At 71.8% G+C, this 57,671-nt stretch carries 46 protein-coding genes, 1 tRNA gene and 2 pseudogenes (2 of these 49 running past the window's edge); 18 read left to right on the forward strand and 31 right to left on the reverse strand.

Annotated elements, in window-relative coordinates; genetic code table 11:
• Positions 1-40, reverse strand: the start of a protein-coding gene (locus BGP73_RS05570) for a carbohydrate ABC transporter permease (protein ID WP_069812344.1). Its footprint begins 851 nt before the window's first position; only the first 40 of its 891 coding nucleotides appear in the window; the start codon lies at positions 38-40; the stop codon falls past the left edge of the window.
• A complete protein-coding gene (locus tag BGP73_RS05575) occupies positions 37-1,341 on the reverse strand; it encodes an ABC transporter substrate-binding protein (RefSeq protein WP_079127222.1) in 1,305 nt (434 codons plus the stop codon). The genes BGP73_RS05570 and BGP73_RS05575 overlap by 4 nt, the downstream gene beginning before the upstream one ends.
• A 150-nt stretch (positions 1,342-1,491) precedes the next feature.
• Here BGP73_RS05575 and BGP73_RS05580 point away from each other — a divergent pair, with 150 nt between their 5' ends.
• Both BGP73_RS05580 and BGP73_RS05585 read left to right on the forward strand, forming a co-directional pair.
• Positions 1,492-2,529: a LacI family DNA-binding transcriptional regulator gene (locus BGP73_RS05580; protein ID WP_069812345.1), complete on the forward strand. Its 1,038-nt coding sequence runs from the start codon at positions 1,492-1,494 to the stop codon at positions 2,527-2,529.
• A gap of 252 nt (positions 2,530-2,781) precedes the next feature.
• Positions 2,782-3,855: pseudogene (locus tag BGP73_RS05585) on the forward strand (endo-1,4-beta-xylanase); the annotation flags it as partial.
• A 269-nt stretch (positions 3,856-4,124) separates the two neighbouring features.
• Here the strand turns inward: BGP73_RS05585 and BGP73_RS05590 are convergent.
• Positions 4,125-5,732, reverse strand: a complete 1,608-nt coding sequence (locus BGP73_RS05590; RefSeq protein ID WP_069812347.1) for a thiamine pyrophosphate-dependent enzyme — start codon at positions 5,730-5,732, stop codon at positions 4,125-4,127.
• A 163-nt stretch (positions 5,733-5,895) separates the two neighbouring features.
• Entirely contained in the window at positions 5,896-7,455 is a 1,560-nt protein-coding gene (locus BGP73_RS05595; protein ID WP_079127224.1) for an MFS transporter, read from the reverse strand.
• A gap of 248 nt (positions 7,456-7,703) precedes the next feature.
• On the opposite strand from BGP73_RS05595, the gene BGP73_RS05600 reads away from it, so the two are divergent.
• A complete protein-coding gene (locus tag BGP73_RS05600; protein ID WP_069812348.1) occupies positions 7,704-8,465 on the forward strand; it encodes an IclR family transcriptional regulator in 762 nt (253 codons plus the stop codon).
• A 91-nt stretch (positions 8,466-8,556) separates the two neighbouring features.
• Here the strand turns inward: BGP73_RS05600 and BGP73_RS05605 are convergent.
• Positions 8,557-9,165 (reverse strand): annotated as a pseudogene (locus BGP73_RS05605) (flavin reductase family protein).
• A gap of 153 nt (positions 9,166-9,318) precedes the next feature.
• On the opposite strand from BGP73_RS05605, the gene BGP73_RS05610 reads away from it, so the two are divergent.
• Both BGP73_RS05610 and BGP73_RS05615 read left to right on the forward strand, forming a co-directional pair.
• Positions 9,319-10,035: an ArsR/SmtB family transcription factor gene (locus BGP73_RS05610; RefSeq protein ID WP_069812349.1), complete on the forward strand. Its 717-nt coding sequence runs from the start codon at positions 9,319-9,321 to the stop codon at positions 10,033-10,035.
• A 259-nt stretch (positions 10,036-10,294) separates the two neighbouring features.
• Entirely contained in the window at positions 10,295-11,866 is a 1,572-nt protein-coding gene (locus BGP73_RS05615) for a 3-hydroxyacyl-CoA dehydrogenase NAD-binding domain-containing protein (RefSeq protein WP_069812350.1), read from the forward strand.
• 104 nt (positions 11,867-11,970) lie between these two features.
• Here the strand turns inward: BGP73_RS05615 and BGP73_RS23840 are convergent, their stop codons facing one another.
• Positions 11,971-12,279 (reverse strand): hypothetical protein, encoded by a 309-nt coding sequence (locus BGP73_RS23840; RefSeq protein ID WP_306303448.1) that lies wholly within the window; start codon positions 12,277-12,279, stop codon positions 11,971-11,973.
• An 886-nt stretch (positions 12,280-13,165) separates the two neighbouring features.
• Positions 13,166-13,951 carry a peptidoglycan DD-metalloendopeptidase family protein gene (locus BGP73_RS05625; RefSeq protein WP_244501099.1) on the reverse strand — a complete coding sequence of 262 codons (786 nt, stop codon included), beginning with the start codon at positions 13,949-13,951 and terminating at the stop codon, positions 13,166-13,168.
• A 350-nt stretch (positions 13,952-14,301) separates the two neighbouring features.
• On the opposite strand from BGP73_RS05625, the gene ctaD reads away from it, so the two are divergent.
• A complete protein-coding gene (ctaD, locus tag BGP73_RS05630; protein WP_069812352.1) occupies positions 14,302-16,020 on the forward strand; it encodes an aa3-type cytochrome oxidase subunit I in 1,719 nt (572 codons plus the stop codon).
• A 10-nt stretch (positions 16,021-16,030) separates the two neighbouring features.
• On the forward strand, positions 16,031-16,381 hold the full coding sequence (locus BGP73_RS05635; RefSeq protein WP_069812353.1) for a hypothetical protein: 351 nt from the start codon (positions 16,031-16,033) through the stop codon (positions 16,379-16,381).
• A 73-nt stretch (positions 16,382-16,454) separates the two neighbouring features.
• On the opposite strand, the gene BGP73_RS05640 is transcribed toward BGP73_RS05635, so the two are convergent.
• Positions 16,455-17,633, reverse strand: coding sequence for a S1 family peptidase (locus BGP73_RS05640; protein ID WP_212732783.1), 1,179 nt, complete (start codon positions 17,631-17,633; stop codon positions 16,455-16,457).
• Between the two features lie 485 nt (positions 17,634-18,118).
• Here BGP73_RS05640 and BGP73_RS05645 point away from each other — a divergent pair, with 485 nt between their 5' ends.
• The 3 genes from BGP73_RS05645 (at position 18,119) to BGP73_RS05655 (ending at position 20,097) form a co-directional block, all read left to right on the forward strand.
• Entirely contained in the window at positions 18,119-18,739 is a 621-nt protein-coding gene (locus BGP73_RS05645) for a DNA gyrase (protein WP_069812354.1), read from the forward strand.
• A gap of 357 nt (positions 18,740-19,096) precedes the next feature.
• The gene (locus tag BGP73_RS05650; protein WP_069812355.1) at positions 19,097-19,630 is read left to right on the forward strand and encodes an SPW repeat protein; all 534 of its coding nucleotides are present in this window, start codon (positions 19,097-19,099) and stop codon (positions 19,628-19,630) included.
• A 379-nt stretch (positions 19,631-20,009) separates the two neighbouring features.
• Positions 20,010-20,097 (forward strand) — tRNA-Leu (locus BGP73_RS05655).
• A 424-nt stretch (positions 20,098-20,521) separates the two neighbouring features.
• Here BGP73_RS05655 and BGP73_RS05660 read toward each other — a convergent pair.
• From BGP73_RS05660 to BGP73_RS05740, 17 genes are all read right to left on the reverse strand, one after another.
• Complete coding sequence (locus BGP73_RS05660; RefSeq protein WP_069812356.1) at positions 20,522-20,842, reverse strand: hypothetical protein; 321 nt, start codon at positions 20,840-20,842, stop codon at positions 20,522-20,524.
• A gap of 361 nt (positions 20,843-21,203) precedes the next feature.
• Positions 21,204-22,238 carry a sugar phosphate isomerase/epimerase family protein gene (locus BGP73_RS05665; protein WP_069812357.1) on the reverse strand — a complete coding sequence of 345 codons (1,035 nt, stop codon included), beginning with the start codon at positions 22,236-22,238 and terminating at the stop codon, positions 21,204-21,206.
• Between the two features lie 58 nt (positions 22,239-22,296).
• Positions 22,297-23,736, reverse strand: a complete 1,440-nt coding sequence (locus BGP73_RS05670; RefSeq protein ID WP_079127226.1) for a nucleotide pyrophosphatase/phosphodiesterase family protein — start codon at positions 23,734-23,736, stop codon at positions 22,297-22,299.
• Positions 23,733-24,911: a metabolite traffic protein EboE gene (gene eboE, locus BGP73_RS05675; protein WP_069812358.1), complete on the reverse strand. Its 1,179-nt coding sequence runs from the start codon at positions 24,909-24,911 to the stop codon at positions 23,733-23,735. Before eboE ends, BGP73_RS05670 begins: the two co-directional genes overlap by 4 nt.
• Before the next feature lie 10 nt (positions 24,912-24,921).
• Positions 24,922-25,803, reverse strand: a complete 882-nt coding sequence (locus tag BGP73_RS05680; protein WP_069812359.1) for a TatD family hydrolase — start codon at positions 25,801-25,803, stop codon at positions 24,922-24,924.
• A 3-nt stretch (positions 25,804-25,806) separates the two neighbouring features.
• A complete protein-coding gene (locus BGP73_RS05685) occupies positions 25,807-26,601 on the reverse strand; it encodes an EboA domain-containing protein (protein WP_212732784.1) in 795 nt (264 codons plus the stop codon).
• Positions 26,598-27,560, reverse strand: a complete 963-nt coding sequence (locus BGP73_RS05690) for a sugar phosphate isomerase/epimerase family protein (RefSeq protein WP_079127228.1) — start codon at positions 27,558-27,560, stop codon at positions 26,598-26,600. The genes BGP73_RS05685 and BGP73_RS05690 overlap by 4 nt, the downstream gene beginning before the upstream one ends.
• Positions 27,557-28,615, reverse strand: coding sequence for an SCO3242 family prenyltransferase (locus BGP73_RS05695; RefSeq protein WP_079127229.1), 1,059 nt, complete (start codon positions 28,613-28,615; stop codon positions 27,557-27,559). Before BGP73_RS05695 ends, BGP73_RS05690 begins: the two co-directional genes overlap by 4 nt.
• Positions 28,612-29,724, reverse strand: coding sequence for an inositol-3-phosphate synthase (locus BGP73_RS05700; RefSeq protein ID WP_069812929.1), 1,113 nt, complete (start codon positions 29,722-29,724; stop codon positions 28,612-28,614). The genes BGP73_RS05695 and BGP73_RS05700 overlap by 4 nt, the downstream gene beginning before the upstream one ends.
• A 401-nt stretch (positions 29,725-30,125) precedes the next feature.
• A complete protein-coding gene (locus tag BGP73_RS05705) occupies positions 30,126-31,487 on the reverse strand; it encodes a ThuA domain-containing protein (protein WP_079127231.1) in 1,362 nt (453 codons plus the stop codon).
• A 136-nt stretch (positions 31,488-31,623) separates the two neighbouring features.
• The gene (locus tag BGP73_RS05710; RefSeq protein WP_079127307.1) at positions 31,624-34,047 is read right to left on the reverse strand and encodes a PQQ-dependent sugar dehydrogenase; all 2,424 of its coding nucleotides are present in this window, start codon (positions 34,045-34,047) and stop codon (positions 31,624-31,626) included.
• A gap of 383 nt (positions 34,048-34,430) precedes the next feature.
• A complete protein-coding gene (locus tag BGP73_RS05715; protein WP_069812361.1) occupies positions 34,431-35,435 on the reverse strand; it encodes a sugar phosphate isomerase/epimerase family protein in 1,005 nt (334 codons plus the stop codon).
• A gap of 9 nt (positions 35,436-35,444) precedes the next feature.
• Positions 35,445-36,662: a Gfo/Idh/MocA family protein gene (locus BGP73_RS05720; protein WP_069812362.1), complete on the reverse strand. Its 1,218-nt coding sequence runs from the start codon at positions 36,660-36,662 to the stop codon at positions 35,445-35,447.
• A 52-nt stretch (positions 36,663-36,714) separates the two neighbouring features.
• On the reverse strand, positions 36,715-37,749 hold the full coding sequence (locus BGP73_RS05725; RefSeq protein WP_069812363.1) for a substrate-binding domain-containing protein: 1,035 nt from the start codon (positions 37,747-37,749) through the stop codon (positions 36,715-36,717).
• An 87-nt stretch (positions 37,750-37,836) separates the two neighbouring features.
• On the reverse strand, positions 37,837-38,889 hold the full coding sequence (locus BGP73_RS05730; protein WP_069812364.1) for an ABC transporter permease: 1,053 nt from the start codon (positions 38,887-38,889) through the stop codon (positions 37,837-37,839).
• A complete protein-coding gene (locus tag BGP73_RS05735; protein WP_069812365.1) occupies positions 38,886-40,436 on the reverse strand; it encodes a sugar ABC transporter ATP-binding protein in 1,551 nt (516 codons plus the stop codon). Before BGP73_RS05735 ends, BGP73_RS05730 begins: the two co-directional genes overlap by 4 nt.
• Before the next feature lie 239 nt (positions 40,437-40,675).
• Positions 40,676-41,857, reverse strand: a complete 1,182-nt coding sequence (locus BGP73_RS05740; protein WP_069812366.1) for an ROK family transcriptional regulator — start codon at positions 41,855-41,857, stop codon at positions 40,676-40,678.
• Positions 41,858-42,285: 428 nt separating this feature from the next.
• Here BGP73_RS05740 and BGP73_RS05745 point away from each other — a divergent pair, with 428 nt between their 5' ends.
• Both BGP73_RS05745 and fdhD read left to right on the forward strand, forming a co-directional pair.
• Positions 42,286-43,776, forward strand: coding sequence for an NCS2 family permease (locus tag BGP73_RS05745; protein WP_079127232.1), 1,491 nt, complete (start codon positions 42,286-42,288; stop codon positions 43,774-43,776).
• Between the two features lie 205 nt (positions 43,777-43,981).
• Positions 43,982-44,824 carry a formate dehydrogenase accessory sulfurtransferase FdhD gene (fdhD, locus tag BGP73_RS05750; protein ID WP_069812367.1) on the forward strand — a complete coding sequence of 281 codons (843 nt, stop codon included), beginning with the start codon at positions 43,982-43,984 and terminating at the stop codon, positions 44,822-44,824.
• Between the two features lie 82 nt (positions 44,825-44,906).
• Here the strand turns inward: fdhD and BGP73_RS05755 are convergent, their stop codons facing one another.
• Positions 44,907-45,968 carry a bile acid:sodium symporter family protein gene (locus BGP73_RS05755; protein WP_079127233.1) on the reverse strand — a complete coding sequence of 354 codons (1,062 nt, stop codon included), beginning with the start codon at positions 45,966-45,968 and terminating at the stop codon, positions 44,907-44,909.
• A 235-nt stretch (positions 45,969-46,203) separates the two neighbouring features.
• On the opposite strand from BGP73_RS05755, the gene BGP73_RS05760 reads away from it, so the two are divergent.
• The 4 genes from BGP73_RS05760 (at position 46,204) to BGP73_RS05775 (ending at position 50,949) form a co-directional block, all read left to right on the forward strand.
• Positions 46,204-47,088: a LysR family transcriptional regulator gene (locus tag BGP73_RS05760; protein WP_069812368.1), complete on the forward strand. Its 885-nt coding sequence runs from the start codon at positions 46,204-46,206 to the stop codon at positions 47,086-47,088.
• Between the two features lie 260 nt (positions 47,089-47,348).
• Complete coding sequence (locus BGP73_RS05765) at positions 47,349-49,172, forward strand: AMP-dependent synthetase/ligase (RefSeq protein ID WP_079127234.1); 1,824 nt, start codon at positions 47,349-47,351, stop codon at positions 49,170-49,172.
• Positions 49,173-49,276: 104 nt separating this feature from the next.
• Positions 49,277-50,110 carry an aldo/keto reductase gene (locus BGP73_RS05770; RefSeq protein ID WP_069812370.1) on the forward strand — a complete coding sequence of 278 codons (834 nt, stop codon included), beginning with the start codon at positions 49,277-49,279 and terminating at the stop codon, positions 50,108-50,110.
• Positions 50,111-50,400: 290 nt separating this feature from the next.
• Entirely contained in the window at positions 50,401-50,949 is a 549-nt protein-coding gene (locus tag BGP73_RS05775; protein WP_069812935.1) for a DUF402 domain-containing protein, read from the forward strand.
• 21 nt (positions 50,950-50,970) lie between these two features.
• Here BGP73_RS05775 and BGP73_RS05780 read toward each other — a convergent pair whose 3' ends face one another.
• The 3 genes from BGP73_RS05780 to BGP73_RS05790 form a co-directional block, all read right to left on the reverse strand.
• Positions 50,971-51,276 carry a 4a-hydroxytetrahydrobiopterin dehydratase gene (locus tag BGP73_RS05780; protein WP_069812371.1) on the reverse strand — a complete coding sequence of 102 codons (306 nt, stop codon included), beginning with the start codon at positions 51,274-51,276 and terminating at the stop codon, positions 50,971-50,973.
• 117 nt (positions 51,277-51,393) lie between these two features.
• Complete coding sequence (locus BGP73_RS05785) at positions 51,394-53,589, reverse strand: phage holin family protein (protein WP_069812372.1); 2,196 nt, start codon at positions 53,587-53,589, stop codon at positions 51,394-51,396.
• A gap of 335 nt (positions 53,590-53,924) precedes the next feature.
• A complete protein-coding gene (locus BGP73_RS05790; RefSeq protein WP_079127235.1) occupies positions 53,925-54,866 on the reverse strand; it encodes a ketopantoate reductase family protein in 942 nt (313 codons plus the stop codon).
• A gap of 208 nt (positions 54,867-55,074) precedes the next feature.
• Here BGP73_RS05790 and BGP73_RS05795 point away from each other — a divergent pair, with 208 nt between their 5' ends.
• Together BGP73_RS05795 and BGP73_RS05800 are read left to right on the forward strand one after the other, a co-directional pair.
• Complete coding sequence (locus tag BGP73_RS05795; protein ID WP_069812374.1) at positions 55,075-55,857, forward strand: MBL fold metallo-hydrolase; 783 nt, start codon at positions 55,075-55,077, stop codon at positions 55,855-55,857.
• A gap of 29 nt (positions 55,858-55,886) precedes the next feature.
• Positions 55,887-56,516: a DedA family protein gene (locus tag BGP73_RS05800; RefSeq protein WP_069812937.1), complete on the forward strand. Its 630-nt coding sequence runs from the start codon at positions 55,887-55,889 to the stop codon at positions 56,514-56,516.
• 52 nt (positions 56,517-56,568) lie between these two features.
• Here the strand turns inward: BGP73_RS05800 and BGP73_RS05805 are convergent, their stop codons facing one another.
• Together BGP73_RS05805 and BGP73_RS05810 are read right to left on the reverse strand one after the other, a co-directional pair.
• Positions 56,569-57,588, reverse strand: coding sequence for an MBL fold metallo-hydrolase (locus BGP73_RS05805; protein WP_069812375.1), 1,020 nt, complete (start codon positions 57,586-57,588; stop codon positions 56,569-56,571).
• Positions 57,585-57,671 carry the final stretch of an aminotransferase class I/II-fold pyridoxal phosphate-dependent enzyme gene (locus tag BGP73_RS05810; protein ID WP_069812376.1) on the reverse strand. The gene runs 1,188 nt beyond the window's last position, so the window shows 87 of its 1,275 coding nt (coding positions 1,189-1,275); the start codon falls outside the window, past its right edge — the gene reads right to left on this strand; the stop codon is at positions 57,585-57,587. Before BGP73_RS05810 ends, BGP73_RS05805 begins: the two co-directional genes overlap by 4 nt.

Here is a 57,671-nt window from a genome sequence, read left to right on the forward strand (position 1 = left end):
AAGCAGCGCTCGGGCGGCCCGTGAAGCGGGTGGGGCTCACTTGGCCGCCTTCATGGCCTCGACGAAGCCCTTCGGGCTCAGCTTGCCGTTGAACAACTGCTGGAGGTTGGTGTTGAGGGGGGTGACGACGCTGGGGGGCAGGGCCTGGTCCCAGGAGAGGGTGAAGGCGGGTGCCTTCTCGACCAGTTCGTACTGGAACTCGGCGTAGTCGGGGGTGCTGTGCTTCTTGAGCAGGCTCGCCGAGTCGGCCGCGGGCGGGACATCGCCGTTGGCGACCAGGGCTTCGGCGTAGAACGGCTCGGCGGCGAGCTTGGCGAACTCGACGGCCGCCTCCTGGTGCTTGCTCCGGGCGTTGATCGACCAGTAGTTCGTCGGGTTGCCGACGATGCTGTCGCTGTCCCCGGAGCCTCCCGGAAGGGCCGGGAAGGCCACGTAGCCGAGGTCCTTCTTGGCGAACTCGGGCTGGTTGGCGAGCTGGTTGGCGTACTCCCAGGAGCCCATCAGGTGCATCGCCGCCCGGCCCTTGGCGAAGAGCGTGGAGGCGCCGTCCGCCACGTAGTTGACGGAGGCGAAGTTCTTGCCGAAGGCTCCGCGGTCCACGAGTTCCCTGATGGTCTCGGCGCCCTTGAGCATGGCCGGGTCCGTCCAGCCGCCCGAGTCGCCGTCCTGGATCGTCTGGAAGACCTCCGCGCCGCCGTAGCGGTCCACCAGGTACTCCAGCCACATCAGTTCAGGCCAGGCGTCGGCGCCGCCCAGCGCGAAGGGCGTGACGCCCTCCTTCTTGAAGGTGTCGACGAGTCCGAGGAGGTCCTCCCAGGAGCCGGGGGGCTCGGCGCCGGCCGCTTCGAAGACGGCCTTGTTGTAGAAGAGGATCACCGGTTGCACACCGCGCATGGGTATGCCGTACTGCTTGCCGCCGATCCGGCCCCCTTCGAAGACCGAGGGCACGAACGCCTCCGCCAGTTCGGGGTCCTTCTCCAGGGTCGGCCCCAGGTCGAGGATCTGGCCCTGGTCGACGTAGTCCTTGATGCTGCCGCCGCCCCAGTTGAAGAAGACGTCCGGGGCGTTGGGCGACCCCATGCCGGTGCGCAGCTTGTCCTCGTAGCCGTCGGCCGGTATCTGGTGGAGTTTCGCCTTGACCTTCGACGTCTTGTTGAACTCCTTGACGGCCTGTTCCTGGACCTTGCCGGAAGCGTCCTGGTAGACCCAGACGTTCAGGGTGTCGGAGTCCCCGGAGGCGGGTCCGTTGCTGCCGCAGCCCGCCAGTAGGGAGACTCCGAGGGAAGCGGCGGCGAGGACCGAGACGGCCCGTGTTCTTCGGGCCCTCGAGCGAAGATTCATCTAGCACCTTCCGGAAACTACGGTGAACTTACCGGATCACTTCCGGGAAGCTATGGTCAGCGACGCACCCTGTCAACCGCTGCCACCACGGGAGTTCGGGTAACCTCAGGGGGTGTGCCGTTCCGTAAAGATTTCGGTCAGGGAGTCCAGGTGTCGGAGGACGAACCGAGAATCACCATCACGGCGATCGCCAAGGAGGCCGGGGTCTCGGTGCCGACCGTCTCCAGGGTGGTCAACCGCCGAGCCGACGTGTCGCCGGAGACCCGGGCCCGGATCGAGGGGTTGCTGCGCCAGCGCGGCTACCGCCGCCGCGCGCCCAGCCCCGACGAACGGGCCAACCTGATCGACCTGGTCTTCAACGACCTCGACAGCCCGTGGGCCGTGGAGATCATCCGCGGGGTGGAGGACGTCGCCCACCCCGCCGGTATGGGCACCGTGGTCTCGGCCGTGCACAGCAGGTCCAGCGCGGCCCGCCAGTGGCTGGAGAACCTCCGGAGCCGGGCCACCGACGGAGTGATCCTGGTGACCTCCGACTTCGGCTCCAGCCTGCACGAGGAACTGCGCCGGCTCGACGTGCCGACCGTGGTGGTGGATCCGGCCGGGGTGCCCTCGATCGACGTGCCGACCGTCGGCGCGACCAACTGGGCCGGCGGCATGAGCGCGACGGAGCACCTGATCTCGCTCGGCCACACCCGGATCGGCTTCATCGCCGGGCCGCGCCGACTGCTGTGCAGCAGGGCCCGACTGGACGGCTACCGGGCCGCTCTGGAATCCGCGGACCTGCCGGTGCTCGAGGAGCTGGTCTTCCAGGGCGACTTCTACCACGAGTCCGGTTTCCACGGCGCGAACGCGCTGTTCGACCTGGCGGAACCGCCGACCGCGGTCTTCGCGGCGAGCGACCAGATGGCGCTGGGCGTGATCGAGGGGCTGCGCCGGCGCGGCCTCCGGGTGCCGCACGACGCCAGCGTGGTGGGCTTCGACGACCTGCCGATCGTGCGCTGGTCCTCGCCCCCGCTGACCACGGTCCGCCAGCCGTTGAGCGAGATGGGCGCGCTCGCGGCCCGGACGGTACTGCGCTCCATGCGGGGCGAGGAACTCGAGAGCCCGAGGGTGGAGTTGGCGACCGAGCTGGTGGTGCGGGCGAGCAGCGCCCCGCCGCCCGGAAGCGGCCCTGCGGCGGACGGGTAGTCGTATCTTCCGGAAGCCGTGACCGACTGACGAAAAGGCCGACCCCGGGTTCGATCCTGCCCGAAGGACCTGCTGCCCTGGTGGCGGGCTGTCTCACCCGCGCGGGCCGAATCCTGCTTCTCCGGCCCACGGCTACAGCTGAGGCGATCCCTTCCGCAACACGCCCTTGCGGGTTCCGGTAACCCTCCCTACCTTTCCGGATGACTACCTGCTTCCGTAGAAGGAGGAACGGTGATCAGCCCAACCCACCGCATCCGGAGACGCCCCGCGGTCTTGGCCCTGTGCGGGACCGTACTCGCCGGTGCCGGCCTGCTGGGCAGCGCCCTGGCCGCTCCCGCCGCGTACGCCGGCCAGAACTCGTCGGACACCGGAAGGCACCCGCGGGCCGAGACCCTCGGCGCCGCGGCGGCGGCCAAGGGGCGGGTGTTCGGCACCGCGCTCGCCAGCGGCCACCTCGGCGAACCGGACTACGCGAACACGCTGAACACCGAGTTCAACTCGGTGACCCCGGAGAACGAGATGAAATGGGAGACCACCGAGCCCTCCCACGGATCGTTCGACTACGGGCCGGCCGACGCCGTCGCCAACCACGCCCGACGCCACGGCATGGCCCTGCGCGGCCACACCCTGGTCTGGCACAGCCAGTTGCCCGGCTGGGTGGAGGGCGTCTCCTCCGGTTCGGAACTGCTGTCGGTGATGCGGAACCACATCGACGGTGTCGCCGGTCGCTTCAGGGGACAGGTCGACTACTGGGACGTCGTCAACGAAGCCTTCGAGGAGAACGGCGAACGGCGTTCGACGGTCTTCCAGCGGCGGATCGGCGACCGGTACATGGAGGAGGCGTTCCGGGCCGCCCGGGCGGCCGACCCGGACGCCAAGCTCTGCTACAACGACTACAACATCGACGGTGTCAACGCGAAGAGCGACGCCGTCTACGCCATGGTGCGGGACTTCAAGGCGCGCGGGGTGCCCATCGACTGCGTCGGCCTCCAGTCACACCTGATCGTCGGCCAACTGCCCGGCGACTACCGGGCGAACCTCCAGCGCTTCGCCGATCTGGGCGTCGACGTCAACATCACCGAGCTGGACATCCGGATGCCGACCCCGGCGAGCGGCACCGACCTCCGCCAGCAGGCCCGCGACTACCACGGAGTGGTCCGGTCCTGCCTGGCGGTCTCCCGCTGCACCGGAATCACCGTCTGGGGGGTGACCGACAAGTACTCGTGGATCCCCGACGTCTTCGAGGGGGAGGGTGCCGCGCTGCTCTTCGACGACTCGTACCGGAAGAAGGCTGCCTACGACAGCGTGCTGCGGGCGCTGAACGGCTGATCGGGCGCCCTCGGCGCAAGGCGCCGCTGCTCCGAGGGCGACGGCTCCGCCCGGCGGGTTCCTCCGCCGGCTGCCCCCGGCTCCCGGTGTTACCGGCTCCGGGCAGCGGTCCGCGGAGTTGCTGACCGGCGCGCTCGGCGCGGGTCTCCACGGCGGCAGGGCCCGGTACCGACTATGGCGGGTCGGTACCGGGCTCCGCGTCCACACGCCTCCGCCGCCCCGGCCGCCTCGCTGACGAGGCCGTGTGGCGTTCCCGGGCGGAGCCCTCAGGGCGCGAAGCTCCGGTCGGGATCCACCGCCACCTCCAGCAGCAGCGGCTCGCTCCGGTTCCCCAGGGTCGGCACCAGCGCGTCCAGTTCGCGCAGCAGTCCGGCGTGGTCGGTGACCCGGCGGGCCGGGCACCCCAGCGCCTTCGCCAACCCGGCGACGCTGACCTCCTCGAAGTCGGGCCAGGGCGGCTTGCCGCCCTGTTTCTCCGCCAGCCGGTCCATCACCGCGTAGCGGCCGTTGGCCAGCACGACGAAGACCGCGCCCACCCGGTAGCGCACGGCCGTCCACAGCCCCTGGATCTGGTAGAGGGAGGAGCCGTCGCCGACGACGGCGACCACCGGCCGACCCGGATCCCCCATCCGCACGCCGACGGCGGCCGGCAGCGCGAACCCGAGTCCGCCCATGGCCGCACTGAGGAAGCCCAGCGGACGTCGGGCCGGCACCATCGCGTGCAGGTCCGGTCGGCTCGAGGGCGTCTCCTCGACGAGCACCGTCTCCGGTGGCAGCCGTTCTGCGAGCGCGCCCAGTACGTGGGCGGCGCGCAGGGGTTCTCCCTTCCCTGGTGGTGGCGGGAGCGCGGCACCCGGGCGCGTCGGGGCCTCGGCCGTACGGTCGGCGCGCTCGGGGACGAGTCGGGCCAGCGCGGCGCAGAAGTCGGGTAGTGGGCCGACCACCGCGAGCTCCACGGGGGCCCGACGGGCCTCCTCCGGGTCGTCGGTGACCATCGCGAGCCGGGTGCCCGGGTGCACCAGCGGCCCGTCCTCGTAGGGGTACTGCCGGAAGACCGGGGCGCCGACGGCGATGACCAGGTCGTGGGGCTCGAGGGTCTGCCGCAGCCTGGTGCGGTCCGCGGGGAGGTGCCCGGCGAACCTCGGGTGGTCCTGCGGGAAACCGGCCCGGGCCCCGAAGGATTCCTGCCACACCGGGCAGTCGAGCCGCTCGGCGAGTTCGGTCAGTGCCTGCCAGGTGGCGGCGTGGTCGGCCCCCGCCCCCACGACCAGCGCCGGACGGGACGCGGCCGTCAGGAGGTCGGCCACTTCACGGACCGATTCCTGGTCGGCGATGGCGGTCTGCCGGATGGTGGACGGGGCCGGGTCGGGCAGTTCCTCGGCCGCTTCGGTCCAGTCGTCCATCGGCACGATGACCAGCGCCGGTCCCCGTTCGCAGCGAGCGGCGTGCACCGCGCGGCCGAGCGCCCCGGGCACGTCCTGGGCGCGGAGCGGGACCTCCACGCTCACGGGGTAGTCGCCGGCCAGTTGTTCCAGCCGTCCGGCCAGGAAGGGCCGCTGGGCGAGGTGGCGGCGGTCCTGCTGTCCCACGATCACCACGAGCGGTGCCCGGTTCTCCCGGGCGGTGGCCAGCGCCCCGACCGCGTTGCCCAGTCCGGCGGTGGTGTGCAGGAGGACGAGGGCGGGTTCGTTCCGGACGACGGCCCATCCGGTGGCGGCTCCGACGACGGATCCCTCGTGGAGCGCGAGAACGAAGTCGAGGTCGTCGGGCAGGTCGGCGAGGAGCGATATCTCCGTGGAGCCGGGGTTGGCGAAGATGGTCGTGAGGCCGTGTCGACGCAGGGCCTCGAAGGCGGCGTCTCGCACCGTGCGCATGCGGATGGTCCTTCCGGGTCCGCCCCCGCCGCGGGCATCGCGGTGCGGCGGGGGGACGGGGGTGGTACCGGTGTGTCGGTGGTTCGCCGGCCCCGGCCGATCCGCCGGCTGTCGGGTCCGGCCGGCGGATCGGGGGGCCGGGTGGGGGCTTGGGCGCTCGGCGTCAGGCCTTGAGCGAGAGCCCCGGCGCGGACCGCGGCTTGTGGGCGCCCTGGCCGCGGACGAAGGAGAGGACGCAGAACCCGGCGACGACGACTGCCGCGTCCAGCCAGACGGCCGCGGTCCAGTCGCCGGTGCTGTCCCGCAGCACACCGCTGATCGCCGGCGAGAGCACGGCGCCCATCTCACCGATGAGGTTCTCCATGCCGAAGGCGGAGCCGCGCAGTTCGGGCTTGGCGATGTCGGCGGTGAGCGCGTGCCCGATGGGCTGGAGGGCGTTGAAGAACAGGCTGGCGGAGAAGAGCAGGACGCCCATGACCCAGAGCGAGGGTTTGTCGGCCGCCACCAGGTACCAGGCGAAGCAGATGGTGAGCACCGCCTGGACGCCGGTGAAGGTGAGCATCATCGCCTTGCGGCCCCAGCCGTTCCGCATGCCGTAGTCCGACAGCCAGCCGCCGACGGGGAAGCCGAGCAGACCCGCTCCGGCGTTGAAGCCGGCGGTGAGCGCGGCGTCCATGAAGGTGGAGTCGGCGGCGCTGGAGACGATGGAGACGGACCAGAAGCTGAAGAACCAGAGGTTCCACAGGATCGCGATATTGGCGATGTAGAGCAGGAAGAGGTCCCGGTTCTTCAGCACGGGACCGAGTTCCTCGCCCTTGCGGGTCAGTGCGAACAGGACCAGGCCGACGGCGAGGGCCACCTCGATGAGCGCGATCCAGAGGCTGGAGAGGCCCGACTTCTCGCCGATCACGTAGACCGCCATGATCAGGACGAGCGAGATGGCGGAGTACAGACCGAGGTGCGCGGTGGCCCGGCCGAGCTTGGCGAGGCTGAGGTGTTCCCGGAAGTGGGCGGCGAGCAGGACGCCGACCAGGATCGTCGCCGCGCCGAGGATCCAGAACGCCATCCGCCAGGCCTCGACATCGGGGAGGAAGAGCTTGCCGATGTCGATGAAGTGCGGCGTGAAGACCAGGGCGATGGTGATGCCGAAGGCCAGGCCGGTGATGACCACGCCCATACCGAGGCTGCGGTCCTTCTCCGGCGTGGTGTCGGTGATCAGGGTGCGGTCGTTGGAGTAGTACGCGCCCTCTCCCAGACCGGTGACGACCCGCACCACGATGAAGGAGACGAGTCCGCCGATGAAGCCGGTGAGCAGGGTCGCTATACCGGCCCACAGGAGGCTGACCACCAGCATCGTCCGGTGGCCGTAGCGGTCACCGAGGTAGCCCCCGGGGAACTGGGTGAGCATGTAGCCGGCGAAGAAGAGACCGCCGATGAGTCCGCCGAGGGCGTGCGGGTTGCTGGCGTCGGCGAGGAAGCCGACCCCGTTGTCGATCATCCATGTGACGACCGGTCCGGTGACTGCGCGGTCGGCAGCGCTGACGGTCCAGCCCAGCAGCAGCAGGAGCCAGACCGTGTGCCACGGCTTGTACCGGCCGCCGGTGGCCGCCTTCCCTTCGCCACCCGCGGAGGTGCCGCCGCTTCCGTCCGTGGCGGCACCGGTATTTTCCGCGGGGTCCCCGCCGGGGGGAATCTTCGACGTGTCACCGGTCTCGGCCTGCATGGCTGCTCTCCTTGGGGATGAGGGTGGGCGGAAAAACGAGACGCAGCGGCCCTACCGGTACGGCGTGGTCACCATGGGCCACGCCCGGTCTGCGGTCCCCCGCCCCGCCCTGGTACGGCTGACGGCGGAGGCGGTTTTTCCGCTGGCTGGAAGCTCTCCGACAGAAAGTTCCGCGCTCAACTTTTGTTCGGGGCTGACTCTAGGACGGGATCAGCCACTGTGGAACAGCTGGGACTAGGATTTCCGCTATGTCGAACAACGAAAAACGCGGCGAGAGCGCGAGCTCGGTGGCGCACGCGCTGCGCACCCTGCTCTATCTCCGCGGTCAGGAGGCCGTGCGGCTCACGGACGTCAGCGAACACCTCGGGGTGGCCCGCTCGACCGCACACCGGTTGCTCACCACGCTACGGGAGCACGGGTTCGTCGAACAGGAGCCGGGCGGACGCCGATACCGGCTGGGCCCGGCCCTGCTCGGGCTGGCACGCGGGCTGGCCGAGGAGCGGGCGCTGATCCGGATCGCCCGCCCCCACCTGGAGTCCCTCCGGGACGCCGCCGACGAGACCTCCAACCTGCTGGTACTGGACGGTCCGGACGCCTTCTTCCTCGATGGGGTGGACGGCACGCAGCCGCTGCGGGTGGTGCCCCGCACCGGGGACCACGTCCCGGCCTACAGCACGGCCGGCGGCAAGGCGATCCTCGCCGAACTCCCACCGGAAGCGGTCCGGTTGCGCTATCCGAGCGGTCTCACCCGGCTCACCCCCGCCACGCTGCCGGACCTGGACGCCCTCGCCGCCGATCTGGCCCTCACCCGGGAGCGCGGCTACGCCCTGAACTTCGACGAGAGCGTCGTCGAGGTGCACGGCGCCGCCGTCCCGGTCCGGGACCGCCACGGGGCGGCCATCGCCGCCGTGACGGTGTCCGCCCCCAGCACCCGTCTCGACCATGCGCGCGCCGCCGCGCTCGCCCCCCTGCTGCGCTCCACCGCGGACGCGATCAGCGCGCAGCTCTGATCTGCTTGGACACCGGCCGACCGGGACGGCCGGGTCGCGAGGAGCCGGGTCGCGAGGAGCCGGGTCGCGAGGAGCCGGCTCCGCTACCGGGTCAGCCTCCGGTTGGCGCTGGCCGACCGCAGGGAGCCGGCGTCCCGGTCGTCGAGGTGTGGGGCGTCGAGGTGCGGTAGGAGTGGCCGAGTTCCGGCCCCAGGCCCAAGTAGTGGCGGAAGTTGTGGATCAGCGGGCTCCACGCGGCCGGATCGATGTGCCCGGTGCCGGGCACCACCAGCCGGGGGTCGGCGTGCACCTTCCGCATCCCGGCTTCGACGATGGCGAACTCCGCAGTCACGTCCGGCCGCACCCGCTCGGCGCGGGCCTCCAACTGTATGGGGCATTCCGCGACCCCGGGGCGGTCGGACCAGGTCGGAGGGCTCGCCGTGCAGGCCGCAGGCGCCGAACCTGTCCGGCTCGAACCGGCACCCCGCCGGCTTCGCGGCAGGCACCGGACTGCGGCCGGTCAGCGGAGCCAACCGCTCCACCGCGCCCCACAGGGACGGGTCGGGCAGGTTGATGACCAGGTCGGGGCGGTGGCCCAGGTTGTGCGCGGTCTGGCCATGCCGCCCCAGGCCGAGTACCGCCGTCTTCCCGAGGGCCCAGGCCGAGGAGATGGGCGCGAGGTTGGCGGACCGTCCTCGTTCTCGGTCGACAGGAGCACCACGGGGGTTCCGAAGTACAGGATGCTGGGCTCGATCGTCTTGTGGCCGCCGGCCGCGCTGCGGGCAGCCGGCTGGGCGTTGCGCTGTCCGTGGCGGGGAGGTTAGGTCGCCGACGTTTCGGCGGTGGCCGAAGCCTCGCAGGCCATAATGGGAATGTGGAGACACGGCGCGCCCGCGGAGAAGGACCGGACCTCGCCTCGGTGGCGAAACTCCTCGCCGACGGCACCCGTGCGGCCTTCTGCATGGCCCTGCTCGACCGCCGGGCGTGGACGGCAACCGAACTGGCCCACCACGTGGGCGTGGCGTCCTCGACGACGACCGGGCACCTGAACGCGCTCGTGCACGGCGGGCTTCTCGCGGAGGAACGCCAGGGGCGCCACCGCTACGTCCGGATCGCCGCCCCGGAGGTCGCCGAGCTGATCGAGGGCCTCGCCGCCCTCGCCCCGGACCGGACCACTCCACGCTCGCTGTCGGCGACCGGCCGGCGTCAGGCCCTCGCCCATCTCCGCACCTGCTACGACCACCTCGCGGGAACCGTCGGAGTCGCCATCACCGATGCGATGACCGAACGGGAACTGCTGGACTGGGAGCAGGGCCTCCGGCTCACCGGTGCGGGCACGAGTTGGCTGGGTGAACTCGGCATCACCGTGTCGGCGGGGAGCCGACGCCCGTCGGTGCGCTCCTGCCTGGACTGGACCGAACGCCGGCCGCACCTGGCTGGCGCCGTCGGCGCCGCCCTGTGCCATCACGCCTTCCGAGCGGGCTGGATCACCCGCGTCGGCACCACCCGTGCCGCGGCTGTGACCGCCGCCGGCCGGCAGGCCCTGGGCCGCCATCTGGGCCTCTCCGAGAGCCTCCTCACGAAGGCCTGAGGGCTGGCCGGGGATGCCCGGCCGGCCCCCGACGACCGGCCCCCGACGACCGCCGCGGGGTCTCGCCGCGTTGTCGGAACACCCCGATACGCCCAGTATCAGGACGTCCCTCCGCCTTGCGATGCACCGCATCTGACGCCGTGCGCTGATCCACCGGGGATCATGGGACAACCCTCAGCCGCTCCGGTCAGGCGTTTCAGACCGGGCGCTGCGGAGAGACCACGGCTGTACCGCAGGAACCGAGAGCACGAGGAGTCAGATGCGCATCAGGATCGTCGGTGCCGGGGTGATGGGACGCGGTATCGCCCAGTGGGCGGCCGCCGCCGGGCACACCGTCGAACTCGCCGACGCCCGGCCGGAGTCGGTCGAGGAGGCGGTCTCCTTCATCGGCCAGATGCTTGAACGCGCCGTCGCCAAGCAGCGGATCACCAGGGCGGAGGCCGTCGCCGCGGCGGCCCGGCTGCTGCCGCTGGACACCCCCCTGCTTCCTGCCGCCCCGGACGGCGGCGACGCTCCGGAACTCGTCGTCGAGGCCGTGCGCGAGGACCTCGCGACCAAGGTGGAACTCCTCCGGGGCCTGGAAGAGGTGCTGCCGGAGAAGACGGTCTTCGCGACGAACACCTCCTCCCTCTCGGTCACCGAGATCGCGGCGGGGCTCAGGGACCCCTCCCGTCTGGCCGGTCTGCACTTCTTCAACCCGGTTCCGCTGATGAAGATCGCCGAAGTGGTGCCTGGAGCGGCCACCCGTCCCGGCATCCCCCCGGCCCTCGTCGACCTGGTGCGCGGCTGCGGCCACCAGGCCGTGGTGGTGGCCGACACCCCCGGTTTCCTGGTCAACCACGCCGGGCGCGGGCTGATCACCGAGGCCCTGGCCCTGCTGGAGGAGTCCGTCTCCGATCCGGTCGGTATCGACCGCATCGCGCGTGACGTGCTCGGGCTGCGGATGGGGCCCTTCGAACTCACCGATCTCACCGGTCTGGACGTCACCTCAGCCGTCATCGACACCATCTGGCGGGGCTTCCGCCATTCCGAACGGCTCCGCCCCTCCTATCTGACACCTGGCCGGGTCTCCGCCGGGCTGCTCGGCCGCAAGACGGGGCGGGGCTTCTACGACTACGCCCCGGGGGCGGGGGCCGTCCGTCCCGAGGACCCGGTGGACGGGGACGCCGGCCGTCCGATGCTGGTGGTAGGGGACGGCCCGCGCGCCGTGGAACTCAGGGGGGCGCTCGCCGAAGGGGGCGCCACCGTCCTCCGGGAACCGGCCGACGCCGTCTCCTCACGAGCGGTGGTACTCGTCCCGACCTGGGGGACAACGGTCGCCGCCGCCGTCCACGGACTCGGGCTGCCTGCCGACCGCACCCTCGGGGTGGACCCGCTGTCGCTGGCCACCGGTCGGCGGGTGCTGGCTATGACGCCGGCGTCCGCCCCGGACACGGTGCGCGATGCCGCGGCGGTCCTGGCCCGGCCGGCCGTGCCGGGCGCGGACGGCGCCCCGACCGTCCGCGCCGTCTCGATCGTCGGCGACACCCCGGGCTCGGTAGCCCAACGCCTGCTGGCGTCGATCGTGTCGGTGGCTGCCTCCATCGCGGAACGCTCGATCGCCGAACCGTCCGACATCGACCTGGCGGTGACCGCCGGCCTGGGCTATCCGACCGGCCCGCTGGCCTGGGGGGACCGGATCGGCGCCGGGGCGATGCTTGAGCTGCAAAGGGCACTGCTGGACGCGACGGGGGACCCCCGTTACCGGCCGACCCGCTGGCTCGTGGAACGGGCGCAGCTCGGACTACCGCTCACCGAGCGGGGTGCCGTTCCGCCCCATTCCGCCGGCTGACCGTTCCCCCGCCTGTGCCGGCCCCCGCCGCGCGCTCGAAGCCGCGACGGGGGCCGGCCGCCTTCAGGGCGTCCGCGGCGCTCCTCGGAGAGCAGCGGAGGTGGTCAGCAGCGCTTGGAACTCACCGCCTGGTTGGGGAGCGGGTCACCGGCTGCCCGGAGGGAGCCGATGGCGGCCGTGCACTCCGCGACCGTGTCGGTGCCCTTCGACCAGTACTCCTGGTCGTTGCTGTTCGTCCAGGAACGCTTGCCGACGATCTCGTCCTGCGAGTAGCTGTAGATCCCGATGCTCACGTCGTAGTCCCCGTGCCCGGCACGGAAGGATTCCCAGACCCACAGATATCCGTAGTTCCGTTCGCATTCAGCCGAGTAGAACTGCTTGACGGATGCGACCGTGACCCCGCCGCGCACCACGTACGCGGTGTCCCCGATCTGGTGCGCATCATCGCAGACGCCGGCCGCCTGAGCCTTTTTACTCTCCGGATTCCCGGCCTCGGTCGGGGCCTGGGAATGAGTCGCACTCCGCTGGGACGGTTCCGGCGCCGGGCCGCTTCCGGCAAAGGCGGAACCAGCCGGGATAAGAGCGAAAGCGCAGGTCAGCCCCGTGAGAGCACGCTTGGTGTATCGCATGCGGAATTACTCCTTTGGCTCGCACATAGTTGTCCGCTTTCTCTGGAGCCCACGTATCACAATTCCGATCTCACATCGATCGACGTTGCCCGCGAACCCCTGACTGCCTGATGAGACACGCGGCCTCCAGGAAGGGTTGCCCGGCAACTACATGCGAATTCCTGTCCGATTAACGGGGTGGGCGGGAAATTCCCGTCGGACTTCTGGACCCGCGGTCAGGTTGCCGCAGAATCCAGCCATCCGGAGGGTCTCCCTAAGGGTTGTCCCGTAATCCCCGGTGGATCAGCGCACGACGGCAGATGCGGTGCTTCGCAAGGCGGAGGGACGTCCCGATACTGGGCGTATCAGGATGTTCCGACAACGCGGCGAGGTGCCGTAGCTGTCGTCGTGCGCCCACCGGGGATTACGGGACAACCCTTAGTGGCGCGGCGATCACCCCAGCGCGCCGGCGCCACCCGCTCCCGGGCTGCGCACCCGACACCCTCGGCTCTCGGGCGCCGAGCCGGGGCCGGGCCGGTCGGCCCGTAGGGCTCACGGCCGGTCGGCGACCTGGCCCATCGCGCTCATCAAGCCCGCCGTACAGGGGAGATGAGCCCGCCCCGCCGTCCGGTGCCGATGTGAGCGGTGGCCGCGGTCTGCCCGGGCGCGGCGGCGTGGGCGGGCGGGGCCGTCAGCCGTTCTGACTCACCGGCGCGGACCCGGTCGGGTAGTTGGTGCCGGTCTCCACGGAGTCGGGGATCTCCAGGCTGAGCTGGCTGTCGCAGTACACGACGTTCCAGTGCAGGTGCGCGCCCGTCACGTTCCCCGTGGCGCCGGAGGTGCCGATCTGCTGGCCCGCGGCCACCTGGTTGCCCTGGTCGACGATGGTCGAGCTGAGGTGGGCGTACTGGGTGCAGCGGTTGTTGCCGTGGTCGACCAGCGCCATGATGCCTCCGGCGCCGTTCCAACCCTCGAAGTAGACGGTGCCGGCGGCCGAGGCCACGATCGGGGTGCCGCTGGGGGTGGCGAAGTCGACGGCGTGCCGGTTGTAGTCGTCGTTGTGCGAGTAGCCCGAACCCGGGGTCTGGGTCACGGTGTACGCCTGGCCTGCCGGATAGGGCAGCTTGAACGGCGCTGCACCGCCGGAACAGGCGGGCACCACCGGAGCGTTGGAGCCGGTCTCCAGGAAACCGTCGGTGACCCAGCCGCCGCTCGGCAGTTTGTTCCAGATGTCGGTGGCGCCGCCGATGCCCTCCACGGTGTCGCCATGGCTGTAGCAGGTGATCGTCACACTGCTGCCGTTGGCGAGGCTGCCGACCACGTGCGCGCCGAGTCGGGGCTCCGACCGCACGTTGAGCGGCAGGCCGTCGGGGACGGACACGCTCACCACGGCGTCGGCCTGCGCCGACCCGATCGGAACCATGACCGCCAGTCCGGCGAGGGAGAGGGCCAGCGCGACCCGGACGCTGCGACGCATCAACGGCTCCGAAAGTGGTGAGGGACAGCAAGGACAGCAGGATTTTGGCATGTATGCGACGACCTTACTACCCGTCGGTACAACTTCCTTTCGCAAGCCTCCACCGCCGCGGACCCAGGGGGCTGCGGCCTACCGCTCAACCGGTTCGGATACCGCCGGACACCGTCGCCGTCCACGGGCAACCGGCCACCTGGACACGCCCACGGAAGGGGCAACCTGGATTCACGGGGAATTCCGCACTATCAAGACGGGGTCACAAATACGGCGCAGTCGGCGCATCCGAACTGCGGCCTACCGCATACGAAAAGAGCCGTGCCGCCAGGGCATGGTCAAGGGAGAGCCGAGGAAGCATGACGATCGCACCCGAGGCAGAGCGGCCGACCCGAAAGCGGAGCCCCGGACGGGTGGCGGTCGAATGGCTCACAACCACCGATCATAAGAAGATCGGTTCTCTCTACATGATTACGGCGTTCGCTTTCTTCCTCCTCGGCGGACTGCTGGCGCTCACCATGCGGGCCGAACTGGCCCGGCCCGGGCACCAGGTCATCTCCAACGAGCAGTTCAATCAGTTCTTCACGATGCACGGCACCATCATGATGCTGATGTTCGCCACCCCGCTCTTCGCCGGATTCGCGAACTGGATCATGCCCCTCCAGATCGGTGCACCGGATGTGGCCTTTCCCCGGCTGAACATGTTCGCCTACTGGCTCTACCTGTTCGGCTCCCTCATCGCCGTCGGCGGCTTCCTTACCCCCAACGGAGCGGCCGGTTTCGGCTGGTTCGCCTACACACCGCTCTCCCGCGACCTGTACACCCCCGGCGTCGGCGCGGACCTGTGGATCATGGGACTCGCCCTCTCCGGGTTCGGCACCATCCTGGGCTCGGTCAACTTCATCACCACGATCATCTGCATGCGGGCGCCGGGGCTCACGATGTTCCGCATGCCGATCTTCACCTGGAACGTGCTGCTCACCGCGGTTCTCGTCCTGCTGGCCTTCCCGGTCCTGGCGGGCGCCCTGCTGGCACTCATGGTGGACCGACTGTTCGGCTCACACATCTACGATCCGGCGGTCGGCGGGGTCTTCCTCTGGCAGCACATGTTCTGGTTCTTCGGCCATCCCGAGGTCTACATCATCGCCCTGCCGTTCTTCGGCGTGATCTCCGAGGTCATCCCGGTCTTCAGCCGCAAACCGATCTTCGGCTACATCGGGCTGATCGGCGCGACCATCACCATCACCGGACTGTCGGTCACCGTGTGGGCGCACCACATGTTCGCCACCGGCGGTGTGCTGCTGCCGTTCTTCGCCTTCATGTCCTTCCTCATCGCCGTACCCACCGGGGTGAAGTTCTTCAACTGGATCGGCACCATGTGGCACGGTTCGCTCTCCTTCGAGGCACCCATGCTCTGGTCGATCGGGTTCCTGGTGACCTTCCTCTTCGGCGGACTGACCGGCGTGGTCCTGGCCTCGCCACCACTCGACTTCCATGTCACCGACTCGTATTTCGTGGTAGCCCACTTCCACTACGTGGTCTTCGGCACCGTGGTCTTCGCCATGTTCGCCGGATTCCACTTCTGGTGGCCGAAGTTCACCGGGAAGCTGCTCGACGAACGCCTTGGCAAGATCCAGTTCTGGACGCTCTTCGTCGGATTCCACACGACCTTCCTCGTACAGCACTGGCTGGGCGCCGAGGGGATGCCCAGGCGGTACCCCGACTACCTGGCCGCCGACGGTTTCACCTGGCTCAACACCGTTTCCTCCATCGGTGCCTTCCTGCTCGGCATCTCGACGCTGCCGTTCCTCTTCAACGTCTGGAAGACCGCCAGGTACGCGCCGAGGATCGAGGTGGACGATCCCTGGGGGTACGGCAGGTCCCTGGAGTGGGCCACCTCCTGCCCTCCGCCCCGGCACAACTTCCTCACGCTGCCGCGGATTCGCTCCGAGTCCCCGGCCTTCGACCTGCACCACCCGAACACGGCCGCCCTCGACGACGCCATGAACCGCTTCGCCGGCCAGCCCGAGAGCCCCGACGCCCCCACAGCGGCTCCCGAAGACCGCGGTCGAAGCTGAGGCGGCGAGGGTGCACGACGAACGGGACATCGAGGCCGGCATCGCGCAACTGGAGGGCTACCTCCGCTCGCAGACGGACATCGCCGAAGCCCAGCAGGCGGCCGAGGAGTTCGCGGACCACCTGCCGTGGCTGACCACCGACCAGCGTGCGGAGCTCGTCGGCCTCTACACCGAGGACCGGCTGGTTCTCACCCGGCAGTACCTGCGGCGGGTGGTCGGCAGATGCACCGAACTGCGCGCCGAGTACTCCGAGCGGTATGAGGAGTTGCGCCGCCGGCTGATCTGCCTCACCGTCACCGCCGTGCTGGGCAGCATCGCCCTGAGCAGTTGCACCGTCCTGCTGCAACAGGCGGGCGGCTGACCCGGGGCTCGCCGCCGAAGAAGTGGGATGTAGCGGCCGGCGGTGTGGCACCGCCGGCCGCTACATCCGTCCGTCAGGCGGTCACCAGGGTCAGTCCGTACCGGTCGAGGATCTCGTTCACCGGCTGGTACCAGGTCTCCCCGCCCTCGGAACAGTTGCCCCAGCCGCCCGAGGTGACGCCCTGGGCCTGATCACCGCTGATGAAGGAGCCTCCCGAGTCGCCGGGCTCGGCGCAGACGCTGGTCTTGGTCAGTTCGTAGACGACCGCGCCGTCGCCGTAGTTGACCGTCTCGTTCTTGGCGAGCAGCGTCCCGCAGTGCCAGTGCGTCGTGGAACCGGAGCGGCAGATGGATGCCCCGACGGGCGCTTCCTGGGAACCGCGTACCAGCACGTCGCTCACGGTGCCCCAGCCCAGCACGACCGGCTCGGTCCACCATCCGTTGCCGATGCGGATGAAGGCGTAGTCGTCACCGGGGAAGGACGAGCCCTCGAAGGTGCCCATGGCGGAGTTGTCCCAGCCGACCACGGAACTGCCCACACCGCCGCAGTGACCGGCACTGACGAAGCCTCCCTCCACGGAGAACCCTATGGAGCAGCGGGTGTTCCCGTTGATGTAGTACGGGTCGCCGCCGACCACACCGGCCGAGAAGGTCCGCGGCCCCTGGTGGTCGCTCTCCTCGACGGTGACCGGCCCCCGTCGGCGGGCGTCGTCGAGGAAGGCGCGCACCCTCGGGTCCTCGGTGGTCCCCGCACGCACATCGACGACGACGCTGCCGGCCCGCGGGTCGACATGCCAGCTGCGCACCTGCGCGGGGACGGTGCCCTTCTCGGCACCCGCGTCCAACGCCTCCTTGGCGGAGTCCAACTCGGCGAGGGTGTGCTCCACCGCCACTGCCCGTGCGCCGGTGGCCCGTACCGCCCCGGCGCGCGCACCATCCGCCACACCGACGGTCAGTTCGCCGCGTTCGGCGTCGAACCACGCGCCGCCGAAGGCGCTTCCGGCCGCCCGTCTGGCCGTCTCCTCCAGCTCGGCCGCCTTAGCCTCCTGTCGGAGCCTGGCGGTGGCCTGACTCTCGCTCAGGCCCAGATCACGCTGCAGGGCCTCGATCACTTCGGGGGCGGCGGCGGTCTGTGTGGCAGCTTTCGAGGCGGTCTGCGGGGTGGCCGACGAAGTGCTCAGGCCGATCGCGCTGAGAGCGCCCGCTACCACCAAGGTGATGCCGATCCGTACGCCGGACTTCCTGTGTCGCACCCGGTTCTCCTTCAGCTAGGGGCTCTCCCGCAACCTCGGTGGACCGGTACACGGCTTGAGGTGCGAGCAGGCCGCAAAGCGGAGGGAACGTTCCGGAGACTGGCTCCATCACCGGATGTTCCGACACGCGGCTAGGCGCCGTAGCCGTCGTCGTGCGCACACCAGGGACTGCGGGACAGCCTGGGGAGGTGACGCGCCCCTCGAAAAACCCGGTCCCTCCGCGGAGTTCGCCGTCGCAGCGGCCTGCCGGCACCGCTCGGCCGGGGCCGTCCGAGACTCCCTCCGGCGCGGAAAAGCCGGAGACCGAGGCTCTTGAGAGCGCTCTCTCGTGCTGTCCGCTGGAAGTCTAGGAAGGAGAGATTGTCATGTCTAGACCAAGTGCAGGCCGGATGTCGGAAGCGAGCCCGTCCCCCATGGAGCGGGCTGCTACCCCTCGGGCCGCTCCGCGAAGGACACCGCCCGCAGCGATCGGGGATAATCCCGGGATGGGCAGCACTTCCTGGCGCAACACGACGCACGACTGGACCGCGGGCGTCGACGCCGGCCATCTCGCGCTCGTTCGGAGTGATCCGGTCACCTTCGCTCCCGGCGGCCTGCCGCACCTGCTCCTCGAGGTCGTCGCCTATGCCGCCGACGAGGCCGAGTCCAGGGGCGAGGGGCGGTGTACCGTCACCCTCCATCCGGACGGCTCAGTCTCGGTCGCGGACGACGGACGGGGCACCGACACGCGGTTCGACGACCGGGGCCGCGCCGTGAAGAAGCCGGTCGTGTCGTCGGAGGATCTCCGCTTCTTCGGGGTACCTGACGCACAGCTGCTCCCCGACGGCCACCCGAGGCGAGGTATGTCGGTCGTCGGAGCGCTCAGCGAATGGCTCGTCCACAGCAACCGCCGCTCGGATGCCGCCTGGGTCCAGCGTTACGAGAACGGCTTCCCGGTGACCGACCTGGTGCCGATCGCCGACGACGGCACGACCGGAACGACGATCCGTTTCCGCCCGGTTGGCCCGCTGCGCCCGTCCGCCCGGCTGCCGACCGAGGAACTGGAGCCGCTCGTCACCGCGTGGCCGCACCTCTCTGTGGAGATCCACGATCTCCAGGACGGCTGACCCGGTGGGCCGGCGATCTCCGAGAAGCGGTCCGGGACAACCGCCGTCCCCCCGTCCGGGATCCGCCGGGGAGAACGTGCCCGAAGCCTGATACCCATCGGCAGAGCCCGGGCTTTGCCGTCGTCCGCCGGTCTGCCGCAGCAACAGCCGACGGGGAGCCGCGATCGGCCGTACCCGCCGCCCCCGAGACACCTCCCGATCACCGGCGCGGGCGCCACGGCCGCCGAGCCGGGGCGCCCGGGGGCACGGCTCGGCAGCCGATCGGAAAACCCCTGGTCGAACGGGCGGAATGTTTAGCTCCGATGGCCACGGCTACGCCGCATAGCGTACGAACATCCTCAAAAGGAGGTGTCTGAGGTGGCCGCACCGACCTCCCACGATATCGAGCACCATCCCGATATCGCGGCTCTGCGGGCCCGCTCCGAGCGGGCGACTAGTAACCCGCCGGCGCAGTTCGTCGAGGCGCTGAGCCTACTGGCCGGCCTCTACCTGGCGGTCTCACCGTGGATTCGCGGCTTCAACGGCATGACGACGCTCACGGTGAACAACCTGATCACCGGCCTGGCGCTGGTCGCGTTCGCGATCGGCCTGGGGAGCAGCAGCGCCTACGAGCGCACCCACGGCATGTGCTGGGCCGCGGCCGGCATCGGCCTCTGGACTATCGCCGCACCCTGGGTGGTGGTCGGAGCAGCGCACAACAGCACGACGATCATCAGCAACTCCGTCGTCGGTGGTTGCGCCGTGCTCCTGGCCCTCGCCACCGCGATAATGGCGGCGTTCAGCCGGCGTCGCGGCCCGAGCCACGAGCGCGGTTCCGGCCGTGGTTACGAGAGCCGTGGTTATGAGAGCCGTGGTCACGGAGCCAGCGAGGGCTACGGCCGCAATCGCTGACTCCCGAGGCCGGAAGGAGACGGCCCGACAGGACACATCGAGCCACACTCGTGGGGACAGCGCCTCCGCGCTGTCCCCACGGGCCTTCCCTGCCGCCGCAACCCCCTTCTCGGTCCCGGACTCTGGTGGTCCCGGGCGAATGCGACCCCAAGTCTGGGGGGCTCGTCCGGCCGCAGCGCACCGCGCCCACACTCGACCGTGGGCTCCCGGACCGGCACCGGCACCGGCACCGGCAGAGCGGACGCCGGGTACGGGGCGATCCACTGCGGAGCCGAGCGAGCACGCTGCGCTTCGAACCGTCCAGGGAATCGAGGGTGAAGAGCGCTCCGAAGCCCTGGTATCGTTGGGTCTGTCACCCGGGAAGCCGGGACGACCACCAGTCCGGGTGGCGGAATGGCAGACGCGCTAGCTTGAGGTGCTAGTGCCCTTTATCGGGCGTGGGGGTTCAAGTCCCCCCTCGGACACCAGCGAGACCCCACATTCGTGGGGTTTTCTCCTTTTGGGGACCCGCCCCCGTGTTTGGGGGATCCGCTCCATCGCGCCGGCCCGGGCGGTCCCGTCAGCGAGTCTTACCGCGCCCCGAACTGCTACAAGGCGCAGTTGCTCGCAGCGGACGAAGCGTACGTCCGCAACTTCTGCGAAGCGTGTGGCTTCGCACCGCTGGCCCAGGGATCCCGCCGGTACCTCGCCTGAGGCTGTCCCGCACGGGGGCGGTCGGCACCCACCGCGGCGCCTGGTGCCGGGACGGACGGTCCCGGACGTCGCCGTCAGCGTCCGCAACGGGACCCACCGTGAACGACTCCGGTCGTCCTCGGCGAGCCACGGGCCTCGCCACCACCGTGGACCGCACCGGCTCCCGGCGGGCGCGGCACGCAGAGGATCGGCCGTGTCCTACGGAGTGCCACGGCCGTCGAGGAGGCGAAACAGCACATCGGCCTCGGCGTGGAGCCGCGCGGCCCGGTCAGCGTGTGCGGGAGCCGTCAACCCCGCCGCGGCCGCCGTGCGTTCCGCGGCCTCGGCTCGCACGATCTCCACCACCTCGCACTCGCTCAGTTCCCGACGCGCCACCTCGGTGGCGCCTGCGCCGACCGGTGACTGTTCGAGGACCAGGCCGCGCACCCCGGCCTCGTCCACGGGCACCGCCTCCGCGTTGTCGAGCGCGGCGAGCGTCGCACGCAGGGCGCTCACCGCCGCTTTGTCGCGGGCGCGCATCGCTCCCGGGAGCGCTTGACGCATGCGGACACGTAGGGACATGCCGGGACCCTACGGCCGTGCCGCTGGCCCGGCAACGGAGTATCTCCGCGCATGACCCGGTCGCCGCGGCGGGCTCCGTTCGTCCTGTCGCGGCGATAGCGTTGAGCGCCCGGACAACGACCCCTAAACGCACCCACAACCCCGACTGGTCGGTTGACGAGGATGGCACCGTGACGCTGGAGCCCGTCGCCCCGCCCGAGGGGTAGTAGCGGCCCGACAGGTTCCGCGCGGCCCAGCGGCGGCCGGTGGCGTCCATCCGGTGTGCCGCTCCGGCGGCCGGTGCGCCACCGGGGCAGTGCGCGCGGTCGCGCAGCTGCGGTCAGCGGCGTCGGCGGAGGGATCGCAGATACGTGGCGGACCGCCGGGCTGTGCGCAACGGGTCCTCCGGCTGGTCGTGTTCGACGAGCCAGTGGTGTTCGGTGTGCCGGGAGAGCCTCTCCACTCCCCCGATGAAGCTCCGGTAGTCGATGTCCCCGTCCCCGACGTCGACCATCCGGTAGCCGTCGCTCGCGGTCTCGTCGTGCTCGCCGTCCTTGACGTGGAAGAGCGGGTAGCGGTGCGGCGCCCTGAGTACGTAGTCGATCGGCTCGAAGGGGGCCGGCAGACCGTCGGGGCGGACGCTGTAACGGTACTGCCCGCAGTACGCCCAGTAGATGTCCATCTCCAGGTAGACCAGCTCGGGGTCGGTCTCGGCGAGCAGCACGTCGTAGAGGCGGACGTCCGGCCGGTCCGAGGCGAAGGAGAACTCCTCGGTGTGGTTGTGCTGGTAGAACTTCATACCGCGCTCCCGGGCGGCTGCCCCGTAGGTGTTGAACTCCTCGGCGGCTCGTTTCCAGGCGTCGACGGTGTCGCCGTAGCGGAAGGGTGCGCTGGCGGTGCCGATATGCCGCAGCCCCAGCTCCTCGGCGTCGTCGAGGACCTGCTGGAGCCGGCCGGCGAAGGTGTAGGCGTCGGGGTCGTCGGAGTAGTAGCCGACGTGGCTGCCGATGCCGCGCAGCCCGTTGTCACGGGCGAGCCGCCGCAGTTGGCGGAGGGTGATCTCGCCCCCCGCCCCCTGGGTGTAGCCGGCGTACTCGATTTCGTCGTAGCCGTACCGGCTGAGGTGTTCGAAGACGGGGCCGAAGCCGATCGAGGCGATCTGGTCGCGCAGTGTGTAGAGCTGGATGCCGAGCCGGCCCGGGGGCAGCAGCGGACCGCCGGGGCGGTGGCGGCCGGGGGCGGCGCCCGACGCGGTGTCCAGGGCGGCGGCCGGGCCGGCGGCGGCACCGACCAACGCGGCGGCGGTGGCGCCGGCCGCGACCCCGAGGAAGGCGCGGCGGCGGAGTATGCGGTCGAGTTCGGGATGGTTCCTCATGGGTGCTCCTGGGAGGCGGGGCGGTCTGGTCTGGTGCTGGTGGCGGGACTCGGCCGGCTCACTGGAGTCCGGCGAGGCGAAGCAGGAGGGGTTTGACGTCGGTGGCGGCGATCGGTCCGGACCCGTCGAGTGCGTCGGGGCGGGAGCAGATCAGCAGCGGCCCCTCGTCCGGGTCCGCCGGGAGGCGCCCGTGGCTGCCGCGGACCGGCGACGGGTCCAGGGGCACTACGGCCATGCGGTAGCGCAGGCCGAGCTTCTTCCGGGCCAGGGCTCCGGCGGCGCGCAGGCGCACGTACGGGTCCCGGGGGTCCATGAACAGCTCGACCGGGTCGTAGCCGGGCTTCCGGTGGATCTCGACGAGTTGGGCGAAGTCGGGGGCCCGGGCGTCGTCGAGCCAGTAGTAGTAGGTGAACCAGGCGTCCGGTTCGGCGACGGCGACGAGCTCCCCGGAGCGCGGGTGGTCGAGCCCGTGGGTCTTCTTCCCGCGGTCGTCCAGGAGTTCGGCGATGCCGTCGAGTTCGGAGAGCGCCTCCTGGACGGCTCGTAGCTCGCCGGGGCGGTCGGGGTGGCGGAGGTAGACGTGGGCGATCTGGTGGTCGGCGACGGCGAAGGCGCGGGAGGCACCGGGGTCCAGGTATTCCATGCCGTCCTGGGTGTGTACTTCGAGCAGTCCGGCGCGGCGCAGTGCGCGGTTGATGTCCACGGCCCGGCTGACCCGAGTGATGCCGTACTCGGACAGTACGACGACGGTGGCGCGGGTGGCGCGGGCGTCGTCGAGCAGCGGGCCGAGCGCGGTGTCCAGGTCGCGCGCGGCGGCGTGTGAGCGCGGGTCGTCCGGCCCGTACCGCTGGAGGTCGTAGTCGAGGTGCGGGAGGTAGCAGAGGGTCAGGTCGGTGGGGCGGGTCCGCATGATGTGGCGGGTCGCGTCGATGACCCACTGGGAGGAGGCCAGGTCGGCCCCGGGGCCCCAGAAGTGGAAGAGGGGGAAGGTGCCGAACTCCGCTGTCAGCTCGTCGTGGAGGTCGGCGGGCCGGGTGTAGCAGTCCGGTTCCTTGCGGCCGTCGGCGTAGTAGACGGGGCGGGGGGTGACCGTGATGTCGGTGTCCGAGCCCATCGCGTACCACCAGCAGATGTTGGCGACGCTGTATCCGGGGTGGACCCTGCGGGCCGCGTCCCACAGTTTGTCGCCGCCCACCAGGCCGTTGTGCTGGCGCCAGAGGAACACCTCGCCGAGTTCGCGGAAGTACCAGCCGTTGCCGACGATGCCGTGCTCGGCGGGTGGGGCTCCGGTGAGGAAGGTGGACTGGGCGGCGCAGGTCACCGCGGGCAGCACGGTGCCCAGCGGGGCGTGCGCGCCGGAGTCGGCGAGTGCGCGCAGCTGAGGCATGTGGCGCAGCAGGCGCGGGGTGAGGCCGACGACGTCGAGCACCAGCAGCCGGCGCGGAGCGGCAGGACGCCGGCCGGGGGCGGTGGGCGGGGGGGTGGAGCGGCTGGTCACGGCAGCTCCTTCAGGCCGAGATCGGTGAGGAGTTCGCGGGCGAGGGAGAGCTCGGCGGCGATGCCGTCGGCGAGTTGGCCGCGGTTGCGGGGGCGGAGTTCGGTCGGGAGCGCCTGCCAGGTGTAGGTCTCGACTTCGAGGTGGTGGGTGAGCGGCTGCTGCCCGCCGACGAGGTGGCCGAGGGTTTCGCGGAGTACCGGGAGGGTGGAGGAGAGCGGCGGGGAGAGGGGCGCGTGGAGCGGTACGTGGAGGTGTACGCGCCAGGGCTCGGCGTCAGGGAGGACGCCGCCCGCGAGGGCTTCGTCGAGGTCGTCGGTGCCGAGTACGCCGGTCGCGGTGCGGGTCCGGGTCTGGTGCAGGAAACGCGGCTCCGCGAAGGCCGCGAGCGCTTCCCGTACCCGCGGTTCGCCGGGGGTCGGCGCGTGCAGGGCGGCCGAGAGCTGTGCCTTGACCACCGGGACTCCGGCCGTGGTGAGGCCGTCGACGGCGGTGCGGGGGTCCTCGAACTCCGTGGCGAGGTGGCAGGTGTCGACGCAGACGCCGATCCGTTCGGCGGGGGGCGCGGCCGGGCCGGTGAGGGCGGTGACGGCGTCGGCCGTGGTGGCGACGGCGCAGCCGGGCTCGGGTTCGAGGCCGACGCGGACGGAGCGGCCGGTCAGCTCCTGGAGTGCGTCCAGCCGCCTGGCCAGGGCGCGCAGGGCGGCGCCGGCGGTCTCGGTCCCGCCGCCGCCCAGGCGGGTGCGCCAGGCGAGGGGGAGCGTGGAGATGGTGCCCTCGGCGGCGTCGTCCGGCAGCAGGCCGGTCAGCAGCCGGGCGAGGTCGGTGGTGTGCTCCAGGCGTTCGGGCTCGGTCCAGTCCGGCCGGTAGACGCGGTGTTTGACGCGTTGGTCGCCGAACCCCCGGTAGGGGAACCCGTTGAGGGTGACCACCTCCAGGCCTCGGCGGTCGAGGTCCGCCCGGAGGGCACGGAGTTCGGCGGGGTCGGCGATCAGTGCTCGGGCGGCGTCCCGGGCGAGCCAGAGTCCGATGCCGAGGCGGTCGCGGCCGAGTCTGCGGCGTACCGGCTCGGCGTGTTCGCGCAGTTGCCTGCGGACTCCGGCGAGGTCTTCGGCGGGGTGGACGTTGGTGCAGTAGGCGAGGTGGACGGTGGAGCCGTCCGGGTGCCGGAAGCGCATGCCTTCCCCGTCACCCCCGTCCGGCTTCGGGTCCGGCGGCGGGTGCGCCGCGCAGGATGGAGTTGCCTTCGTGGGTGGCGCTCTGGTCGGCCGGCGCGATGTCGAGGTCGAGGCGGCCGCTGAGCCCGTAGAAGGCGACCGGGTTCCGCCAGAGCACCTGGTCGACGTCGTCCTCGTCGAAGCCGGCCGCCAGCATCGCCTCGCCGACGTGCCGGGTCTCCAGGGGGTCGCTGCGCCCCCAGTCGGCGGCGGAGTTGACCAGCATCCGTTCGGTGCCGTGTTCGCGGAGGATCCGCACCATCCGCTCCGGGTCCATCTTGGTGTCGGGATAGATGGAGAAACCGAGCCAGCAGCCGCTGTCGGCGGCTTCGCGCACCGTGGTCTCGTTGAGGTGGTCGAGTACGACGTACCCCGCTGGCAGGTCGGACTCGTTCAGCACGTCGATGGTGCGGGATAGTCCGGCGGCCTTGTCCCGGTGGGGGGTGTGGACCAGGGCCGGCAGGTCGTGGTCGGCGGCGAGTTGGAGCTGTGCGGCGAGGGCGGTGTCCTCGGCGGGGGTCATCGAGTCGTAGCCGATCTCTCCGACGGCGACGACCGAGTCCTTGACGAGGTAGCGGGGCAGTTCGTCGAGGACGGGGACGCACCGCGGGTCGTTGGCCTCCTTGGGGTTGAGCGCGATGGTGCAGTGGTGGGCGATACCGTGCTGGGCGGCCCGGAAGGGCTCCCAGCCGAGGAGGGCGTCGAAGTAGTCGTAGAAGCTGGCGGGCGCGGTTCGGGGCTGCCCAAGCCAGAAGGCCGGCTCGACGAGCGCGCGGACGCCGGCGGCGTACATGGCCTCGTAGTCGGCGGTGGTGCGGGAGGTCATGTGGATGTGCGGGTCGAAGATGCGCATCAGCTAGCTCTCCTGGGGTCCGGTGCCGGGGGCGGACGGATGGTGCGCGGGGCTGCCGTCCGGGGCGGCGGTGGGGGGAAGGGGGGAGCCTTCGGGATGGCCCGTGGTGCCGGTGCTGGCCAGCACGAGGTACAGGTCCTCGGGCACCTGCCGGCCGGCGGCGGTGCGTTCGCGGGCGTAGTCCTCGAGCATCCGGGCGAGTTCGCCGTCGTCTGCCGCCCGCCGGTCCAGCTCGGCGACGGAGCTCACCGGGACTCCGGTGAACAGGCACTTCAGTACGGCGTGCCGCCAGCTGTGTGGGGGGAGGTGCCGGGCCGCGTACGGGCCGACGGCCGCGGCCACCAGCCGGGTGTCGTTGGCCCGGAGGGCGTCCTCGACCAGTGGTACGGCGGCTGCTCCGAGGCCGGGAAGGTACGGGAGGGCGCGCAGCACGGCCCGCCGCTCCGCAGCCGTGCCGCGCTCGTAGAGCAGGGCGAGGGTGGCGTGGTCGGCTTGTGCGGCGCACAGTAGGAGGATCCGGGCGTCGTCGGCGGGTTCGGCCGCCGGGGCGGCGGGGGCCGGGCGTTGGTCGGCGGCCTCCGGCGGTTCGGCCAGCGCCTTGCGGCCGCAGTGCCGGCCGGCGGCGGCGAACCGCATCTGCCAGGGGGGCAGCGGGGCCCGCCGGCCGGTGCCCGCCTCCTGCGAAGGGCTGGCGGCGCGCGCCAGGGCGAGCGCCTCGTCCAGCCAGGCGCTTGCGGCCGGGTTGAGGCGGGCGCGCAGCGCCGCCTCCAGGGCCGCGCTGGTCGGGGTCTCGATCACCTGATACCTCCTCCGGGTGGTCGCGTGAGGGTGCGGCCGCGGTGGACGCGGTGGCGGTGCTCGGGTCCCTCGGCGGGGATGCCTGCCTGACCGGCGGCGGTCCGCAGGAAGTGCAGTGAATCGGCGGCCAGGGCCGGTCCGGCGTGGGAGTGCCTGGGCAGTTCGACGCTGACCAGCCCGCGGTAGCCGACGTCGTGGAGGGCCTGGAGCACCGGGGGGAAGTCGATCTCGCCGGCGCCGAACGGCAGGTGCTCGTGGACTCCTCGCCGCATGTCCTCGATCTGCACGTGCCGCAGCCAGGGCGCCGCCTGCCGCACGCACTCGGCGGGCGGCAGGGGTTCCAGGCACTGGCAGTGGCCGATGTCGAGGGTGAGGCCGAGAGGTTCGGGGCTGCCGAGGAGCTCCCGCAGGCGGTGGAAGCCCGGGAGGTCGGCGAGGAGGTGGCCGGGCTCGGGTTCGACGGCCAGCGGCACGCCCGCCGCGCCGGCGGCGTCGATCACCGGTTCCAGGGACCGGGCCAGCCGCTGCCAGGCGGTGTCCTCGGGCACCCCGGCGGGGATCCGACCGCTGAAGCAGTGCACGGCGTGGGCGCCCAGATCGGCGGCGACTTCGACGGCGGTCGACAGCAGGCCGCTCCGGCGGGCCCTGGCGTCGGGATCGGGGTCGAGGAGGGTGGGGTGGTGTTTGCGTCGCGGGTCCAGTACGTAGCGGGCTCCGGTCTCGACGGCGAGGCCGAGGCCGAGGCGGTCGAGTCGCCGGCCGATCCGGCGGGTCCGGGTGGCCAGTCCGGGGGCCAGGGGGTCGAGGTGCATGTGGTCGAGCGTCAGCCCGACCCCGTCATAGCCGAGTTCGGCCAGCAGGTCGAGGGCTTCCTCGACCCTCAGGTCGGTCAGGCCGTTGGTGCCGTACCCGAAGCGCAGCGCGGGGCTCGGACGCGTCGGGCCGGATCGCGGTGTCATGTCGGGCTCACCCTCCCGGAGAGCCGGCGGGCGACCGGCAGCAGGGCGAGCAGCGGCAGGGCCCGGTGGCGCGCCCCGGCGCGGGCGGCGAGCGCCGACTGGAGCGGGATCATCGCCCGGATGCCCCCGCCGACGGCCTGCTGGGTCAGATGGGGGGAGGGGTTGAGGGCGGCGTGTGCCAGGGGTCGTCCCGCGGTTGCGGCGTAGACCCCGGCGAGCAGGGTGGCGACTCGGCCGCCGCCCGGTCGGGGCTCCCGACCGAGAGTGCCGGCGATGAGCGCGGTGGTGGCCGCCGCGGCGAGCGGGGTGGCCGTGGAACCGCCCTCGGTCTCCCGCCGGGAGACGGCGGTGACGGCGAGGGTGTGTGTGCCCAGCAGGGCCGCTGAGGGAAGCGCGGCCCGCAGCCCTTCGGAGGCCGTCACTCCGCGACCGGCGCGTCCTCGATCCCCCGGCGGCCGACTGGTGCTCGCGGTGTTGTCCGGGCCGCTCGGCCCGCTGTGGTCGGGTCGGCGGCGCGCGCCGTCCGCCGGGGGTCCGACGGTGGCTGTCGCGGTGGCGCCGAGAAGGAGGTCGAGGCTCCGGGCAGCGGCCATCGCAGCCGGTCCGGCGGCGGTCCGTTTGAGCACCAGGTCGTAGGCCCAGACCGTTCCGGCGAGCACGGTGGCGGTGGCCAGGGCGGGGCGGCCCGCGGCGGCGGCCAGCCCCAGGCCGGCGGTGGTCAGCCCGGCTGCCGCGGCGAGCGCGGCCCCGGGGCGGATCCGGCCGGAGGGCAGCGGCCGGTGCGGGCGTTCGACGGCGTCGAGGTGGCGGTCGGCCCAGTCGTTGAGCACCATTCCGGCCTCGTACAGGCACAGTGAGGCGCCGACGGCGAGCGCTGTGCCGCGGTTGGGGCGGGCTCCGGAGGCCACGGCACCGGCGACGGCGTCGCCGGGGACGGTGAGAACGGCCGAGATCCGCAGGAGTTCGGCCCAGGCGGCGCGCCGGTGGGCCGGTCGCGGGGGCGGCTGTCCGAGGGGGTCGGTGGGCGCGGGGTTCCGGGGTCGCCGCGGGCTCATCGGTCCTCCTCCGGGACGGCGTCGGCCTCCGGCTTCGCCGCCCGCAGCCGGTCGGCGAAGCCGCACAGCGCCTGCCACTGCTCGGCCAGGGCGGCGGGACCACCGTCCGGGTCCTTGAAGTAGAAGCCGAGGTCGGGTCGGGGGCCGCTGAGCCCGGCGCTGTGCGCGGCGGCGGCCAGCCGGGCGAGGTCGAGGACCAGAGGGGCCGCGAGTGCGGAGTCGCAGCCCTGCCAGATGGTCTGGAGGATCATGCGGGAGCCGAGGAACCCGTCGAAGGCCACGTGGTCCCAGGCGGTCTTCCACTCCCCCATCGCCGGAACGTCGTCGATGTGGACCACGCCCTGGGGCTCGGTGGGCAGGGCGTCGGAGAGTACCCGGGCCTTGCCGGCGTTCTTCGCGGCGGCGGCGGACGGATCCGCCAGCGCGGCCCCGTCCCCGCCGCCGAGGAGGTTGGTGCCGGACCAGGCCCGTACGTCCAGGGCCCGCTGGGCGAACATCGGCGCCAGCACGGAACGCAGCAGTGTCTGGCCGGTCTTGCCGTCCCGCCCCGCGTAGGGCAGTCCGGAGCCGAGCGCGGCCTCGGTCAGCCGCGGGTGGTGCAGACCGGTGTTCGGCGTGAAGTTGACGTACGGGCATCCCGCCCGGAGCGCTGCGGCGGCGTACAGGGAGCTGGGCGGCAGCCGGTGCTCGTCTTCGGAGGTGGGTTCGGTGGAGGCGAGGTTGACGACCACCGCCCGCTCCAGGCGGTGATCGGTGAGGAACTCCCCGAGGTCGGTGGCGAAGGCGTCGATCAGCTCCTGCTCGCTCCGGCGGTCGCCGGGCTGCGGCCCCCCGGGGCGGACGGCGGCGTCGGCCGCGGCCAGGTCGGCGTTGACCGCGGCGGGCAGTCCGGGCGGCAGCACTCCGCCGACGGCCAGCGCCTCGGCCCGCTTCGGCAGGGGGCAGGTGGCGATGTCGTGACCGCCGAACACCAGCCGGTCCAACGGCGGCAGGCCACAGCCGGCGAACGGCTCGGTCTCGGTGACCAGGCCGGTCGGCGGGTGCAGCCCGGCCGCGAGGGCGGCGGCCCCGGCGACGACGGTGGTGGCGACGGAGCCGCGAGCCCCGATGAGCCAGACCCCGGTCCGCGGACGCTGGTCGGTGGCGCTGCTCGGGCCGGTTGGCGCGGCGGGCGGACGGCCGGTGTTCCCGCCCGGCGTGTTCGCCCTCCCGGGGGCCGCCGCCGATGCGGGTCGGCCGGGATCGGATGGGGTACTGGTCACTGCCGTCCTCCCTGGTGCCAGAGGTGTGTTCCACGTGCGGTGGTGCGGGACGAGCGACTTGCCGCCGGTGCGCTCCGGCCGGTGGTCGAAGGAGCTGGGGCGGACGATGGTGTGCCGGGGCGTTGAGCCGTCGCCCCGGTGGGCGGGGGCTTGGGCCGGCGGCGGGGGTGCTCGGCGTCCACCCCCGCCGCCGGAGCCGGCGGCGGTTCCCCTCGAGCCGCCACCGGCCACCGGGACGAGTTCGGGGGCTACCTCCCGCTCTCGGCCGGCAGTTCCTTGAGTCTGATGTCGCGGAAGGACACCTCGTCCCCCTCACCGTGGTTCTGGATGCCGATGTGCCCGTCGGTGAGGCCGCGCTCCGGATCGGTGTTGGTGAAGTCGTTGATCTGCGTCCCGTTGAGGAAGACCCGGAGCCGCTCGCCCTCGACACGTATCTCGTAGGTGTTCCACTCCCCCGGCGGGTTGAGTACGGCGTCCCGGGCAGCCAGGTCGGCGGACTGGAAGCCGTAGACGGCCCCGGTGGTCCGTTCCGGCACGTCGGTGGCGTCGATCTGCACCTCGTAGCCGTGGTCCACCGCCGACTGCGGGTCGTCCGAGGGCGGGAAGCCAACGAAGACCCCGGAGTTGTCGTCGCCGGCCATCCGCCAGTCGAGTTTGAGGGAGTACGCCGCCGGGGCCGGCTCCCGGTGCCAGAGCAGGCCCATGCCGCCGACGGAGGTGAGGGTGGCGTCGTCCAGTCTGAAGTGGCCCGGGCCGGCCTGCTGCCAGCCGTCGGTGCCGGTGCCGTCGAAGAGCGGGGTGTAGCCGTTCTCCGGGCGGGCGTCGGCGTGCGCCTCCCCGGTCGCGTACCGGATGCCGCCCAGCAGGTGGAGCCGGAACTCCGGCTCGGTGTACGACTCCTTGGTGTGGCCCAGGCCGGTGTAGAACACTCTGCCGCCCTCGTACTCCTGGCACCAGGCGATCGGGTGGTCCTCGCCCATGCCGCCGCCGCTGTAGGAGCTCTCGTCGAGCACCGCGAGGATCCGGGCCTGTCCGCGGGGGTTGGTGCGGTAGTCGTACCACTCGTCGGTCCGCTCCCAGACGGTGCCCAGGTGGGCGGTGGCGGGATGGGCCCGGTCCCGCACCTCGATGGCGGCCGGCTGGATCTCCGGGTGGCTCTGGAAGTAGGCCCCGACCAGCCCACCGTAGAAGGGCCAGTCGTACTCGGTGTCGGCGGCGGCGTGCACCCCGACGTAGCCGCCGCCCCGCCGGATGTACTCCTCGAAGGCGGCCTGCTGGCGCTCGTCGAGGACGTCGCCGGTCGTGGAGAGGAAGACGACCGCGTCGTACCCGGCGAGGTTCTCGGCGGTGAAGGCGGTGGCGTCCTCGGTGGCGTACACGCCGAAGCCGTGTTCCGCACCGAGTTCGCCGATGGCCGCGATGCCGTCCGGGATGGAGTCATGGCGGAAGCCGGCGGTCTTGGAGAAAACCAGTACGTTCTTCTCCTCGGCGGCCGGGCCCCGGTCGGGCCGCGCCGCGGCTCCGGCGGTGCCGGCTCCGCTGAGTCCGGGCAGCAGCGCCACGGCGGCCGCCAGTCCCAGCGTGGTCCGTCTGCTGATGCCGTTGTTCACGCTCGCTCCTTCGCAGGCCCCGGGCTGGTGGCGACCCGGGTCCGGGTGGGGGTGTCGTGGGCACGGTCCTACGGTGTCGGCCGGGCGTGGGGCCGGTGGGTCCGGGACGGTCGTCCCGGACCCACCGGGCCTCCGGTCAGCCGGTGGTGAAGGTGAAGTCGTCCACCTCGTAGAGGGCCCCGTCACCCCCCTTGAAGACCAGGAAGACGGTGGTGGTCTCAGACGGCGCGCCGTCGAGTCCGGCGGTCACCTCCTGGTAGGTCTCCCAACCTCCGGTGACGGGCACCTCGGTGCTGCCGAGGAGCTCGCCGTCGGGCGCTCCGGTGCGCACCTCCAGGGTGCCGCCGGCCCCGTCGGAGGCCACCCGGGCGCTCAACGAGACGGCGTCCGCCAAGTGGTACGGCTCGAAGGAGATCCAGTCGCCGTCGTGGATGTCGGTGACCACCCTGCCGCCCTGGGCGCCGGCCCGGGCGGTGGTCCCGACGCCGTGGCTGTCGCCGTAGTGCTCGGCCTGCCGGTGCTTGGGCTGCAGGACGTGCTGGTCGTGGCCGGTCAGCGGCGGCTGCTCACCTCCCCCGCCGTCGGTGTATTCGGCGTCGAAGACACCGAATATGTTGGCGTTCGGGTCGTGCTCGCTGTCCGCGCTGGTCTTGATGGTCCCGGAGCAGCCGGTGGCGGAGGTCATGGGGTGGCCGTGGCTGTCGTGGCCGAGGACGTACGTGACCTTGACCCGGTCGCAGTCGATGGTCTCCTCCTCCGGGTCGGTCACCGTCACCTCGAAGGGGACCTCGTCGCCGAAGGTGAACAACTGGCCGTCACCGGGGAGTTCCAGGGTCACCGTGGGGGCGGTGTTGCCGACGGTGATGTGGACGCTCGCCTTGCCGGAGCGGCCGGTGTCGTCGGTGGCCGTCACGGTCGCGGTGTAGGTGCCGTTCTCCTGGTAGGTGTGGGTCGGGTCGGCCTCGGAGGCGGTGCCGCCGTCGCCGAAGTCCCAGCTGTAGGTGAGCGGGTCGCCGTCGGCGTCGCTGCTGCCCGCGGAGGTGAAGTGGACCTCCAGCGGTGCCTGTCCGGAGGTGCGGTCGGCCGCCGCCTCGGCGATCGGCGAGTGGCCGTCGGTGGCGTTCTCGATGCGGTACAGCGCGGAGTGCTCGTCGCCGCCGAACCAGCCGAGTCCGTAGTCGAGGACGTACAGCGCGCCGTCCGGCCCGAAGGCCATGTCCATGACCTGGGTGCCGTCCCACGGGAAGTCGTTGATCGACTCGACGGTGCCGTCCTCGCCCTGCTCGATCCGTTTGATCCACTGCCGGCCGAACTCCCCGGCGAAGAAGTCGCCGTCGTACTCCTCGGGGAACTTGACCTTGGAGTCGGAGTCCGGGTCGTAGCGGTAGACGGGGCCGCCCATGGGCGACTCCGAGCCGTCCCCGAACTCGGGCACCGAAGCGCCGTCGTAGGGGATCCAGGCCGGCTGGGCCGGCGGCAGGTCGGTCAGGCCGATGTTGTGGCGGGAAGTGTTCTTCGGCGCCGCGCAGTCGAAGGGCTCACCGGACGTGCCGGTGGCGAAGTCGTACTCGACGTAGGCGTCGTTGTCACCGGTGCAGAACGGCCAACCGAAGTTGCCGGCCTCGGTGACGCGGGCGAACTCCACCTGCCCGGCCGGTCCCCGGGCGGGGTCGGCGGCGCCGGCGTCCGGCCCGTAGTCACCGACGTAGACGACGCCGGTCGGCTTGTCGACGCTCATCCGGAAGGGGTTGCGCAGGCCCATGGCGTAGATCTCCGGCCGGGTCTTCTCGGTGCCGGGAGCGAAGAGGTTGCCCTCGGGGATGGTGTACGAGCCGTCTTCGGCCACCTTGATGCGGAGGATCTTGCCGCGGAGGTCGTTCGTGTTGCCGGCCGAGCGTCGGGCGTCGAAGGCCGGGTTGCGGCCCTCCCGGTCGTCGATGGGCGTGAAGCCGTCCGAGGCGAAGGGGTTGGAGTCGTCGCCGGTGGAGAGGTAGAGGTTGCCGTCGGCGTCGAAGTCGATGTCCCCGCCGACGTGGCAGCAGGTGCCCCGGGAGGCCGGCACGTCGAGCACCTTCCTCTCGCTCGCGGTGTCCAGCCGGCCGTCCTCGTCGAGCACGAAGCGGGAGAGGCGGTTGACCCCGTCGAACGGCTCGAAGTCGCTCGCCTCACCGTCCTCGGGGGCGTCGCCCTCGGGGGTGTCGAGCGGTGGCGCGTAGTAGAGGTATATCGCCCGGTTCTCGGCGAAGTCGGGGTCGACTCCGACGCCCTGGAGGCCCTCCTCGTCGTGTGAGTAGACCTCGATCTCGCCGGAGAGCATGGTGTCGCCGGACTCGTCGGTCAGCCGCAGGGTGCCGTCGCGGGAGGTGTGCAGCACCGAGCGGTCCGGGAGCACGGCCAGCGTCATGGGTTCGCCGGTCTCCTCCGCACCCTTGGCCAGGGTCACCTGCTGGAAGTCGGCTGCGGACGTGTTCGTCGCGGAGCGCTGCCCGGGCGCGGGGGCGGCCGCGCTGGAGGTCGGGGCGGTCAGCGCCAGGGTCGCGCCGACGAGCAGGGAGCTCATCAGCAGCGCGGAGCTCTTGCGGAGTCTGGGCCGTTTCCTGTGCACGAAGTCCTCCGGAGGGATGACGTTGTGTGACAGGCGCGCGCCGTCGCGCCGGGAACCAGCTCGGCCGGTGGGGCGGGGGCCGGGTGGTGGCGGTGGGCCGATGGGGGGATCAGGCCGTTGCTCGGTGGGGGGTGTGGGCGGGTGGTTCGGTGGGAGTGCCGAAACGCTGGGCGCCGGTTTCCTCCATGGACGGTAGCCGCCTTCGTCCTGTTCGGAAACCCCGTTGACATACTGCCGGACGGCTTCTTCCTGCCGATGGACAAAGCCTTTCCAGAGCAGGCCGGACCGGCCCGGCGGCACCTTCCGGGTGGCCGGGCCGGGCGCCCGTCGCCGGGGGGTCAGTCGGAGTTGCCGAAAGCGGCGTCGAAGGAGGCGGACGGAGGCTCGAAGTCGTACTGTTTCAGGGCCCGTAGCGCCTCCGGAGCCCCCTGCAGGCGGTCCATCCCGGCGTCCTCCCACTCGACGGAGACCGGACCGTCGTAGCCGATGGAGCGGAGCATCCGGAAGACGTCCTCCCAGGGCACGTCACCGTGGCCGGCGGAGACGAAGTCCCAACCGCGCCGCGGGTCCCCCCAGGGCAGGTGGGAGCCGAGCCGGCCGTTGCGCCCGTCCAGCCGTTTGCGGGCCTCCTTGCAGTCGACGTGGTAGATGCGGTCCCGGAAGTCCCAGAGGAAGCCGACCGGGTCGAGGTCCTGCCAGACGAAGTGGCTGGGGTCGAAGTTGAGCCCGAAGGCCGCTCGGTGGCCGACCGCCTCCAGGGCGCGCTGGGTGGTCCAGTAGTCGTAGGCGATCTCGCTGGGGTGCACCTCGTGGGCGAAGCGCACGCCCTCTGCGTCGAAGACGTCGAGGATCGGGTTCCAGCGGTCCGCGAAGTCCTGGTAGCCCCGCTCGACCATCTGCGGCGGGACCGGCGGGAACATCGCCACCAGGTGCCAGATGGAGGAGCCGGTGAAACCGATGACGGTGCGCACCCCGAAGGCGGCTGCGGCCCGGGCGGTGTCGGCCATCTCGGCGGCGGCCCGCTGCCGCACCCCCTCGGGGTCGCCGTCGCCCCAGATCCTTGCGGGGACGATGGCCTGGTGGCGTTCGTCGATGGGCGAGTCGCAGACGGCCTGCCCGACGAGGTGGTTGGAGATCGCCCAGCAGCGCAGTCCGTACCGGTCCAGCAGCTCTCTGCGCCCCTGGAGGTATCCGGGCTCCTTCAGCGCGCGGTCCACTTCGAAGTGGTCGCCCCAGCAGGCGAGTTCCAGGCCGTCGTAGCCGAACTCCCGGGCCAGTCGGCAGACCTCCTCCAGGGGGAGGTCCGCCCACTGGCCGGTGAAGAGGGTGAAGGGTCTGGGCACGGGAGCCTCCTAGCTCAGCGCGGGGGTGAGGGGCGGTACGGGGGTGTAGACCGCATCCCGCCCGGCGCTCTCCTCGACCGCCGCGAGGACCCGCTGCACCTGGAGCCCGTCGGCGAAGGAGGGCGCCGGGTCGGTACCGGCGGCGATGGCGTGCACCAGGTCGCGGGCCTGGTGGACGAAGGTGTGTTCGTAGCCGAGACCGTGGCCGGGCGGCCACCACGCCTCCAGGTAGGGGTGCTCCGGCTCGGTGACCAGGATCCGGCGGAAACCGGCCGAGCCGGCCGGTTCGGTGTGGTCGTGGAAGGAGAGCTCGTTGAGCCGTTCCAGGTCGAAGGCGAGTGAGCCGTGCTCGCCGTTCAGCTCCAGGCGCAGCGAGTTCTTCCGCCCGGCCGCCACCCTGGTGACCTCGAAGGAGGCGAGCGCCCCGGAGGCCAGGCGGCCGGTGAAGAGCGCGGCGTCGTCCACGGTCACCGGCCCGCGCCCGGATGCCCCGGAGGCCGCCGACAGGCCGCTGCTCTCGCCCGCCGGCAGCGGCCGTTCCCGGACGAAGGTCTCGGTCAGCGCCGAGACGCCGACCAGCACCTCCCCCGCCAGGTACTGCGCCAGATCGATGATGTGCGCCCCGAGGTCACCGAGCGCGCCGGAGCCGGCGTGTTCCCGCCGCAGCCGCCAGACCAGCGGGAACTCCGGGTCGACGATCCAGTCCTGGAGGTAGGTGACACGCACGTGCCGCAGCGCGCCGAGCCGCCCCTCCGCCACCATGGAACGGGCCAGCGCCATGGCCGGGGTACGGCGGTAGTTGAACCCGACCATAGCCAGTTGCCCGCGGAGCCGGGCGGCCCGGGCCGCCGTCGCCATCGCCTCCGCCTCGGCCACCGTGTTCGCCAGGGGCTTCTCGCAGAGCACGTGTTTGCCTGCCTCCAACGCGGCGATGGCGATCTCCGCGTGGCTGTCCCCCGGGGTGCAGATGTCGACCAGTTGTACGTCGTCCCGGGCGATGAGGGCGCGCCAGTCGGTCTCGGCCGCCGCCCACCCCAGACGGTGTGCCGCCGCGGAGACCGCCGTCCGGTCGCGCCCGCAGACCGCGGCCATCACCGGATCCATCGGCAGATCGAACACCCGGCCGACGGTGCGCCAGCCCTGGGAGTGCGCGGCGCCCATGAAGGCGTATCCGACCATGCCCACGCCCAGGGCGGGCTTGTCGTTCTCGAACTCGCGGTCATCCATGGGACCTCCTACTGATCGTCGACACGCGGTGATTCCGGCGGGCGGAGCCCGGTCACGTGAAGCCGATGGGCAGGTAGTCGTCGACGTTGTCCTTGGTGACCACCGCGGAGTAGAGGGTGATGGAGGCGGGGATCTCGAGTTCGGCGAGCCCGGCGACCCCCTTGCCCTGGCCGAGGGCGCGTGCGAGGTCGATCGCGGAGGCCGCCATGGTCGGCGGGTAGAGGACGGTGGCCTTCACGACCGAGTCGTCGGCCCGGATGGCCTCCATGACGCGCCGGGAGCCGGCCCCGCCGACCATGAGGAACTCGTCCCGTCCCGCCTGTTTGATGGCCCGCTCGGCTCCCACGCCCTGGTCGTCGTCGTGGTTCCACAGGGCGTCGAAGCGCGGCTGGGCCTGGAGCAGTTGGGCCATCTTGGATTGGCCGGACTCGACCGTGAACTCGGCTGCCTGACGGGCCACCTTCCGGATGTTGGGGTAGTTCTTCAGGGCGTCGTCGAACCCCTGGGTGCGCTGCCGGGTGAGTTCCAGGTTGTCGAGCCCGGCCAGTTCGACGACCTTGGCGTTCTTCTCGCCCTTGAGCCGCTCGCCGATGTAATGGCCGGCGTTGAGGCCCATGCCGTAGTTGTCGCCGCCCACCCAGCAGCGGTAGGCCTGCTGCGAGTCGAAGACCCGGTCCAGGTTGACCACCGGGATGCCGGCCCGCATCGCCTTGAGGCCGACCTGGGTGAGCGCCTTGCCGTCGGCCGGCAGCACCACCAGCACGTCGACCTTCTTGTTGATCAGGGTTTCGATCTGGCCGATCTGCTGGGCCGTGTCGTTGGAGCCCTCGGTGATCTCCAGGGTGACGTCGGAGTAGCGTTCCGCCTGGCTCTTGGCCTGTCCGTTGATGGCGTTGAGCCAGCCGTGGTCGGCCTGCGGCCCGGCGAAACCGATGGTGACGGGCTTGCCCGGCTTGTCGTCGACCGCGGCCGGCGCCTTCTTCCCCTCGTTGCTCTCGTTGCTGGTGCAGCCGGTGAGTACGGCCCCCGCCGAGAGGGCGGCGGTGCCGAAGAGCAGCCCCCGGCGGCTGGGCAGTGGTGGTGTCATGTGGCTACGACCCCTTAGTAGTTTGAGGAGGGCACGTTCCTTGCGGGTGGCACGCTCTCTGCGGAGGCCACGTCGGGTCGGCGGATGTCAGGAACCCGTCCCGGGCGTGGTGCGGCGTTGGACGAGTACGGCGGCGACGATGATCGCCCCCTTGGCGATCTGCTGGACGTCGCTCTGCAGGTTGTTCAGCGCGAACAGGTTGGTGATCGTGGTGAAGACCAGGACGCCGAGCACGGAGCCGACGATGGTGCCCCGGCCCCCGCTGAGCAGCGTGCCGCCGATGATCGCGGCGGCGATGGCGTCCAGTTCGTAGAGGTTGCCGTTGGTGTTCTGGCCGGAGCCGGTGAGGACGATCAGCAGGAAGGCCGCGATCCCGCAGCACAGGCCGGAGAGCAGGTAGAGCGTCATCCGGTGGCGCCTGATGTCGATGCCGGCGAGTCGGGCCGCCTCCGGGTTGCCGCCCACCGCCACGGTGCGGCGGCCGAAGGTGGTGCGGTTGAGCAGCAGCCATCCGACCGCGGTGACGACCGCGAAGACGAGCACGAGTGGGGGGACCCCCAGGATGTAGGCTCCGGGAAGGCCCAGGTCCAGCACCGATGAGACGGTGACGACCTGGGTCCTGCCGTCGCTGATCTGCAGTGCCAGCCCGCGCGCCGAGGCGAGCATGGCGAGGGTGGCGATGAACGGCACCATCCCCCCGTAGGCGATGAGCACGCCGTTGACCAGGCCGCACCCGAGGCCTACCAGCAGGGCGCAGCAGAGGACGCCGCCGAGGCCGAACTCCTGGGTGGCGAGGGTGGTGGCCCAGACCGAGCAGAGCGCGACCACCGCGCCGACCGACAGGTCGATGCCGCCGCCGATGATGACCAGGGTGACGCCGACGGTCACGACCCCGATGACCGAGGCCTGGGTCAGGACGAGTTGGAGGTTGTCGGTGGAGAGGAACTCAGCCGGTCTGGTGATGGCACCGACCACCAGCAGGGCGGCGAGCACCCCCAGCAGGGAGAGGTTGCGCAGGTCGGCGAACGGCCCGGGAATCCCGCTGCCGGAGCGCCGGTCCGGTTCGCGCGCCGTCTTGCCGGCGGGGTCGGGCAACGCGGGCGGTGGCAGGGCCGGTTCAGAGGTGGCACCCCTGGTCATGACGACGGGCTCCCTTCCATGACGAGATCGAGGACACGGTGCTCGTCGAGCTCCCGGGCCGGTCCGCCGTGCACCACCCGGCCCTCGCGGAGCACCAGCACCCGGTCGGCGAGGCCGAGTACCTCCGGCACCTCGCTGGACACCAGCAGGACGGCCACACCGTCGTCGGCCAGGCGCCGGATGAGGGTGTACAGCTCGGCTCGGGCCCCGACGTCGACCCCCCGGGTGGGTTCGTCCAGCAGCAGGACCCGGCAGCCGCGCAGCAGCCAGCGCGCCAGTACGACCTTCTGCTGGTTGCCGCCCGAGAGGGTGCGCACCGGCCGGTCCGGGTCGGCCGGGCGCAGCGAGAGCTCCCCGGTGCCGCGGTGGGCCGCGGAGCGCTCGGCGGCCCGGTCCAACCAGCCGGCCCGGGCGAAGCGCGCCAGGGAGGAGAGCGACACGTTGCGGGTGACGGACTCCAGCATCAGCAGCCCCTGGGCCTTGCGTTCCTCGGGGGCCAGGCCGATCCCCGCCCGGACGGCCGCGAGGACGCTGCCGGGCCGCAGCGGCCGGCCGTCGACCAGTACCCGCCCGGCGGAGGGGCGGCGGGCCCCGTAGATCGTCTCCAGGAGTTCCGAGCGGCCCGAGCCGACGAGGCCCGCCAGCCCGAGGATCTCGCCCGGTCGGAGCGCCAGGTCGACATGGGCGAACTCGCCCTCCCGGGCGAGTCCCTGGACTTCCAGCACGGGTCGCCCGGCGGCCTCCGGGGCGGGCGGCCGCTCGGGGAAGGCGTACTCGACCTTCCGGCCGGTCATCAGGGAGACGATGTCGCGGGTCGGGGTGGAGTGGGCGGGCAGCCCGCGCGCCGCGGTGCGCCCGTCCTTGAGGACGGTGACCCGGTCGCCGATCCGCCGGATCTCCGCCAGACGGTGGGAGATGTAGACGACGGCGACGCCGGAGGCGGTGAGGTCCGCGACGATCCGGAAGAGGTTGTCGACCTCGTCGGAGTCGAGTACGGCGGAGGGCTCGTCCATGACGATCAGCCGCGCGTCGTGGGAGAGGGCGCGGGCCATGCTCACGATCTGGCGGCCGGCGGCGGCCAGCGCGCCGACCGGGGTGTCCGGGTCGATCTCCGGGTGGCCGAGGCGGGCGAGCAGCGCGGCGCTGGCCTCCCGGGCGCTGGCCGGGTGCAGGAAGCCGGCGGTGCTCAACTCGTGGCCGAGGTGGATGTTCTCGCTGACGGAGAGTCCGTCCACGAGGTCGAGCTCCTGGTAGATGGTGGCGATGCCGCAGGACATGGCGGCGGTCGGGGAGGTGAGCTGGACCGGCCGCCCGCACCAGGTGATCGCGCCCGCGTCGGGGCGGTGGGCGCCGGCCAGGACCTTGATGAGGGTGGACTTGCCGGCGCCGTTCTGTCCGAGGAGGCAGTGGACCTCGCCGGGCAGCACCTCCAGGTCGACTCCGTCGAGCGCCCGCACACCGGGGAAGGACTTGGTGATACCGGTCATGGTGAGGAGCGGGCCGCCGTCGGGGACGGGCGGTGCGGTGGCCTCGGACGGGGATGGCATGGCGGACCTCCTCGGCGGGGGTCGGTGCGTCGGGACGGAGCGGAGGCGGAACGTGGGCACTACCGGGCGGTGGGGCGCTCGCACGTGGCCTGCGGTGAACGGCCTGGTGCGGGCGCCGGTACGTCCGGTGCGGTGGCGCTCGTACGTCCGGTCCGGCGGATGCCGGCGGGGGTGGATACCGGTGCGGTGGTGCGGTGGCGCTCGTACGTCCGGTGCGGTGCGCGCTCGGTCGGGTCGGGTCAGGCCGGTGAGAAGAGGTGGTCGCTGATCAGGCGGGCCGCGCCGATGACACCGGCGACCGGCCCGAGTTCGCCGAGGACGATGGGGAGGTTTCCGGTCGCCAGGGGCAGCGACTGCCGGTAGACCTGGGTCCGGATGCTGGCGAGGAGGGTGTGGCCGAGACCGGTCACCCCGCCTCCGATCACCACCAGCCCGGGGTTGAAGAAGCTGACGAGTCCGGCGATGACCTGCCCGGTGCGGGCCCCGCCCTCGCGGATCAGGTCGAGCGCGGCGCCGTCCCCGGCGGTGGCGGCCGCCGCGACGTCCACCGCGGTGAGCGTCCCGGCCGCGGCCAACCGGGTGGCGAGCTCAGGTGACCGGCCTTCGAGAGCCGCTGCCTCGGCGTCGCGGGCCAGGGCCGCGCCGCTGAAGTGCGCCTCCAGACAGCCCCGGTTCCCGCAGGCGCAGGGCCGGCCGTCCGGCTCGACCTGGATGTGGCCGATGTCGCCGGCGCTCCCGGTGGTGCCGCGGTGGACTTCTCCGGAGACGACGATGCCGCAGCCTATGCCGGTGCCGATCTTCACGCAGAGGAAGTCCCGCACCGAACGCGCCACCCCGGCGTGCTGCTCCCCGGTGGCCATGAGGTTCACGTCGTTGTCGACCATGACCGGGCAGCCCAACTCCTGGCTGAGCACCTCGCGCACCGGGAAACCGTCCCAGCCCGGCATGATCGGCGGGGCGACGGGCACGCCGTCGGGGAAACGGACGGGGCCCGGGACGCCGACGCCCGCGCCGTCGAAGCCGTCGGCGACCCCGGTGGCGCGCAGTTTGGCCACCATCGCCAGCACCTGTTCGAAGACGGCTACGGGGCCTTCCCGGACGTCCATCGGCTGGTTGAGGTGACCGAGTATCTCCAACTCGGCGTTGGTGACGGCCACGTCCACGGAGGTGGCGCCGATGTCCACGCCGAGAAAGCGCAGTTGGGGGGCGAGGCGGATGTTGTGGGAGCGCCGACCGCCCCTGGAGGCGGCGAGTCCGTCGGCGATGACCAGCCCGGTCTCCAGCAGCCGATCCACCTCGACGGCGAGTTTCGACCGGGAGAGCTCGACCTGGTCGCCGAGTTGGGCGCGCGAGTTGGGGCCGCCGTCCCGGAGCAGTCGGAGCAGCCGCGCCTGGTGGGCGTTGGCCGGACGTGCCGTCATACGTCTCACCGCCCCTCCCTCCCCTGGCCCCGTGGCGTGGGGCCGTCCCCGTGCGGCGCGTCCTTCCCCTTGCGGGAGGATCTTCGGACGCTGCCGGGCTTTCACGGGGAAGTTAGCAGCGAAGCACCTGAGTGGGAAGAACTTGAGCAGGAATCAATACAGACTTTCACCTGGCGGAGGACAAAGACAGGCCGGGCGACCTGCCGCAGCCTCCGGTCGTACTCTTGTCGAGCCCGACTCGAACGCAACTTCGAGCAGTCCATGCCGTTTTACACCCAAGTGCGCTACCGCGAACCTCTCAACTGTGTATCGGAATGTGACCACTTGATGCGCAAGCGCAGTCGGATGCTTACATTCCGAGAACGCGGGGGCGGCAAGCGCGCAGGACTCCCTCCCCCGCGTCCGACCCCCGCCACCAGGAGAGGCGCATGTCTCAGCAGAAGCACGACACGAGTACCATCTCGAAGTCATCCGGGGGTGATCCCGGAGGCCCGAGGCCTGATCTGATCAGGCGGGGGCCGATCGACGCCTTCTTCAAGATCTCCCAGCGGGGGTCGACCATCGGCCGTGAGGTCCGGGGCGGTTTCGCCACGTTCTTCACCATGGCCTACATCCTCGTACTGAACCCGATCATCCTCGGCAGTGCGACGGACAAGTTCGGCAACCACCTCAGCTCCACCCAGCTGGTGACCGTGACCGCCCTCGTCGCCGCGGTGATGACGGTCATCATGGGTGTGGTCGGCAACCTGCCGGTGGCGCTGGCCGCCGGCCTCGGCATCAACGCCGTGGTCGCCTTCCAGATAGCGCCGTTGATGAGCTGGCCGGACGCGATGGGTCTGGTGGTACTGGAGGGTGTCGTCATCACCCTGCTGGTGGCCACCGGGCTCCGGCAGGCGGTGATGCACGCCATCCCGATGCAGCTGAAGACGGCGATCGCGGTGGGCATCGGTCTCTTCATCGCCTTCATCGGCTTCGTGGACGCCGGCTTCGTCACCCGTATCCCGGACGCCGAGAACACCACGGTGCCGGTCGCCCTCGGCACGGACGGCACCCTCAACGGCTGGCCGGCGCTGATCTTCTGCCTCGGCCTGCTGCTGACCATCGCGCTGTTCGCCCGGGGCGTCCGCGGTGCCATCCTGATCAGCATCATCGTGATGACCGTGATCTCGGTCGTGGTCAACAAGGTCGCCGGGCTCAAGCCGGCCGAGTGGGGCCTGACCTCGCCGAAGATCCCGGACAGCATCGTCGCCACCCCGGACTTCGGCCTACTCGGCCAGTTCAACGTCGTCGGCGCCTTCGAGCACGTCGGCGTCATCACCGTGGTGCTGTTCGTCTTCACCCTGGTGCTCAGCGACTTCTTCGACACCATGGGCACGATCATGGGTGTGAGCAGTGAGGCCGGTCTGGTGGACGACCGCGGCCGGGTCCCGAACCTGACCCGCATCCTGATGGTCGACAGCCTCGCCGCCCTGGCCGGCGGCGCCGCCTCGTCCTCCTCGAACACCGCCTACGTCGAGTCCGCGGCGGGTGTCGGTGAGGGCGCCCGCACCGGCTTCGCCAACATCGTCACCGGTGGTCTCTTCGCAGCCGCGCTCTTCCTGACCCCGCTGGCCACCCTGGTCCCGGCGCAGGCCGCCGCGCCCGCCCTGGTGGCGGTCGGCTTCCTGCTGATGACCCAGATCCGGGGCATCGACTGGTCGGACCTGTCGATCGCCATTCCGGCCTTCCTCACCATCGCCGTGATGCCCTTCACCTACTCCATCACCAACGGCATCGGCGCCGGCTTCCTCTCCTACGTGGTGCTCCAGGTGGTCATGGGCCGGGCCCGCACCGTGCACCCGCTGCTGTGGACGGTCTCCGGGCTGTACCTGGTCTACTTCGCCATCTCCCCCATCGAGCAGCTCGTGGGGATGAAGTAACCGACCCGTCACTCGACGATCGCACCCACCCGCGCCGGGCGGCTCAGCGGAGCCGCCCGGCGCGTGGCTTTCTCCCCGGCCGGCGCCCTCGGCCGCACCCACCGGACCACCTCGCGGTATGACAATCCGGGGACTCATGGGAACCTCGATGTCCAAGGGCCGCTTCGGCTGCCAGCACACACGTGGGAATCGGGAGTGACTGCTCATGGGACGGGTCACGGAGCGACGGCGGGTCCTGCGCATCCGGGACGGTGTGGCGAGCGCCCGGCCGGACACCCTGGTCGCCGAGGAGCCGATGGAGATCAGGCTGAACGGCAAGCCGCTCGCCATCACGATGCGCACCCCCGGTGACGACTTCGCGCTCGCCACCGGGTTCCTGGTGAGCGAGGGGGTGCTCAGCCGCGCCGACGAACTGCGGAACATCGTCTACTGCGCCGGGGCGACGGCGGACGGCACCAACACCTACAACGTCGTCGACGTCCAACTCGCGCCCGACACGGCCGTCCCCGACATCACGTTGGAGCGCAACGTCTACACCACCTCCTCCTGCGGCCTCTGCGGCAAGGCCAGCCTGGACGCGGTGCGCACCACCGCCCGCTGGCCGATCGCCGACGATCCGCCGGTGGCGCTGGAGCCCTCCCTGCTGTCCCAGCTCCCCGACCGGCTCCGGGCCGCCCAGCGGGTCTTCGACCGGACCGGCGGTCTGCACGCGGCGGGCCTGTTCTCACCGGAGGGGGAGCTGCTGGACCTGCGGGAGGACGTCGGCCGGCACAACGCCGTCGACAAGCTCGTCGGACGAGCCCTCCAGTCGGGGGAGCTGCCGCTCTCCCGGACGATACTGATGGTCTCCGGACGTGCTTCGTTCGAACTCGCGCAGAAGGCCGTCATGGCGGGGATCCCGGTGCTGGCGGCCGTCTCGGCCCCCTCCTCGCTGGCGGTGGACCTGGCCGCCGAGTCCGGTCTCACGCTGGTCGGCTTCCTCCGCGGCAGCTCCATGAACGTCTACAGCGGCGAGCAACGCATCGCGCTGCCGGCCGTCACCGCCTGACCCCCGGACGCGTCAATCGGCCCGATCACCGGTCTCGGCCCGATCACCGGTCGGGGCCGTCGCCGGGCAGCGCCCCCCTGGGTCAGCGACCGGTGGTCGGTGCCCGCTCCGGCGGGCTCGGCACGGCCCCCCGGCCGTCGACCGTCCCCTCCGCACCCGCCGTCCCCTCCGCCTCCGGCTGGTCCTGGGACCGCCGCCTGGCGATCACGGCGCAGACCATCAGCTGGAGTTGGTGGAAGAGCATCAGCGGGAGCACCGCCAGGCCCGCCTCGGAGCCGAAGAGGACCGCGGCCATCGGCAACCCCGCGGTCAGCCCCTTCTTCGATCCCGCAAAGACGATGGCGAGCCGGTCCGCCCTGCCGAAACCCAGCGCCCGCGCTCCGTAGGACGTGAGCGTGAGCATCACCGTCAGCAGCAGCACCTCGGCGACCAGCAGTCCCAGCAGGCGCACCGGGGCGATCTGCTCGAAGACACCGGCCACCACGCCCTGGCTGAAGGCCGCGTAGACCACGAGCAGGATCGACCCCCGGTCGACGTACCCCAGCAACCGCTTCCACCGGGTGAGGAACCCGCCGATCCAGCGGCGCAGCAGCTGCCCGGCGAGGAACGGCAGGAGCAGTTTCACCACGATGTCCAGCAGGGAGGCGGCCGAGAAGCCTCCGACCGAGCCGGACAGCAGCAGCGCCGCGAGCAGGGGGGTCAGGAAGATTCCGGTCAGGCTCGAGAAGGATCCCGCGCAGATGGCCGCCGGCACGTTGCCGCGGGCGATCGAGGTGAAGGCGATCGAGGACTGGATGGTGGAGGGGACCAGGCAGAGGAAGAGGAAGCCGGCGTACAGCTCCGGTGCGATGAGGTAGGGCACCAGGCCGCGGGCGGCCAGACCCAGCACCGGGAAGACCGCGAAGGTGCAGACGAGCACGGTCAGGTGGAGGCGCCAGTGAGCCAGCCCGTCGAGCGTCTCTCGGGTGGACAGCCGGGCGCCGTAGAGGAAGAAGAGCAGGGCGACCGCTCCGGTGGCGGCGCCGCCCGCGACCGGAGCCGCTCCGCCGCGCGCGGGCAGCAGCGCCGCCAGCGCCACCGTGGCGAGCAGCGCCAGGATGTACGGGTCCGGCCGGAGCCGGGAGAGGAAGGCGGGGCGGGGCATGTTCTCTCCGTCACTCCACTTCGGCTGCTGGCTCGCTCGGCCGGGGCGGACCTGCCCGGCCCCGGCCGGCACCGCCCGGACCGGGGCGGGTCGGCGGGCAGGTGCGGCGCGCTCCCCAGCGTGCCCCATGAGTGGCTCATGGTGAACCGTGCTCGGCGTTCTCACTGCCATCGCATAACGTGATGACCGACCTCCCCTCGTCCCGGCGGGGAGTCGGCCAGGAGGACGGAGCATCTTGTTCGACCCCGTTCAGCTGCGGAGCTTCCTCACCGTGGCGCAGACCCTCAGCTTCACCCAGGCCGGCCGGCGGCTCGGACTGCGCCAGTCGACGGTGAGCCAGCACATCCGGAAGCTGGAGCAGGCGGCCGGCCGCCGCCTCTTCTCCCGGGACACCCACGGGGTGGAGCTCACCGAGGACGGCGAGGCCATGCTCGGTTTCGCCGGGACCATTCTGGAGGCGAACGAGCGGGCGGCCGGCTGGTTCGCCGGCAGCCGGATCCAGGGCCGCCTGCGCTTCGGCACCAGCGAGGACTTCGTCCTGACCCGGCTGCCGGAGGTGTTGGAGGCGTTCCGACGCGACCACCCCGGGGTGGAGCTGGAGCTGACCGTCGGGCTGTCGGGCAATCTCCACGAGCGGCTCGCCGCCGGCCGACTGGACCTGGCGCTGGCCAAGCGCCTCCGTCCGGACAGCGGCGGAGAGCTGATGTGGCGGGACAAGCTGGTGTGGATCGGCGCCGAGCGCCTCCGGATCGACCTGGACCGGCCGGTGCCGCTGATCGTCTACCCGCCCCCGGGCCTGACCCGGGCCCGGGCCCTGGAGGCGCTGGAACGGGAAGGGCGCTCCTGGCGCATCGCCTGTACCAGCGGGAGCCTCAGCGGGCTGGTGGCGGCGGCGCGCGCCGGCCTGGGGGTGATGCCGCACACGGAGGGGATGGTTCCGGCGGGGTTGGTCCGGGTAGCGCCCCGGGCGGGGCTGCCGGACCTGGGCCGGGTGGACTTCGTGCTGGCGCACAGCGGCCAGCCGTCGAGCTCCCCGCAGCGGCCCGGCGCCGCGGCGAACGCCCTGGCCGCGGCGATCCTCGCGGCGGGCGACCGGCTGCACCGGCAGCGGTCCAGCTGACCACCGCTCGCCCCTGCGGGACAGGGCTCCACCCGAGGTCATCGGTAAAGCCGCGGTGCCCGCGGAGGGTGGATTCGGTGCAGATTCCGCGCCGTGGGGCCGGTCCCACCGCCGGATCGTCCCCGGCACGCTCCCCAACCGCCATACTCCGCTTTCTGGGCGGTGCCCGTCGACCGTCGCTGGTGGTCACGGCCTCGCTCGTGCCTGTCGGCCATCGGGTACGGTCACGGCGCTGTGCGGAGCGTTCAAGGAGCAGTTCGTTGCAAGAGTTCACCGTCCCCCCAGTGGCGGCGGCACCCCGGTCCGGCGGTCTGGCGGACATCGTCTTCGACAACGCGGCCGACGACCCGCAGCGGGTGGTTCTCGGACGCAAGGTCGACGGCCACTGGCGGGACGTGACCGCCGAGCAGTTCCGGGACGAGGTCCTCGCCCTGGCGAAGGGGCTCATCGCACACGGGGTGCGATACAACGACCGGGTCGCCATCATGTCCCGCACCCGCTACGAGTGGACCCTCTTCGACTTCGCCCTGTGGAGCGTGGGCGCCCAGCCAGTGCCGATCTACCCCACCTCCTCGCCGGAGCAGGTCCTCTGGATGCTGCACGACTCGGAGGTCACGGCCTGCGTGGTCGAACACGAGGAGCACGCGATGACCGTCGGCTCGGTCATCGGCCGGCTGCCGCAGCTCGCCCGGCTCTGGCAGATGGACGCGGACTGCGTCGGCGAACTGACCCGGGACGGCGAGCGCGTCATCGACGACATGGTGCACGGCCACCGTCTCGCGGTGACGCCGGACTCCCCCGCCACGGTCATCTACACCTCGGGGACCACCGGTCGGCCCAGGGGCTGCGTCCTCACCCACGCCAACTTCATGTTCGAGGCCGACGCCCTGGTCAGCCGCTGGGAGCCGGTGTTCCGACCGGAGAGCGGGGGCGGCGCCTCCACCCTGCTCTTCCTCCCGCTGGCACATGTCTTCGGTCGGATCGTGGAGGTGGCGTCGGTACGGGGCCGCATCAAACTGGGCCACCAGCCGGACATCTCCGCCGACGCGCTCATGGCGGACCTGGCGGCCTTCCGGCCCACCTTCATCCTCGCCGTCCCGTACATCTTCGAGAAGGTCTTCGGGGCGGCCCGGCGCAAGGCCGAGTCCGAGGGCAGGCTGAGCGCCTTCGACAAGGCCGTCGAGGTCGCCGTGCGATACGCGGAGGCCGGGGAGGAGAAGGCCTTCGGCACCGGCCCGGGCCCCGGGGCGGCGCTCCGGATGCAGCACCAGTTCTTCGAGAAGCTGGCCTACGGCAAGCTCCGCGCCGCCATGGGGGGACGGGTCCGGACGGCGATGTCCGGAGGGTCGGCCATGCAGCGCCGGCTCGGGCTGTTCTTCTCCGGCGCCGGAATCACCGTCTACGAGGGCTACGGGCTGACCGAGTCCACCGCGGCGGCCACCGCCAACCCGCCCGACCGGCCCCGCTACGGCACGGTCGGCCAGCCGGTGCCGGGGACGACGGTGCGCATCGCCGAGGACGGAGAGGTGTGGCTCCGTGGCGGGCACGTCTTCAGCGGCTACCTCAACGACCCGGCCGGTACCGCGGCAGCGCTGCGGGACGGCTGGCTGGCCACCGGTGACCTGGGTTCGCTGGACGAGGACGGCTATCTGACGATCATCGGCCGGAAGAAGGAGATCCTCGTCACCTCCGGTGGCAAGAGCGTCTCACCCGGCCCGTTGGAGGAGCGGGTGAGACTCCATCCGCTGGTCGCCCAGTGTGTCGTGATCGGCAACGACCGTCCGTATGTGGCCGCTCTGATCACCCTGGACCCGGACGCCGTGGCGCACTGGCTCCGGATGCGCGGCAAGCCTCAGCTGAGCCCCGCAGACCTGGTGCGCGACACCGATCTGGAGAACGAGGTGCGGCGTGCGGTGGTGGCGGCCAACACCATGGTGTCGCAGGCCGAGTCGATCCGGACGTTCCGCATCCTGGCGGGTCAGTTCACCGAGGAGGACGGCTTCCTGACCCCTTCGCACAAGCTCAAGCGGAAGGCCATCGAGAACTCCTACGGCATCGAGGTGGAGGCGCTCTACCGATCCTGACGGCGGGTGTGCCCGCTCGGCCGAGCGGGCAGGGAATACCCGGCAACGCTTGATCGTTTGAGGCTGCGCGTACCTGTCCGACGAGCTTTAAGGATCGACCGCCCGTGAGCAAGGTCCCCTTCATCACCCTGAACAACGGCGTGCGGATGCCGCAACTCGGCTTCGGTGTCTGGCAGGTGCCGGACGACGAGGCGACCGCGGCCGTCGGCACCGCACTGGAGGCCGGGTACCGGAGTATCGACACCGCGGCCGTCTACGGCAACGAGGAGGGTACGGGCAAGGCGCTCGCCGAGTCCGGCATCGACCGGGCCGAACTCTTCGTCACCACCAAGGTGTGGAACAGCGACCACGGCTATGACGCGACGCTGAGCGCTTTCGACACCTCACTGTCGAAGCTCGGTCTGGACTACGTGGACCTGTACCTCGTCCACTGGCCGCTTCCGCGACGCGACCGCTACGTCGACACCTACCGGGCGTTGGAGAAGATCCTCTCGGACGGCCGGGCCAAGGCCGTCGGTGTCTCGAACTTCCCGGAGCAGCAACTGCGGAGGCTGCTGGAGGAGACCTCGGTGGTGCCGGCGGTCAACCAGATCGAACTGCACCCGCAGTTCCAGCAGCCCGAGATGCGGGCCTTCAACACCGAGCACGGGATCGCCACCGAAGCCTGGTCCCCGCTGGGCCAGGGCAAGGGGCTGCTGGACACCCCCCTCCTCGCCGAGCTGGGCGCCAAGCACGGCCGGACCGCGGCGCAGATCGTGCTCCGCTGGCATCTGCAGGTCGGCAACATCGTGATCCCGAAGTCGGTCACGCCCTCGCGGATCAGGGAGAACTTCGACGTCTTCGGCTTCGAGCTGGACGCCGAGGACATGGCCGGGGTCGCCTCGCTGCACACCGGCAACCGCCTCGGCCCCGACCCGGCGGTGTTCGACATCGTCTGAGTCGCCACCCCCGTGCCGTACCGCGCGGCACCCGGTGGGCACCATGGCGCCGCCCGAACCACTTCGGGCGGCGCCTCGCCGTGTGCCACGTCGATGCGTGCAGAGCGTCGCCGGTGAGAACTCGCCGAGGGCCGTGGAGTGCCGGTGGCCGGGCGGCCTATGGTGAGCAGGGCCACCGGGGCGAAAAGGACTGGCGGGGCGTGCCGGACCGGGCGATCCTGCACGGTGTGCGCTGGCCGGTGGCGTCGGCGCGAACGGACTGCGACGGCAAGAGGCGAGTGGTGACGGCTATGCGAGGGGAAGCTGGCGGGACGGCGGTCCTGACACCCGGCGGCGAGGTGACCGTCCGGCTCGTCAAGACGCCCCGGGCCGATGTGTGCTACTCGGCGGTCGTGATCCGCGACGACGGCGACCACCTCGTCGTACGGGCCCCCTGGGCCGGCGCTGCCGACCGGGACTTCGGATTCGTCCGCTTCGAGCGGGGCGACGTGTTCCGCGAGCACTACTGGCGGGACCGGTGGTACTCGGTGAAGGAGGTCCGCGACGCCTCGGGGCGGTTGAAGGGCTGGTACTGCGATGTCACCCGGCCGGCCGTCGTGCGGTCCGACTCGCTCACCGTGGAGGACCTCGATCTCGACCTCTGGCTTTCGGCCGACGGAGGCACGGTGCTCCGGCTGGACGAGGACGAGTTCCTCGACAGCGGCCTGCCCGAGCGCGACCCCGTCGCGGCCGCCCGGGCCCGGGAGGCGCTGGACGAACTCGAAGGGCTGGCACGGGCGGACCGGTTCGGCGCTCTCCTGGACGACCGCCCGGGACGGGTGCCGGGTCGTCGGTGCTGAGACGGGACCGGTCCGCGGCCGTCAGGCCACGCCGTGCTCGACGGCGATCTGCTCGATGCGGTGCGCCAGCTCGGTGTCCAGCTCCGTCACCTTGCCGCCGACGCTGTGCGTGTTCACCGAGACGGACAGCTTGTCATAGCTGAGAGTGAGATCGGCGTGGTGTCCCAGCGACTCCTGGACGCGGGCGATCTGGGTGAGGGCGGCGACCGCGGCCAGATGCCCTTCGAAGGTGTAGCTCCGTTCAAGGTGATCGTCCCGAACGGACCAGCTCGGAAGTTCGGTGAGGGCGTCCTTGAGCTGGCTGGGCGAGAGCGGTTCGGGTGCCATGTCTGCTGCCTCCGGGGGGCTGGCGGTTGACCTGCGGGAGCGCGGGGAGCCTGCGGAGAATGCTCGTTCCCAGCCTGCCACCGGTGGCGGCCGGTTCCACCGCACCCCGCAGGTGTGTCAGGAACGGGACCGCGACTCGCTGCGGCCGTCCGGCCGACTCGGAGTGCGGGGTGCCGGGGTCACCCGGGGAGCGGGCAGCCGGACGTCGGGGCCGGCTGCCTCCAGCAGCCAGCGGCGCAGCAGCCGGTGCAGCTGCTCCGCGCCCACGAGTTCACCGCCACCCCCCGGCAGCGGAGGCGAGAGTTCGACGGGCCAGAACAGGAAGGCCCGCCCCTGGCAGCCGCCCAGCCCGCCGTGTGAGCCGATCTGCTCCTCGAAGGCGTGCACCTCGCCGGTCACCGGGTCGTAGCTGGAGTTGACCATGATGTCGGCGACGTGTGGGAAGCCGTCGGTGCGCCGCACCGCCGCTGCCGCGCCCGGCCCGAACGGCGCGAGCGGGTCCGCGCCGATCAGCTCACCGGTCTCCAGCCGGTGTTCCGCGCCGCCGGGCCCCAGCACCACCGCTCCGTGCTGCTCGCTGCGCACCAGCAGGAAGCCGATGCCCCGGTGGTCCGCCAGGGTGGCCAGCAGGCCCGGATGGCAGCGCTCGATCGCCTCCCGGCTCGCCCGTCCCGGCAGCTCGGGAAAGCTGATCAGGCCGAGGTTGCCGGAGCTCAGCACCACCGGGTCCGTCGCCCGGGAGCCGCGGAGTTCGCTCTCTTCCACCCCCTCGCCCCCGTCGGTGCCCTGCTCGGGCCGGTGCAGCGCCGCGCGAGCCGCCGCCCGGGCCTCCGCACCGCTGGCCGAGCGCCGCGCGCGGCGGGACAGGGGGAGACCGCAGCCGGCCCGGACGAGTTCCTGCAGGGTGAGTCCGTAGCTGTCGGCGAACGTCGCGCCGGAGCTCTGCCCGTGGTCGGAGAGGAGCACGATGCGGTACTCGCGCGGAGCGTGTTCGGCGACCTGGGCGATCAGCTTGATGCAGCGGTCCAGCCGGGACAGCACCTGGACGGTGTCGCGGCTGCGGGGCCCGGAGTGGTGCGCCACCTCGTCGTAGGCCACCAGGTCCGCGTAGACGGCGGTGCGGCCCATCAGCATGTCCCCGATCACGGCTGCCACCACCACGTCCCGCTGCACCACGGTGGCGAAGGCACGGATGAACGGGTAGAGGCCACCGCGCCCGACCCGTGGCCGCTCGCCGCGGAGCTTCGCCCGGGTGGACTGGGCGATCTCCCGGAACACCTCTGCCAGGAAGGAGCCGGCCGTGCGGCTCGCGTTGGCCGGATCGCTGAAGTAGGCGAAGTAGCCGGCCCGGGAGCGGTTCTCCCGGCCGCGTCTGGCCGCCATCGACAGGACGAGTGCGAGCTGGTCGGCGCCGCCGCTGAACAGGTTTCCCCGACTCGCCCCGTCCGCCGCCAGCAGCCCCGGGTCGCCGGTGCGCTCCTGCGCCCGGCGCTGGAGTTCGGCCACGCTGCTCGGCCGGCTGCAGACCATCAGCGAACGCTTCTCCTTCTCGTACCAGCGGAAGGCGGGAACGTCGTGGTTGCTGCCGTGCAGGATGCCCAGCTGGCTGGCGCCGGTCTGGCTGGACCAGTCGGTGCGCCAGCCGGTGAGCCGGTGGCTGCCGTCGCCGTGCCAGCGGGCGAGGGTCTCCATGACGGGCGGTCTGCGCCTGCCGTTGGCTCCTTCCCGGGGGCGCAGGGCGTCCCGGAGCACATCGTGGCCCACCCCGTCGAGCTGGAGGAACACGGTGCCCGGGGTGGTGAACGTCTCCGGGTCGGGACCGCGGCGCCGTCGGCGGCGGGACGCCAGCCGGTAGAGCCGGCGGCGGTAGGCGCGGTCGTCCCGCACCGCAAGCGCGGTACCGGCCGCCGAGGCGACGGCGGACATCACGGCGGCGACGACGACGGCCGTCTCGGGAGCGGCCGACGTCCTGCCGTGCGGCACCATCCGCAGTGCGAGCAGCAGCAGGGAACCGTTGAGGAAGAACACCAGCAGCCCGCAGACGAGCGCGGGCACCAGCAGCAGGGCCCGGATGAGCAGCGGCCAGACCAGCGCGGTGAGCAGCCCGAAAGCGCCCGCTCCGAAGGCCGCCGTGGCCGCGACCCGGGTCGCGCTGTCGCCGCCGGGCGACTGGAGTCGGAAGTCGGGGAGGACGGCCGCCAGCAGCAGCATGGTGAGCGTGCTGACCAGCCACACCACGACCACTCGGAACGCGGCCCCACCGACGGCCCGCCATCTGACCTCGACCACGCGTCGCCCGCTCTCCCGTCTCATCCTGGGTGTGTCGTTCGGATCGGCTGTGCCACGGGGTTGGGCACATTGCCCCGGCCGCCTCCGTCGGGCACGCGTGGGGCGCCTCCGTACCCTTCCGGCAGCCGCACCCTTCCGGCAGCCGCGCTACGGGGCCCCGGCGCCGGTTCGTTCCCCACCCCCCGGAGATCCGACGGTCACGCCCTACCGGCCGCACGGTATCGGCCGCTCTCCCTCACCCTGTCATAGTGTGTGCGGATTGTGGCCGGTGGGCGGGGTGACGGACCTCCCACCCGTCGCCCCGGCCCGGCGCCGGGGTGGTCCCTCACGGGCCACCGCCGGTAGCCGGCCGAGCCTCCTCAGCGGGCCCGGAGTTCGGTGACGATCCGCCTGGTCACCGGTGCCGCCACCCCCAGCGCCTCGGCCGCACGGAGCACGGCGCCGCCGATCGCGTCCAGCTCCAGCGGCCGGCCGGCTTCGGCGTCGCGGAGCATGGACGACTTCATGGTGGGCGGTGCGGCGTCGAACCTCTGCTGGATGTCCTCCGCGGTCACGGGCGCCCCGGCGGCCCTGGCCACCGCGGTGACCTCGGCGATCACGGCATGCAGTTCGGCGCGGCGCTCGGTCCGTGCCCCACCGGCGGTCAACCCGTACCGGGTGGTCAGCAGCGCCATGGGGGCCAGGAAGCAGAGCTTGCCCCAGAGCGTCTCCGTCTCGTCAGCCGCCGTGGCCGCCTTCAGCCCCGCCTCCGCCAGCAGCCCGGTGAGCCTGTCCACGGCCGGATCCGGGGAGCGGAGCGGGGCCATCCGGATCGCCGGGTGGAGGCCGCCGTGCTCGATCCGCCCGGGGGCCACCCGGGTCGACTCGACGGTGATGGTCGCGGCGATCACCCGCTCCGGAGGGAAGTGCTCGCGCAGCACCGCGACATGTTCGACGCCGTTGAGCAGCGGCACCACCAGCCCGCCGCCCAGCGCTCCGGCCGGGATCCGCTCCAGGGCGTCGGCGAGCGCCGTCTGCTTGACGGTGACGAAGCAGACGTCCACCTGCTCCCGCAGTTCGGTGTCGGCCTCGACCGGAACGGTGAAGTCGCCGTACTGGGCGCTGCTCACGGTGAGTCCGTCCCGCCGCAGCGCATCGGCGGTGGCGGTGCCGGCCAGACAGATCACCCGGTGGCCGGCACGGGCCAGCAGGGCACCGACCAGCCCTCCTACACCACCGGGGCCGAGCACGGCCACGGTCGCCGGCCGGGCCGCCGGCTCCCGTTCCGCTGGCGATGCGGAGTTCGCTCCTGCTGCCGTCATTCCTCGTCACCCTTCTCCGTGGGTTCGTCCCGGTCGCTTCTCCTCGATGACCGGGTGCGAGGAACGGTAGCCACGCGCCTCGGACCGCACGCCGTCGGGTTCCGGTCCCTCGTTCTCCGGGGAGCCGGCCGGGGCCCGGGTCTACGCTGGGGCGGCGGGCCTCAGCCGGTCCGCTGCGGCGCGCGGTCCGGTGTGAGGGGAGGGACGAGTGGCGGTGGAGATCACCTGGTGGGGGCATGCCACGGCGACGGTGGTGGATTCCGGGGTGCGGGTGCTCACCGACCCGGTCTTCGCCTCCCGGTTGGCCCATCTCCGGCGGCGGGCCGGCGCCCTGCCGCCCCCGGAGGCCGCCGAGGCGGACGTGGTGCTCGTCTCCCACCTCCACTCCGACCACCTCCACCTGCCGTCCCTGGCCCGGCTCTCGCCCGGCACCTTGGTGCTGGTGCCACGGGGTGCGCTCGCCGCTGTTCCCAGGCTGCGCCGACTGGCCTCCTGCGGCCGGCTCCGGATCGGCGAGATCGGGCCGGGCGAGCAGGTCGCCGTGGGCCGGCTCACGGTGCGGGCGGTACCGGCGGCGCACGACGGTCGGCGGCTGCCGTACGGCCCCCGGCTGGTGCCCGCGCTGGGCTACGTCGTCGAGGGCGAGGCACGGACGTACTTCGCCGGCGACACCCGGATGTTCGACGGCATGGCGCGGTCGGTCGGCTCCTGCGACGTCGCCCTGCTGCCGGTCGGCGGCTGGGGCCCCTATCTCGGCCCGGGCCACCTGGACGCGGCGGGGGCGGCGGAAGCGTTGTCCCGACTGCTCCCGCGCTGCGCGGTGCCGGTGCACTACGGCACCTACTGGCCGATCGGGATGGACGCGGTGCGGCCGCACGAGTTCTACGCGCCTGGGCAGGAGTTCGCCCGGCATGCGGCACGGCTGACACCGCAGGTCACCGTGTGTCCGCTGGAGCACGGGGAGAGCGTCCGGCTGAAGGTCGCCCGTTGATCGGCGCACTGGCGCGGGAGACGGCGCACATGGTGCCGCCCGAGCAGACCCAGCAGGCGGTCGGCTACCCGTCGCTCTTCCTGCTGGTGGTACTGGGGGCGCTGGTACCGCTGGTGCCGACCGGTGCGCTGGTGAGCTCGGCCGCGGTGGTCGCCTTCCACCAGAGCTCGCCCTTCGCCCTCCCCGCGGTCTTCCTCGTCGCCTCCACCGCCGCCCTGGCCGGTGACACGGCGCTCTACTGGCTCGGCGGGCGGGGCCTCGGCTCCCGCGGCGGGACCCGGTGGCTGACCCGGCTGCAGGAGCGCGCCTCGCCGGACCAACTGGCGAGCGCCCGCCGGAAGCTGGACGACCACGGAGCGGCCGTGCTGGTGGTGTCCCGCCTACTGCCGGGGGGCCGGGTCCCGGTGATGCTGGCCTGCCTGCTGGCCCCCATGCCGCTGCGCCGGTTCGTCCGCGCCGACCTGCCGGCCTGCCTGGCGTGGACCGCCGCCTACCAGCTGATCGGGCTGCTCGGCGGCTCGCTGTTCCGCAGGCCCTGGCAGGGAGTGGTGGCGGCGGTGGTCCTGACCGTGCTGGCCGGTGCGGTGCCCGGGCTCTGGCGGTGGGTGCGGAACCACCCGGCGCCCTCGGAGGGTCCCCGTACCGGGCCGGGCGGCTGAGGCGACCGCGCCGGTCGTGCACACCGCCGGGCCGGGAGGCGCGGCGCCGGGGTCACGGGCTCGGCAGCGGAGGGGAGAAGGTGCGGGAGGCTCCGATCGGCAGGTCCCACAGCTGCTCACGGGGGCGGCCGGTCGCCTCCCAGGCCGTCCGCACCCGGGTCAGCGGCTCGAGCGGGGCCTCCGCGGAGAGGAGGAAGGTGGCCCAGTGCATCGGCGCCATGTTGCGGGCGCCGAGGTCCTCGCAGGCGCGCACCGCCTCCTCCGGGTCGGTGTGCACCGCCCCCAGCATCCAGCGCGGCTCGTAGGCCCCGATCGGAAGCAGGGTCAGGTCGATGTCGCGGTACCTGCGGCCGATCTCCTGGAACCAGTGCCCGTAGCCGGTGTCCCCGGCGAAGTGCACGCGGTTCCCGTGTGGATCGGTCAGGATCCAACCGCCCCACAGTGATCGGCAGGTGTCGGTGGGGGTCCGCTTGCTCCAGTGGTGCGCCGGTACGAAGTCGAAGCGCACCTCCCCGCCGTGCGGGGCCGGCAGCTGCACCGCCTCCCACCAGTCGAGTTCGGTGACCCGGGTGAAGCGGCGCCGCCGGCACCAGCCGGCCAGCCCCGCGGGGACCAGCAGGTGGGTGTCGCGGGGCAGCCGTTTGAGGGTGGGAGCGTCCAGGTGGTCGTAGTGGTTGTGGCTGATCACCACGGCGTCGACGGCGGGCAGGTCGCGCCAGGCCACCCCGACCGGTGTAACGCGCGCCGGCGTGCCCAGGATCCGCCGGGACCAGACCGGGTCGGTGAGGACGGTGAGCCCTCCGATCCGCACCACCCAACTGGCGTGCCCGGCCCAGGTGACCGCTACCGTGCCGGGTTCGGCGGGCGGCAGCGGACCGGGTTCGAAGGGGAGTGCGGGGATCTCGCCGAGCGTGTCGGCAGGCGGGCGGAGCAGCCCCTGCCGGGCCAGCCTCGCCAGCGCCCGGACCCCGGGGAGCGGCGCGGTGAGCCGGTCGGTGAAGGACCGCGGCCAACTGCGGATCTCGCCGAGGGGGCGCGGCGGCGCCGGAGGCTGCTCGGTCTTTTCCGTCATCGGCGACTCCGTTCGGTCTGGTCTCCGGGCGGCTCAGTCCCGGTGTCTGCCGCGGTGAACGCGGACTCGTAGGCTGCCAGGGC

This window comes from Streptomyces sp. TP-A0874, assembly GCF_001748085.1.
GTDB lineage: Bacteria > Actinomycetota > Actinomycetes > Streptomycetales > Streptomycetaceae > Streptomyces.

Coding starts and splice junctions, on each gene's coding strand:
- BGP73_RS05575 (WP_079127222.1), bottom strand. CDS start 1,341: ATGAATCTTCGCTCGAGGGCCCGAAGAACACGGGCCGTCTCGGTCCTC.
- BGP73_RS05590 (WP_069812347.1), bottom strand. CDS start 5,732: ATGCGCACGGTGCGAGACGCCGCCTTCGAGGCCCTGCGTCGACACGGC.
- BGP73_RS05595 (WP_079127224.1), bottom strand. CDS start 7,455: ATGCAGGCCGAGACCGGTGACACGTCGAAGATTCCCCCCGGCGGGGAC.
- BGP73_RS05600 (WP_069812348.1), top strand. CDS start 7,704: ATGTCGAACAACGAAAAACGCGGCGAGAGCGCGAGCTCGGTGGCGCAC.
- BGP73_RS05615 (WP_069812350.1), top strand. CDS start 10,295: ATGCGCATCAGGATCGTCGGTGCCGGGGTGATGGGACGCGGTATCGCC.
- BGP73_RS05625 (WP_244501099.1), bottom strand. CDS start 13,951: ATGCGTCGCAGCGTCCGGGTCGCGCTGGCCCTCTCCCTCGCCGGACTG.
- ctaD (WP_069812352.1), top strand. CDS start 14,302: ATGACGATCGCACCCGAGGCAGAGCGGCCGACCCGAAAGCGGAGCCCC.
- BGP73_RS05645 (WP_069812354.1), top strand. CDS start 18,119: ATGGGCAGCACTTCCTGGCGCAACACGACGCACGACTGGACCGCGGGC.
- BGP73_RS05660 (WP_069812356.1), bottom strand. CDS start 20,842: ATGCGCGCCCGCGACAAAGCGGCGGTGAGCGCCCTGCGTGCGACGCTC.
- BGP73_RS05665 (WP_069812357.1), bottom strand. CDS start 22,238: ATGAGGAACCATCCCGAACTCGACCGCATACTCCGCCGCCGCGCCTTC.
- eboE (WP_069812358.1), bottom strand. CDS start 24,911: ATGCGCTTCCGGCACCCGGACGGCTCCACCGTCCACCTCGCCTACTGC.
- BGP73_RS05680 (WP_069812359.1), bottom strand. CDS start 25,803: ATGCGCATCTTCGACCCGCACATCCACATGACCTCCCGCACCACCGCC.
- BGP73_RS05690 (WP_079127228.1), bottom strand. CDS start 27,560: ATGACACCGCGATCCGGCCCGACGCGTCCGAGCCCCGCGCTGCGCTTC.
- BGP73_RS05695 (WP_079127229.1), bottom strand. CDS start 28,615: ATGAGCCCGCGGCGACCCCGGAACCCCGCGCCCACCGACCCCCTCGGA.
- BGP73_RS05710 (WP_079127307.1), bottom strand. CDS start 34,047: ATGAGCTCCCTGCTCGTCGGCGCGACCCTGGCGCTGACCGCCCCGACC.
- BGP73_RS05720 (WP_069812362.1), bottom strand. CDS start 36,662: ATGGATGACCGCGAGTTCGAGAACGACAAGCCCGCCCTGGGCGTGGGC.
- BGP73_RS05725 (WP_069812363.1), bottom strand. CDS start 37,749: ATGACACCACCACTGCCCAGCCGCCGGGGGCTGCTCTTCGGCACCGCC.
- BGP73_RS05730 (WP_069812364.1), bottom strand. CDS start 38,889: ATGACCAGGGGTGCCACCTCTGAACCGGCCCTGCCACCGCCCGCGTTG.
- BGP73_RS05735 (WP_069812365.1), bottom strand. CDS start 40,436: ATGCCATCCCCGTCCGAGGCCACCGCACCGCCCGTCCCCGACGGCGGC.
- BGP73_RS05740 (WP_069812366.1), bottom strand. CDS start 41,857: ATGACGGCACGTCCGGCCAACGCCCACCAGGCGCGGCTGCTCCGACTG.
- BGP73_RS05745 (WP_079127232.1), top strand. CDS start 42,286: ATGTCTCAGCAGAAGCACGACACGAGTACCATCTCGAAGTCATCCGGG.
- fdhD (WP_069812367.1), top strand. CDS start 43,982: ATGGGACGGGTCACGGAGCGACGGCGGGTCCTGCGCATCCGGGACGGT.
- BGP73_RS05755 (WP_079127233.1), bottom strand. CDS start 45,968: ATGCCCCGCCCCGCCTTCCTCTCCCGGCTCCGGCCGGACCCGTACATC.
- BGP73_RS05775 (WP_069812935.1), top strand. CDS start 50,401: ATGCGAGGGGAAGCTGGCGGGACGGCGGTCCTGACACCCGGCGGCGAG.
- BGP73_RS05780 (WP_069812371.1), bottom strand. CDS start 51,276: ATGGCACCCGAACCGCTCTCGCCCAGCCAGCTCAAGGACGCCCTCACC.
- BGP73_RS05785 (WP_069812372.1), bottom strand. CDS start 53,589: ATGAGACGGGAGAGCGGGCGACGCGTGGTCGAGGTCAGATGGCGGGCC.
- BGP73_RS05790 (WP_079127235.1), bottom strand. CDS start 54,866: ATGACGGCAGCAGGAGCGAACTCCGCATCGCCAGCGGAACGGGAGCCG.
- BGP73_RS05800 (WP_069812937.1), top strand. CDS start 55,887: ATGGTGCCGCCCGAGCAGACCCAGCAGGCGGTCGGCTACCCGTCGCTC.
- BGP73_RS05805 (WP_069812375.1), bottom strand. CDS start 57,588: ATGACGGAAAAGACCGAGCAGCCTCCGGCGCCGCCGCGCCCCCTCGGC.